Genomic DNA, 57,234 nt, shown 5'->3' on the forward strand with positions numbered 1-57,234 from the left:
GCCGGGGCAGCACGGCCAGCCCGGTCAGCAGGTGCCGCAGGGCTACGGAGCCCCCGGCGGTCAGCCCGTCCCGGGCTACGGCGGCCAGGGCCCGCAGCAGCAGTGGCAGGGGGCGCCCGCCGCTCCCGCCGAGCCCGGCGCGTTCGCCCGGCTCTTCGACGTCTCGGTCACCAAGCTGTTCAGCCCGGCGCACCTGCGGAGCGCCATGGTGCTCGTGATCGTCGTCGCCGGCGGGGTGACGCTCGCCAAGCTGATGGAGGCTCTGCTCTGGTTCGGCGAGTACGCGGGCGCCGCCGACGTGGCCCACGGCGTCTTCTCGATCCTCCTGGCCCCGGTCTGGGGCCTCGGCGTCCTCCTCGCCGGCCGGTTCGTGATCGAGATCCTCGTGCACCTCGCGGCTCTGCGCTCCGCCTCGTCCGCCAAGGCGGGGGAGAAGGAGTGAACGAGGCCACCATGACGGCGGATCTCGACGCCGCCCCGGTGGCCCTGGTCGCCTTCGACCTGGACGACACGCTCGCGCCGTCGAAGTCGCCGCTGCCGCAGCCCGTGGCCGACCTGCTGACCGCGCTCCTTCAGCGCGTGCCGGTGTGCGTCATCTCGGGCGGCCAGTACGGCCAGTTCCAGCAGCAGCTCCTGGCCCGCCTCGATCTCACGCCCGAGCTCGCCGAGCGGCTCCACCTGATGCCCACCTGCGGGACGCAGTACTACCGGTGGGACGGCGAGGGGTTCGGTCAGGTCTACGCCCACACGCTGACCACGGACGAGCGCGACCGCGCGCTCGCCTCGCTCCGCCGTCGCGCCGAGGAGCTCGGGCTCTGGGAGAGCGAGACCTGGGGCGACGTGCTGGAGGACCGCGGATCGCAGGTCACGTTCTCGGCGCTCGGCCAGCAGGCACCGGTCGACGCGAAGGCGGCCTGGGACCCGACCGGAGAGCGCAAGGAGCGGCTGCGCGCCGCCGTCGCCGCCGACCTGCCCGACCTGGAGGTCCGCTCCGGCGGGTCGACGTCCGTGGACATCACGCGTCGCGGGGTCGACAAGGCCACCGGCATGACGGCGCTCGTCGACCTCGCGGGCGTCCCGCTGAGCGACATGGTGTTCGTCGGTGACCGCCTCGACGTCGGCGGCAACGACCGTCCGGTCGCCGATCTCGGCGTGCGCAGCCAGGCCGTGCACGGCTGGGAGGACACGGCCATGTATCTCGCCGAGGTGCTGCTGCCCCACCTCGACGCCCGTCCGGCCGCCTGACCCGCCGCGCGGCGGGATGGTCAACTCCGTGATCGTGGGCGACAGTGGGGGGATGGCCGGCCGTCAGCTCCGTGAGCCCCGTGGGCCCCGCGCGGCTCGCCGCGGTCCGCGCGCCTGGTGCCTGCTTCTCGTGGCGCTGCTCCTGACGGCGTGCACCGGCGCCGTCGACCTGGAGGCGGACCCGGCGACGGAGGTCGCGATCGGGGCCGCCACGCAGGCGCCCGCCGACGAGGCCGTCCTGATCGAGGGATCGACGCCGGCCACGCTCGCGCTCGGTGCCAGCCGGACGTACTTCGCCAGGGCGGGGATCGTCGTGATCGCCCCGTCGGGCGACGACGCCGCCCAGCTGCGCGCGGCCTCCATCGCGATGGTGCTCGGGCTGCCCACGCTGGTGATGGGCGAGGAGGGCACGCAGGACGCCGTCGTCGCCGAGCTCGAGCGCCTGGGCACGCACACCGTGCTCGTCCTCGCCGGCGCCGACGTGCCTGAGCTCTCGCCCGACCTCCCGTTCCTGCGGGCCGTGCCCGCCCCCGAGGACCCGGCGGCGCTCCAGGTCGTCATCGGTCGGGACATCGCCGGCGAGGTTCCGGTCCCGGCCGGCACGGAGGTCGCGGCCCTCGCCTCGGCCCAACCGCCGTTCGACTGGCTGCTCACGGCGGCGGGGACCGAGGCGTCGGACCCCACGAGTGACGCCTCGCCCACCGACCTCGCGGACCTGCCGGGGCTGCCGCCCTTCCGCACCCCGGTGCGGCTGACGAACAACGCCCTCGTCTCCGACGGCGGCGCCGGGCAGGTCGCCGCGCTCGGGACGGCGCGGGCCGCCGGAGCGTCCGTCGTCATCACGAGCGACCTGCGGGAGGACTCCGCGGCGATCGCGGCGCTCTTCGGCATCGCGCCCACCCACGTCGTCGGGATCGGGGCGTTCGGTGACCCGCAGGAGTTCTCCTACCGGGCGAGGGTCGCGGCCACCGGGGTCGAGCTGCCCGGGGGTGGACAGTCGCTGCTGGACGGGAAGGTGTACGTCGGGCTGCGGGGCTCCGCGGGGGCGCCGGAGCTGGGATCGCTGGGCGAGCAGGGTGTCGAGGAGACGATGGATCGACTCCTCGCCCTGGGATCGACGACGGCGAGCAGCTCGACCGTCGTGCCGACCGCGATGCTCCTGACGACGGTGGCGTCCGCCACGCCCGGCACCGACGGCTCCTACTCGGGCAAGCGCACCGTGGAGGACCTGCTGCCGTTCGTCGAGGCAGCCAGGGACTCGGGCGTGAGCGTGCTCCTGACCTTCCAGCCCGGGCGCCAGTCGATGCTCGAGCAGGTCGAGCTCTACGACGAGCTGCTGCGGTTCCCCAACGTCGGGGTCGCGCTCGAGCCCGGCTGGCGGCTCGCGCCCGGCGAGGTGCCAGGGACGCAGTCGGGCGTGGTCGCGGCGGACGAGATCAACGCCGTCGTCGAACGCCTCGCCACCCTCACGACGGAGGCGGCCCTGCCGCCCAAGATGCTCGCCGTCCGCCTCGCGACGACGTCGACCGTGAGCAACCCCCAGGACATCGACGCCACGCGGCCCCAGGTGCAGGTGGTGCTCGAGGTGAACGGCGGCGCCGTCACGGCGCCGGTCGAGGAGGCGGCGCCGCTGCCGGACGGGACGCTGCCGCCCGCCGCACCGGTGGTGACCGCGGCCGACATCTGGGCGCAGGCCACGGCCGTGCCGTGGGGCTCGGGCGAGGGCCTCGGCTGGTGGGGCTGGGCGCAGGGTCCGGTCCAGGTGTCGACGCCCGAGCTGTTCGGGCTCGACCCCTCGCCGGTGCTGGTCGTCTACCCCTGACGCCGGCGCGGCGACAGCAACGAGAGTCGCGGCTGAGGACGGTCGTCTCCGAACGAAGGCGTCGCTACTGCGCGCGTCGCAGCAGCTCGACGACGACGGCTTCCACCTCGTCCAGCACGACGGCGATGGAGCTCAGGTCGTGCCACTCGTGGTACTCGGAGCGTCGGCGATCGCCATAGATGGCCACGTCGAGATCGAGGCCGTCGAACCAGACCACGATCGGTCGTCGGTCGGATCCACGGTCGATGTGCGTGCCCCAGCCCACGATCACGCGGCGGCCGTCCGGCGATGCCGAGTGCTGATCGACGTGCCGGTACGGAACGCCCCACTCGGCGAGCCTGCACTCCAGGCGCTCGCGTAGCAGCACCTGTTCGGACGGGGCAGACGGCATGGGGGCTTCACGCATGCAACGACGGTCGCACACCGTCTCCGAGAACGATCGTTCGTGGCCAGTCAGGGAGCGGTCCGCGAGGGTAGGTTTCCCGCATGATCCTCGAGGAACCCAGCGGCCTAGTACCGGTCCTCGCTGCACGCGCCGAAGTGATCGTGGTCGCGCAACGAGTCATGCGCCAGATCGCCACCGCCATCGGTGCAACGGGCTCGTCCATCGAGGCTTCCCTGGAAGACCGTGACGGCTGGAACGACGACCCGCCGCGCACGATGCGGTGTGAGGTCGTCGGCCGCATCGACGGACCGGCGGTCACCGCCGAACGGCTGGCCGCGACCATCACTCGGTGCGGCCTGCACCTGACCACCGTCGAACCGGCGGAACCAGACGACCCTTATGGACGCATCACGATCATGGCGAGCGCGCCGGGATCCTCGGTCACGCTCCGCGTCTTCGGGTTTCACCCTCTGGAGTACATCCGACTGGAGAACCCTGACCACCGGTATGACGTGGCCGTCTCCTCCCCGTGGTTCCTGCTCTCCGAAGACGTCGAGTCCAAGTACGACGTGCTGATCGACTACGACGTATCGCTCGATTCATCGCCCTGAACCTGCTCTCCTTCCTCCCCGACCACCCCGCTGCTCCCACCCCTGGTTACGCGCCACCGGGTGCGTCCATGACCTCTCGACGAAGGAGGGCGTCGGTGCAGGTTGACGGAGGCGTCGTTGGTCGCGTTCACGACGTAGTACGTCTGCTCTGCGGGCTGTGCGATCCGTGCCGCGGGCGTCGGTGAGGGTGGTGGCGATGCCCTGTCGACGCCAGTCCTGGTCAACGGTGGGGCCACCGAGGAAGAGCCCTGCGGGGTCAGCGTCCACGACGGCGGACGAGGCGGATGCGCCGAGCTGTCACCTCGTCTCGCGCCCGTCCTCGTTGCGTTCCGCCTGCTCGCGAGGAGCGTCCTCGTAGCTGCCGTCCATCCGTCGCTGGGGCGGTAGCTCAGCCTGCTGGCGTCTCCGCCGTGCCGCGCCGAGGAAGGAGAGGCCGATGCCTCCGAGGAAGATTGCCGGCACGGTGGAGAGTCCCGGCCAGTCGAACGCTTCGCTGGCGGTGAAGAACATCACGCCGGCGACGATGAACAGCGAGCCGATCACGAGCTCGGCGCGTCTGGACAGACGCGATGACCGCTTCCCCATCAGCTGGACACCACGATCGCGAGGACCACACCGAGCACGATCACCGCACCTGTCCCCAGGAGGTACCAGGTTCGCGCCCGGATCACGATCGAGCCGCCGTGCTGGGCCGGACCCGGTTCGTCCCCCTCGACCCGAGCATCGTCGCTCGAGTGGTCACCGAGCGCGTATCCGAGCATCGTCCTGCCCTGCCAGGAATGTGGCGTGATGTGGTGTCGGCCGTCGTCCTCGGAGTGGCTGGTCATCCTCCAAACTAACAACGAGCCGTCAGTCCGGACGCGAGAGGCGCCGGAGCGTGCGGAACCGTGTGCCCGGGCGTCGTTGGTGTGTGCTGATGGGAGCTCGGACGATCGCCGCTCGTCGAGGTTGGGTCGTGCCTCTGGTACTGACGCTTGCGGCGTGCTCCACGCCTGAGCGCGCGACGCCCGAGGAGCTTCAGACCTGGCTCGACGATCGCGAGAGGCGACCGGCAGCCGCGAACTCCCTCGGTAGCGGTTCGGGACTGACGTCGCCCGTGGACGCCGGCGTCGGTCGTGGGTCCACCGTCAGTCTGACGTTCCTGTCACCGACAAGTGTCGACGGCGTCCGAGTCTCGTGCTTCGGTGAGGGCACGCTGGACTTCGCCGTCCACGTCACGAGCGAGCCGGAGAGCGACACCGTGCAGACCGAGATCCAGACGTTCGAGGATCAACGGTGCGGTCAGGACAGCGATCTGCCGGTCGCCGGCGACAACGTCACCGCCATCGGCTTCACCGCATCTGGAAGCAGTCGCGAGGGTGCCTGGTCCGCAGAAGCGCTCGGTGCCGCGAGCGCAATGTCCTGAATCTGAATCAGGCGCGGCTGGCCAGTCGACGGGAGTCGTCGCGGATCTCTCCGACGAGCTCCTCCAGCACGTCCTCCAGGGTCACGATGCCGAGCGGCAGGTCCGGGGTCGGGCCGTCGGCGTCGTGCACGGCAGCCAGGTGGCTGCTCGTGCGCTGCATCGCGGCCATCACCTCGCGCAGCGAGTCGCTCGGGGCCACCCGGGGGAGGACCCGCACGAGCGACGCCGGGATCGGCTGGCGACGCTGGTGCTCGTCCGCCGTCAGGAGGTCCTTGATGTGGACGTAGCCGGTGAGCGTTCCGTCCGCGGCCTGCACGGGGAAGCGTGAGAAGCCCTGCACCGACGCCGCCTCGGCGGCCTCGAGCGTGACCTCGGGGGAGAGGGTGCGCACCTGGGTCATCGGGAGCAGGACCGACGTGACGTCGCGCTCGGCGAACTGGAGCGCACCCAGCAGGAGCTTCTCGTCGTTCAGCTCGATGAGCCCGCCCTCGTGCGACTCCTCGACCAGGCCGGCCACCTCGTCACGCGTGAACGCGCTGGTGACCTCGTTCTTCGGGGTCACGCGGATCAGGCGCAGGCAGATGTTCGCGATGCCGTTGAGCAGCCACAGCACCGGGTAGAGCACGAACACGATCGTGACCAGCAGCGGAGAGAGCGACTTGGCCATCCGGTCGGGGCCGGCGAGCGCGATGTTCTTCGGGACCATCTCGCCGAAGACGACGTGCAGGTAGGTCACCAGCGACAGCGCGATCACGAGCGCGACCGGGTGCAGCCACGCCTCGGGCACGCCGAGCGCGGCGGCCGGCACCTCGATGAGGTGCGCGATCGCGGGCTCGCTGATCGAGCCGAGCGCGAGCGAGCAGATCGTGATGCCGAGCTGGGCGCCCGCCATCATCAGCGAGACGTGCTCCATGGCGTAGAGGGTGATGCGGGCGACGATGCGGCCCTCGGCCGCCTCGGGCTCGATCTTGGTGCGGCGCGCCGAGATCAGCGCGAACTCCGCGCCGACGAAGAACGCGTTGAGGATCAGCAGGACGACCGTGAGGCCGATGCCGGCGAGGTCGCTCATCGCTCGACCTCCTCGGTGTCGGAGCCGGTGTCAGCGGTCGGGGCGTCCGGATGGGCGCCGGCCGCTTCTCGGTTCTGGAGGGAGTCGGGGTCGTCCGCGTCCAGCACCGTGACCCTGAGCAGCTCGACGCGGCGCCCGTCCAGCTCGAGCACCTCGAGCCGGACCGTGCGCTCGTCGACGCCGGCGACGTGGTCGGTCTCCACGAGGGCGACGTCACCGACGTCGGGGAAGCGCTCGAGCGTCGCGGTGACGAGACCGCCGAGCGTGTCCCACGCGTCGTCGTCGGGGACCGCGACGTCGAGGATCTCGCTCGCCTCGTCGGTGCGCATGAGCCCGGGGAGGGTCCAGGCGCCGTCGAGGTCCTCGACGGCCTCGTGCTCGTCCTCGTCGTGCTCGTCGCGGACCTCGCCGACGATCTCCTCGACCAGGTCCTCGAGCGTGACGAGACCGGCGATCGAGTCGAACTCGTCGATGAGGACGGCCATCTGCAGGCCGCCGGCCCGCAGGTCGTCCATCAGCTCGTCGAGCGGCATGGAGTCGGGACAGACGATCGCCGGCTGGAGGAAGTCGCCGATGAGCGTCGTGGGGCGCTCGGGGTAGGGGACCGCGAGGACGCTGCGGATGTGCGCGACGCCGCGGACGTGGGTCTCGTCGTGCCCCTCCTCGTCCTCGACCGTGTCCAGGACGGGGAAGCGCGAGTGGCCGCTGGTGCGGGCTCGCTCCACCAGCTCGGCGACCGTGTCGGTCGAGTCGAGCGCGATGACGCGCGAGCGCGGCGTCATCGCGTCGCGGGCGCGACGGTCGCCGAACGCGAGGGAGCGCTCGACGAGCTCGGCGGTGTCCAGCGCGAGCGTGCCGCGCTTGGCGGAGTGCTTGACGAGCGCGGAGAGCTCCTCGGCCGATCGGGCCGAGGCGAGCTCCTCCTGCGGCTCGATGCCCACCGAGCGCAGGATGGCGTTGGCCGTGCCGTTGAAGGCCCGGATCGGCCAGGCGACGGACTTGGTGAAGCCCCGCTGGAAGCCGGCGACGGCGCGGGCGGTGGCCAGCGGGCGGGCGATGGCGAGATTCTTCGGGACGAGCTCGCCGAACACCATCGTCACGACGGTGGCGATCACGAGGCCGATGGTGACCGACGTCGTCGTGACCGCCGACTCGGACAGGCCGAGGTCGACCAGACCGGGTCGGACGAGCGAGGAGATGGCGGGCTCGGCGAGGAAGCCGATCGCGAGATTGGTGACGGTGATCCCGACCTGGGCTCCGGAGAGCTGGGTCGAGAGCGTGCGCAGCGCCGCGAGGACGCCCTGCGAGCGCTTGTCACCGCCGGCCGCTGCGGCCTCGACCTGGGCGCGGCCTACGGTGATGAAGGCGAACTCGGCCGCCACGAAGCCGCCGCAGGCAGCCACCAGGATCATGGCGAGGACGAGCAGGAGTATCTCGGTCATGCTGCCTCACCCCTTCCAGGGTGAGGCGACGGACTGTCGCCCTCCGTGTCGGTGTCGACGACGTGTAGAGCGGGGGCGGCGGTATGGTCGCCGGCGCTGGAAGCGCGCATTGTCTCCGTCCGGGTGGTGCGGGGTGTCGAGGGATCGCCGAGACGGCCGACCCGGCAGTCAGGATACGGTACGGCCCCCGGCACGCCAGGGGGTGGTCGGAAGCCGTCCACGAGACGCGTGCCGGCGCGGGGGTCACGCGTCACAATGGAGGGGATGTCGACCTCAGCGCAGCCCCGTCCCCGCCCGTTGACCCGCTGGTGGAACGGGTTGCGGCCGCTCACCCGCCGCACCGTGCGCCAGACCGTGGTCGTCCTGCTCACCGGGGTCGTCGCGCTCGTGATCGGCGTCTTCACGGCCAGCGCCGAGGGGTCGGTCGGTCCGCACGAGGCCGACCTGGAGATCACGCTCACCCACCAGGTCGCCGTCGACCTCGGACCGCTGGGCAAGCTGCTGGTGGACTCGCCCGCGCCGTGGCCCATCGGCGTGCAGGTGGACGTGGGCGAGATCCCGGCCAGCCTGACGGAGGTCGAGAACCCGCTCGACGCGCTCGGCGGCGACGTCGAGGCGTACGCGGCGTTCTTCTCCCAGCCCCAGACCGCCGTCGCGACGGCGGTGTGGGCGCTGGTGTCCGACGCCGTCGCCCGCACGATCCTGCTGTGGTCGATCGCGCTCGTGGTGATCGCCACCGGGCAGCTGGCCGCGGGCGGGCTGCTGCGCGCCGAGCTGCGGGACAAGCTGCGTCGCCGCGGTGTCGCGCCTCTGGTGGCCGTGACGGCGCTGGCGGTGATCGGCGTGCCGGTCGCCGGCGTCGTCGAGCGCCCGGAGGAGGAGGGGCGCCCCTCGCAGGTGCTCGCCGACCTCGGCGGGGTGATGGACGGGGCCCGGGTCACGGGCCGGCTGGCCGCGCTCGTGGACACCTACGGCGAGCGGGCGATCCAGACGGTGCGCAGCACGCAGAGCTACTACGACGTCGTCGCGCAGAACGTGCGGGACGCGTACGCCGCCGACGACGAGCCGCTCGAGCCGAACCGGCCGCTGCGACCCCTCGTCGTCGCGGTGCCGGAGGACGACACCGAGGTCGAGGAGGACGCGGCCGCCGGCGACGTGGACGGCGACGGCGACGCTGCGACGGGCGACGCGACCGACGAGCCCGGTGCGGACGCCGACGCCGAGAACGGCTCCGACTCCACCGACGAGCCGACCCGTGGGTCCGACCCGACCCGCACCCCCACCCCGACCCGCACGCCCACCCGGGCGCCGGTGGACGAGCTCGACCCCGACGTCGTCACGGTGATGCTCATCTCGGACAACCACTGCAACACGGGCATGGGTCGAGTGATGGGCGCGGTCGCGCAGCTGTCGGAGGCCGACCTCGTGCTCAACCTGGGGGACACCACGATGGGGGGTTCGGGCCCGGAGTCGATCTGCGTCGACGCGATCGCGAACGAGCTGACGGACTTCCCCGTCGTCGTCGCGGACGGCAACCACGACTCGATGCTCACCGGCGATCAGGAGCGCGGGCACGGCTGGACCGTCCTGGACGGCGGAGTCGTGGAGGTCGAGGGGCTGCGCATCGTGGGCGACCGCGACCCGCGCCTGACGTCCGTCACGCTCGGCAAGCGGGAGTTCCTGACGAAGGGCGAGGCGGCCGAGAAGGTGACGCAGGCGGCGTGCGCCGGCGTCGACCCCGACGACCCCGGCTCACGCGTCGACATCCTCGCGATCCACGACCCCTACGTCGGGAATCGCATCATGCCCTCGGGCTGCATCGTGCTGGAGCTCTCCGGCCACCTGCACCGGCGCGTCGGGCCGTTCCAGCAGGGGCTGGGGCTGTTCTACGGGATGGCCTCGAGCGGCGGCGCGACGTCGGGGAACCTCACGCTGGGCGAGCTGCCGGCGACCGCGACGATCGCGGTGCTGCAGTACGACCGGGCAAACAAGCGTCCGACGGCGCTGCGCGAGGTCCGCATCGCGACGGACCAGAGCGTGACGCTCACCCCGTGGGAGGCGTTCCCCGAGATGCCGCTCGAGAGCGTCGATGCGGACCTGTCGCCGGCGGGCTCCTGAGGAGACCGACCGGCGACCGGACCGGCGGGTGCTGGCGGGTCAGCGCGAGGCGCGGAACATCCAGGCCTGCTTCTCCAGCTGGAACGCGATGCCCGTGAGCAGGTCCTGCGAGGGTAGGTCGCTCTCGAGCTCGGGCAGCTCGTCGCGGATGCGGGTGGCCGCGGCGGTCAGGCGCTCCTCGAACTGTGCGACGACCTTGTCGGTCGCGACGGCGCCGGCCTCGTAGCTCTCGACCGTCGAGGAGGCGACGACGGCGGAGGCGCGGCCGTCAGGCACGCCTCCGACGGCGACGAGCCGCTCGGCGACGTCGTCGGACGCGGTGCGCAGGATCGCGGTGACGTCGTCGAGCTGCAGGTGGAGGGCGCGGAACTGCGGGCCGTACACGTTCCAGTGCGCCTGCTTGGCCTGGAGCGAGAGGTCGATGAGGTCGACCAGGGCCTGCTGCAGGCTCGTGGTGACGATCTCGGGGCTGGGCGTCGTCGACATGCTTCCTCCTGAGGGACGGGGACGGTACCTGGGTCAACCGTGCCGGGCCTCCGGGTGTTCCGGACGGGGAGGCGGCTACTCCCCGGCGCCGGTCAACCGGTCCGGGTCCACCCACACGCACAGGCGGTCGAGGTAGGACCCGTCGGGCGGCCACACCGCGACCAGCACCATCGGCTCCGTCCCCTCCGTCAGCGCGTGCGGGTGGGTCGCGGCGACGAACAGGTCCTCGCCGTCGATCGTGAGGCTCGCGCGGACGTCGGGCCCCGCGGCCGCCCAGACCGTCACGACGCCGGTCTCCGTGCGCGGCAGGCTCGGGCACACCCCGCCCCAGCCGCGGGGGTCGGCGAGGTCGACCGGGTAGGTCAGCTCGCCGTCGTGCGTGACGGCGACGCCCCGGTCGACGGCGAACGTGCCGGGGGTGGCGCAGTCCAGGTGGTCGTCGATGATCGGCTCCCGCAGGAGCTCTCGCACCGCGAAGCCGCCGGCGGTGGGCTCGACGGCGGTGATCGCGTCGCCGCACCGTGAGGTGGAGGCGATGGGGGCGATCACCTGGAGCGGCTCGCCGTCTGCCACCGCGAGCCAGATGTGCCACTGCTCCCGGTAGCCGTTCCCGTCGGTCTGGGCGATCGGGACGGCGAGGTCCTCCAGCCCGTCACCGTCGGCGTCGGAGTAGATCGGCTCGCCGACGGTGTAGGTGCGACCGACGTCGTCGGGCGCGCCCAGGTCGACGGGCTGCGTCGTGTGGTGGTTCTCGAACCACTGCCACGGCAGGGACGTGACGTCGACCGTCCGGATCGCGGCGGGGTCGGGCGCCTCGGGCGTCGGCGTCGCGGGGGCGGAGGCGGGGGCGGGTGAGGCGGTGTCGGTGCTGGGCGACGGCGGATCCGGCGTTGCACCGGCGTCGACGGTGGCCGACCCCGTCCCGTCCGTCGGGTCCGGTGCGGCCGGAACGCCCGTGCAGGCGACCGTCAGCGCGAGGACCGCGAGGAGAAGGCCGACGGCGTGCGGCGCCGAGTGGGGACGGTGCCGGAGGGAAGAGGCGGGCATGGCGCGCTCCTGGCGTGGGGAGTCGGACGCTAGTCGCCTCGGGGGAGCCGCCGCAATCCCTCGAGCGGTGCGGGTCGGCGTGCCCCGACGAACTCGCTGTCGGGGGGCCCGGGAATAGTTCCTGCGACGTGCCCGTTGTCCGCTACAGTCCATGCAGATGCATGAATCTGAGCAGTCGAGGAGCAGACGATGAGCGGGATGCAGTTCGGGATCTTCACGGTCGGCGACGTCACCACCGACCCGACCACGGGACGCACGCCGACCGAGGGCGAGCGGATCAAGGCGATGATGACGATCGCCAAGCACGCCGAGGACGTCGGGCTCGACGTCTTCGCCACGGGGGAGCACCACAACGAGCCTTTCGTGCCGAGCTCGCCCACCACCATGCTCGGCTACCTCGCGGCCCAGACGTCGCGGATCATCCTGTCGACCTCGACGACGCTCATCACCACGAACGACCCGGTGAAGATCGCCGAGGACTACGCGATGCTGCAACACCTGTCGGACGGTCGGATGGACCTCATGCTCGGTCGCGGCAACACCGCGCCCGTCTACCCGTGGTTCGGCCAGGACGGTCGCAACGCGCTGCCGCTGACGATCGAGAACTACCAGCTGCTGCGCGAGCTGTGGGACAACCACACCGTGAGCTGGGAGGGCCGGTTCCGCACGCCGCTGCAGGGGTTCACCTCCACCCCGCGGCCGCTCGACGGCGTCGCCCCCTTCGTCTGGCACGGCTCGATCCGCACCCCGCAGATCGCGGAGCTGGCCGCGTACTACGGCGACGGCTTCTTCGCGAACCACATCTTCTGGCCGAAGGAGCACTTCGCCCAGCTCATCGGGCTCTACCGCGAGCGCTACGAGCACTACGGCCACGGCCGCGCCGACCAGGCGATCGTCGGCCTCGGCGGCCAGGTCTTCTTGCGCAAGAACTCCCAGGACGCCGTGCGCGAGTTCCGTCCGTACTTCGACAACGCGCCGGTCTACGGCAACGGCCCGAGCCTCGAGGACTTCACCGACATGACGCCGCTGACGGTCGGGTCGCCGCAGGAGGTCATCGACAAGACGCTGACCTTCCGCGAGACGTTCGGGGACTACCAGCGTCAGATGTTCCTCATCGACCACGCGGGCCTCCCGCTCGCGACGGTGCTCGAGCAGCTCGACCTGCTCGGCTCCGAGGTCATCCCGGTGCTGCGCCGGGAGCTGGACGCGCTGCGTCCGGCCGACGTGCCCGGTGGTCCGACGCACGCCGACCGCGTCGCGGCGCGCGAGGCCGCGACGGCGACCGACGTCGTCGAGACGGCCGACGACGACGCGCAGCTCACCCCCGGGCTGGTGGACGGCGCGCTGGTGGGGGGCCGGTGACCAGCCGCGCCGCCGCCACCCGCGCCTGGAGCGAGCTGCTGCGCACCTCGACGCTGCTGATGCGGCGCTACGAGACGCAGGGCGACTTCGGCGACCTCGCGCCGCGCGAGTACGACGTGCTGCTGTCCCTGGCAGAGTCCGACGGCGACGAGGCGCGGCTCGGACAGCTCGCCCAGTCGTCCTCGCTCCCGCAGCCGAGCATGAGCCGCATCGTCGAGCGTCTGGAGCGGCGGGAGCTCGTCAGCCGCTGCCCGACGCCCGACGACGGCCGGGGGGTGCTCGTCCGGCTCACCGACGCCGGCCGAGCCGTGCAGCGCGACGTCGCCCGCCGGCACGTCCGCAGCATCACCGAGGCGATGTCGGCCGGTCTCGACGACGCGGAGGTGCGCACGCTCGCCGCGCTCCTGCGCAAGGTCAGGGCCGCCAACTCGACCGGTCCGAGCACGACGACCGACGCGACGACGAAGGACGCACGATGATGCTGGTGGCACTCTCCGGGGCGTGGGCGCGCCGTCGAGCACGACGACGGTGGTCGGACTCGTGCTGGACGCGACGGCCGCGCTGCTGCGCGAAGCGGGGCACGATGTCGAGACGCAGGTCGTCGAGGTGCGGGACGTGGCGCTCGCCGCGACCGCCGAGACGATCGGCGGCCTGCGCGAGCCGCACCTGGACGCGGCGCTGCGGACGCTCGAGCAGGCCGACGGGCTGATCGTCGCCTCGCCGGTGTTCCGCGGCTCCTACGCCGGGGTGTTCAAGACGGTGCTCGACCTGCTCGAGCCCGGTTCCCTGCGCGGGATCCCGACGGTGCTCGCGGCGACGTCGGGCACGGTGCGGCACACGCTCGTGACCGAGCACGCGCTGCGCCCGCTGCTGTCCTACTTCGGGGCGCTCACGCTGCCGACGACGATCGTCGCCGTGCCGGAGGATCTCGTCCTCGGCTCGCGCCCGGTGCCCGAGCTCGCGGCCCGGGTCGCGCGCAGCGCCCGGGAGCTCGCGGACGCCGTCGCCCGCTGACGCCGCCCCCACCACCGGCGAGGGGTTTGCGCACACCGGCGAGGGGTTTCTGCACCACCGGCGAGGGGCTTCTGCACCACCGGCGAGGGGTTTCTGGCGAACCGGCGGGCCGCCGACCCCCCGGTCGGTAGGATGGGCACATGACTCGTCGGGACCTCCTTACCCAGCCGCGCTGACTCCAGCGGGCGCCTCGCTCCCACGAGCGGGCGCCGCACCAGCGCGGCTACCTCCCCACCTCGCGGGAGGTCTCTTTTTGCCCCGACGCCCCACCGAAGGACAGGCCCATGACTGAGCAGGCTGAGCAGGTCGCGCACGCCGCCGACACGACCGGGCAGACCGCTGCCACCGACGTCCCGCCGTTCCGATACACCCCGGCGCTGGCGAACGACATCGAGCTCGCGTGGCAGGAGCGCTGGCAGGCCGAGGGCGCCTACGTCACGCCCAACCCGGGCGACGACGACGAGACCGCCGGCAGCGCCGTCCCCGGCGAGTCCTTCTTCGTCATGGACATGTTCCCGTACCCCTCCGGCAAGGGCCTGCACGTCGGGCACCCGCTCGGCTACATCGCCACCGACGTCACCGGCCGGTTCGAGCGCATGCGCGGGAAGAACGTGCTGCACGCGCTGGGCTACGACGCCTTCGGCCTGCCGGCCGAGCAGTACGCCGTCCAGACCGGCCAGCACCCGGCGATCACCACCGAGCAGAACATCGCCGTCATGCGCCGCCAGCTGCGCCGCCTGGGCCTGGGTCACGACGACAGCCGCAGCTTCGCCACCACGGACCCCGAGTTCGTGCGCTGGACGCAGTGGATCTTCCTGCAGATCTTCCACTCCTGGTTCGACCCCGAGGCGACGGCGCCCGACGGCAGCGCCGGCGCCGCCCGCCCGGTCAGCGAGCTGGTCGACTCCTTCGCCTCCGGCGGGCGCGAGCTGCCGGGCGCCTTCGCCGGTCGCGACTGGGACGACCTGACGCCGCGCGAGCGCGAGGACGTCCTGGCGAGCTACCGCCTGGCGTTCGTCGCCGACGTGCCGGTCAACTGGTGCCCCGGTCTGGGCACCGTGCTCGCGAACGAGGAGGTCACGGCCGACGGACGCTCCGAGCGCGGCAACTTCCCGGTCTTCAAGCGCAACCTGCGCCAGTGGGTCATGCGGATCACCGCCTACGCCGACCGCCTGGTCGCCGACCTGGACGAGCTGGACTGGCCCGAGAAGGTCAAGTCGATGCAGCGGCACTGGATCGGCCGCTCCGAGGGCGCGTTCGTGGACTTCGACGTCGCCGGCGCGAGCGAGAAGCTCACCGTCTTCACCACGCGTCCCGACACGCTGTTCGGCGCCACCTACGTGGTGCTGGCCCCCGAGCACCCGCTGGTCGAGGAGCTCCTGACCGGTGACCCGGTGTGGGACGACGGCGTGAGCGCGACCTGGACGGGCGGCGCCGCCACGCCCGCCGAGGCCGTGCGCGCCTACGTCGCCACCGCCGCCGCCAAGACGGCCGAGGAGCGCCAGGCCGACGCCGGCGCCAAGACCGGTGTCTTCACCGGCGGCTACGCCACCAACCCGGTCAACGGCGAGCCGCTGCCGATCTTCGTCGCCGACTACGTGCTCATGGGCTACGGGACCGGCGCGATCATGGCGGTCCCCGGCCACGACACACGCGACCACGCGTTCGCGACCGCGTACGACCTGCCGATCCGCGAGGTCGTCTCCGGGGCGCCCGACGGCGTGACCGAGGCCGCGTGGACGGGTGACGGCGTCGCTGTCGCGTCCGCCAACGCATCGGTCTCGCTGGACGGCCTGGCCGTGGCCGAGGCCAAGCACGCCATCATCGAGTGGCTCGAGGCCAAGGGCGAGGGACGCGGCACCACCACCTACCGTCTGCGCGACTGGCTGTTCAGCCGCCAGCGCTACTGGGGCGAGCCGTTCCCCGTCGTCTACGACGCCGAGGACGGCCGCGTCATCCCGGTGCCTGAGTCGATGCTGCCGGTGGCCCTGCCCGAGGTGGCGGACTTCTCGCCGCGCACGTTCGCGGTCGACGACGCCGACTCCGAGCCGGAGTCGCCGCTGTCACGCGCCACCGAGTGGTCCACCGTCGAGCTGGACCTGGGCGAGGGCGTGCGCAGCTACCGCCGCGACACCAACACCATGCCGAACTGGGCCGGCTCGTGCTGGTACTACCTGCGCTACCTCGACCCGACCAACGTCGACTTCGCCGTCGCCCCGGAGCTCGAGCGCTACTGGATGTCCCCGCAGCCGGGCGGTCCGCGCGGCACCACGGGCGGCGTCGACCTGTACGTCGGCGGCGTCGAGCACGCCGTGCTGCACCTGCTGTACTCCCGGTTCTGGCACAAGGTGCTGTTCGACCTGGGCGTGGTGACCTCGCGCGAGCCGTTCCACAAGCTCTTCAACCAGGGCTACATCCAGGCGTACGCCTACACCGACGCGCGCGGTGTCTACGTGACCGCCGACGAGGTCGTGGAGCATCCGGGCGTCGGGGGAGCGGAGCCGACGTTCACGTGGAACGGCGAGCCCGTCAACCGCGAGTACGGGAAGATGGGCAAGTCGCTGAAGAACATGGTGACGCCCGACGACATGTACGCCTCCTACGGCGCCGACACGTTCCGCGTGTACGAGATGTCGATGGGTCCGCTGGACCAGTCGCGAGCGTGGGAGACGCGCGCCGTCGTCGGCGCCCAGCGCTTCCTGCAGCGCCTGTGGCGCACGGTGGTCGACGAGACCACGGGCGAGGTCGTCGTCGTCGACGGCGCGGGGTCGGAGGAGACCCGCAGGGCCGTCGCCCGCACGATCGCCGACGTCACGGTCGAGTACGCCGCGATGCGTCCGAACACCGCGATCGCGAAGCTCATCACGCTGACCAACCACCTCACGGCGCTGCCGGAGGTGCCGCGCGAGGCCGCCGAGGTGCTCGTGCTGATGACGGCGCCGGTGGCCCCGCACATCGCCGAGGAGCTGTGGCAGCGGCTGGGTCACACCACCTCGCTCGTGCACCACGCGTTCCCGACGGCGGACGCCGCGCTGCTGGTGGAGGACACGGTGACGTGCATCGTCCAGGTCGCGGGCAAGGTGCGCGATCGGCTCGAGGTGCCCGTCGACGTCGATCCGGCCGAGCTGGAGACGCTCGCCCTGGCGACGCCGGGCGTCCAGCGCATCCTGGACGGCGCGACGCCGCGCAAGGTGATCGTCCGCGCGCCGAAGCTGGTCAACGTCGTCCCGTAGCCACCTCGGAGCGTCTCCGCCGAGACCGATGCGTGGCAGGCGGGACCGACCCTCGCGGGATCGGTCTCGCGTGCCACGCGTCGGTCTCGCGGTCGTCGTGGGGCTTGCGCGGGTCGCTAGCCTCGGGGGCGTGAGTCGGCACCAGGAGCTGAGCGACGACGTCGTCGCCTGGATGAGCGCGTGGGACCCCGCCGTGCGGTGGCAGGTCGAGCGGGATCTGCTCGGCGATCCGCCGTCGGTGTGGGAGGTCACGCGCGCCCGCACCGCGACCGAGGGGTTCGGCGCCCGGCTGCTCGCGCACCAGGACGACGACGGGCAGTGGGCGGGCGGAGCGTACTTCCCGGCCGCTGACACGGACGGCGAGGTCGTCATCGACGCCGAGGGCGATCCCGACGCTGCCGGCGCCCAGCCCTGGACCGCCACCACCTGGAGCCTGACCTTCCTGCGCGAGTGGGGCGTCCCGGCCGCCGCCCTGGGCGACACTGCGGACCGGCTCGCGGTCAGCAGCCGCTGGGAGTACGACGACCTGCCCTACTGGGGCGGCGAGGTCGATTGCTGCATCAACGCCTTCACCCTCGCGAACGGTGCCTGGCTGGGCACCGACGTCGACGAGCTCGCCGACTGGTTCCCGGCCCACCAGCTCGCCGACGGCGGCTGGAACTGTGAGTGGGTCGAGGGATCGACGAGGTCGTCCTTCCACTCGACCCTCAACGTGGTGCGCGGGCTGCTCGCGCACGAGCTCCTCACCGGGTCGACGGCGCTGCGAGCCTCGCGCCTGCGCGGCCAGGAGTACCTGCTCCAGCGCCATCTCCTGCACCGGGCCTCGACCGGTGAGCTCGTCGGCCCGTGGGTGACCCGGATCGCCCACCCGTTCCTGTGGGTGGCGACGGCGCTCGGGCAGCTCGACCACCTGCGCACCGCCTCGCTGCACGACGGCGCGGCGCCCGATCCTCGGGCGGCCGAGGCCGTGGCGCGGGTCAGGGCCGCGCGCCGGCCTGACGGCACCTGGCTGCAGGAGCGGCGCGACCCCGGGGCGGTCTGGTTCCACACCGACGTCCCGGCGGGGGAGCCGTCCCCCTGGCTGACCCTGATCGGGACCCGCGTCCTGGACTGGTGGGACGCCGGCACCCGCGAGGCGTGACCGCCCCTCGGTTGCCCGCGTCCCAAGGCGTGGACTTCCGGTGGCCGTTCTGGTCGCGGGTCACCGCCCTGCCTAGCGTCGAGGCATGACGACGACCACCTCACCGGGCCACTCGCCCGCCGCCACCCCGACCTCCGTCACCGCCAGGGTCGAGGCCCGGGTCGCCGAGCTCGCCCCGCGCCTGGCCGCGTTCTCGAGCGACCTCTACGCGCACCCCGAGCTCGGCTACCGCGAGTTCCGCTCGGTCGAGGCGTTCGCCTCCGAGCTGGCCCACGCCGGCGTCGAGATCGAGCGCGGCACCGGCGGCATCCCGACGGCGTTCGCGGCCCGCGCAGGAACGCGCGAGTCCGGTCCCCAGGTCGTCATCACGGCCGAGTACGACGCGCTCCCCGGCGTCGGGCACGGGTGCGGTCACAACGTCATCGCGGCCTCCTCGCTCGGCGCCTTCCTCGCGCTCGCGCCGCTCTTCGAGGGCCCCGAGGCGCTGCCCGGCGGCGTCACGCTGCTCGGGACCCCGGCCGAGGAGGGTGGCGGCGGCAAGGAGCTGCTCATCCAGGCCGGCGCCTTCGACGGCTTCGACGCCTCCGTGATGGTGCACCCCGGTGGCGTCGACGTCGCCGCGGGCCCGTCGAACGCCAAGCGTCAGGTGGTCGCCACGTTCCGCGGTCGCACCGCGCACGCCGCCGCCAACCCGCACCTGGGGCGCAACGCGCTCGACGCGGCCGTGACCGCCTACCAGTCCATCGCGCAGTCCCGCCAGCACATCCTCCCCACCGACCGGGTGCACGGTGTGTTCCTCGAGGCGGGCACCCGGCCCAACATCGTGCCCGAACGCGCAGTCCTGGAGTACTTCCTGCGCTCGCGCTCGGTCGAGAGCCTGCTCGCGCTGTCGGACAAGGTCGAGGCGGCCTTCCGAGGCGCCGCGATCGCCGCCGGCGTCGAGGTCGACATCGCGTGGGACGGCGAGCCGGTGTACCTGCCGCAGCGCATCAACGCCACGCTCGCCGAGCGCTTCGTGCGCCACTCGGCCCCGCGTCGCGAGGTCCTCGCGGTGCAGGAGGACACCGGGGCGGGCCTCGGCTCCTCCGACGTCGGCAACGTCAGCCACCTGCTGCCCACGATCCAGCCGTCGGTCGCGATCGGCGACCCCGACATCCCGGGCCACTCGCGAGAGCGCGCCGACTCCACCCAGACACCGGACGGTCACCGCGCGATCGTGGACTCCTCGATCGCGCTCGCCCTGACGGCCGCCGACGTCCTGCTGGACGAGGACCTGCGCGAGGCCGCCTGGGCCGAGTTCCGCGCGGCCGGGGAAGCGATCCGGGTGGGCGACCTCGTGCCGCTCGCCCCGTGGCCGACGTTCCCGACGCCGCCCGCCGGCTGACCCCGCCCGACCTCACCCTCCCGCCCGTCACCCACCCCAGGAGACCCGCATGTCCGACACCACCACGCAGCGCCGCACCATCCCGGCCGACCTCGACCACGTCGTGTTCGCCGGCCCCGTCCTCGCCGACGCGATCGACGCCGTCGAGCGCCTCACCGGGGTGCGCGCCGCCCCGGGCGGCAAGCACCCGACCGGCACCGCCAACGCGCTGATCGCCTTCACCATCGACGGCGAGCGGGTGCCGCACTACCTCGAGGTCATCGGCCCCGACCCCGAGGGCGAGCGCGCCGCCGGGGAGATCGACACGTTCGCGATCAAGCACCGCTCCGGCCCCGCCGTCGCCACCTTCGCGATCCACCCGAGCGACATCGTGGCGACGGCGCAGCGCGCTGCCGACGCGGGCGTCGACCTCGGCGAGATCCTCCCGCTGTCGCGCCGCACTCCGTCGGGCGAGCTGCTCGAGTGGCGCCTCACGCGCGGCGAGCGCCGGGATCCCGACCCGGCGATCCCGTTCCTCATCGACTGGGGCACGACGGCGCAGCCCGGGCTGGGCGACATCCCCACCCTCGAGCTGCTCGCGGTCCGCGTGGAGCATCCGGACGCCTCGGCGCTGACGGAGAAGTACGCGCTCCTGGGCGTGGAGACCGAGGTCGTGCAGGCCGACGCGTTCGCGCTCGTGCTGACCGTCGCCGGCCCGGAGGGCCCGGTCGAGCTCCGCTGACCACCCTCGTACGCGACGGCGCCCCCGCCGAGAACGCCGGAGACTGCCGTATCGCGACCGGTACGGCAGGCACCGGCGTTCTCGACGGGGGAGCTGCTCACCAGTAGACGGCGAGCGGCTTCCCGTCGTGCTCGAGCACATCCACCCGGGTGCCGAAGACCTCGCTGAGGATCTCCGGCGTCATGACCTCGCGCGGGGTGCCGACGTGGCGCACCCGGCCGTCCGCCATCGCGACGATGCGGTCGGCGTACCGCGCGGCGAAGTTGATGTCGTGCACCACGATCACGACCGTGCGTCCGAGCTCGCGCGCCGCGGCGTGCAGCTGGGCCATCATCTCCACGGCGTGCCGCATGTCGAGGTTGTTCAGGGGCTCGTCGAGCAGCAGGTAGTCCGTCTCCTGCGCAATCACCATCGCCACGTAGGCGCGCTGACGCTGCCCGCCCGAGAGCTCGTCGATGAAGCGGTGCTGCAGCGCGGTCAGGTCGAGGAACTCCAGCGCGTGCCCGACCGACTCGACGTCGCGGGCCGTCAGCCGTCCCTGGGAGTGCGGGAAGCGGCCGAGGCTCACGAGCTGGCGCACGGTGAGCCGGGCGGTGAACTGGTTCTCCTGGCGGAGGATCGCCAGCACCTGGGCGAGCTGCCGCGGCTTGGTGGAGCGCACGTCGAGCCCCGCGACCTCCACCCGGCCGGAGTCCGGCTGCAGCAGCCGGCCGATGGCGGTCAGCAGCGTCGACTTCCCGGCGCCGTTCGGACCGACCAGCGCGGTGACCCCGCCGCGCGGGATCGTCAGGTCGACGTCCGCGAGCGCGACCGTGTCGTCGTAGGACTTGGACAGCTCGGAGACGGTGATCACCGCAGCCCCTTCCGCAGGAGGTGGATCAGGAACACGGAACCGCCGATCAGCTCGATGATCACGGTCACCAGCCCCTGGGCGTAGAAGACGTGACGCAGCACGAAGTAGGCGAGCAGGAGCGTGGTCGCCCCCAGCAGCAGCACGACCGGGATCAGGCGTGAGTGCTCGTGCGAGCCGACGAGCTGGTACGTCAGCAGGGCGACCACGAAGCCGAGGAAGGTCATCGGTCCGACCAGGCTCACCGACGTCGCCACGAGCAGGGCGACCAGGAGCAGCACGAGCAGGACCTCGCGCTGGTAGGACACCCCGAGGCTGGTGGCGGTCTGGCGGCCGAGCCCCACGACGTCGAGCACGTGCCGACGCCGCCACAGCACGATCGCGACGACGCCCACGATGGCGCCCGCCCAGGGCAGGTAGTCGGGATCGGCCGCGCTGATGTTGCCGAACAGCCGAGCGGTGAGGATGTCGAACTCGCTCGGGGTGAGCAGACGCTGCATGAAGGTCGCGAGCGAGGCGAAGCCCATGCCGAGCACGACGCCCACGAGCAGCAGCAGGTGCAGGTTCGCGCGTCGTCCGGAGAACAACCAGCCGTACAGGGCCGTGGCGAAGACGACCATCACGACCGTCTGCACCGCCGAGGCCGCGGCGCTGCCGGTGACGGCGAGCGCGCCCGCACCGCCCAGGAAGATCGCGGCGGTCTGGACCACGCGGTACATCGCGTCGAACCCGAGGATCGACGGCGTGAGGATCCGGTTGCCCGCGACGGTCTGGAAGACCAGCGTGGCCAGGCCCTGCGCGCAACCGACGATCACCACCGTCACGATGGAGGTCAGGCGCATCATCACGATGGTCGTGTGGCCGGAGGTGCCGGGCGGCACCGGGATGTCGTAGAGCGCGATGCCGGCGGCGCTGGCCAGGCCGACGAGCGCGACCAGGAGCACGGGCCAGGAGGAACGCAGCCGGCGCGCCAGGGGGCGGGCGGCCCGCGAGGACGGGGCTGCGTCTCCCGGCGGGGGAGCGGTCGTCGTCTCAGCCACGACGCCTCATCCGCAGCACGAGCGTGATGAACACGGCGGCGCCGACGATGCCCAGCACCATCGACGCGGGCACCTCGAAGGGCATCCGGACGGTGCGGCCGAGGATGTCGCAGACCGTGACGAGGGCGATGCCGCCGAGGCAGACCCACGGCAGGTTGCTGCGCATGTCGTCGCCGCGCACGAGCGTGACGATGTTGGGCACGACCAGACCGATGAACGGCAGGAAGCCCACGACGACGGTGGTGACACCGGTGGCGACCGCGACCAGGCCCGTGCCGGTGAGCATGACGCGCTCGTAGCTGAGGCCGACGTTGGTCGCGACGTCCTTGCCCAGCCCGGCGACGGTGAGCCGGTCGGCCATGACGGCGACGGCCACCACGACGACGGCCACGATCCACAGCACCTCGTACTGCCCGCGCACCACCGAGGTGAACGAGCCCATGAACCACGTGCCCAGCAGCTGCAGGTAGTTCGTCGAGAGAGCCAGCAGCGTGGTGAACGAGCTGACGACCGTGCCGAGCATGATGCCGACGATCGGCACGACCAGCGTCGAGCGGACCTGGACGCGGCGCAGCACGAGCATGAAGACGAGGGTGCCGACGAAGGCCGCTCCCGAGGAGATGACCATCCGGGTGGTGAGCGACGCCGTCGGGAGCCAGATCACCGAGACCAGCAGGCCCAGCGCGGCCCACTCGGTGGTGCCGCTGGTGGTCGGCTCGACGAACCGGTTCTGGGTGAGCAGCTGCAGCACGAGGCCCGACATCGCCATCGCGGTCCCGGCGAGCACGAGCGCGAGCGTGCGCGGCACCCGCGTGATCCAGAACATCGCCCCGCCGCCCTCGCTCGCCAGGTCGTACACGCCGACGAACAGCGAGGCGACGACGAGCGCGAGCGTGAGGGCGACGGCGATCGGCAGCGCGGCGCGCCGCCCCCACGTGGTGGGGGCGACGCGGGCGGTCAGGCTCACTCGGCCTTGGCGCCGAAGGCGTCCGCGATCTGCTGGAAGAGCGCGGTGTAGGCCTGGATGTCCTCGGTGAGGTAGAAGTTCGGGTCGAGGTAGATGACCTGGTCCTTCGCGACGGCGGGGACGTCGGCCAGCGCGGCGGAGCCACTGATGAGCTCCTGCGCCGAGGTGTACTCGCCCTCGCCGACGCCGGAGCCGTCGCGGTCGAGCACGATGATCCACTCGGGCGCCGCGGCGGCGATGGCCTCGACGCTGATGTCGTCGCCGTGGGAGGTGTCCTCCGCGGCCTGCTCGATCGCGGGCTGCAGGTCGAGCGTCGGGAAGAGCATGCCGAGGCTGCGGCCGGTCACCGGGGCGGAGTAGGCGATCTCGCCGCCGGAGGTGATGAGGCCGACGACCGTGTCGGTGCCGTTGTAGGCGTCCGAGGCGGCGGTGACGGCGTCGTCGTAGTCGGCGACGATCTCGGCCGCCTCGTCCTCCCGGTCGAAGATCTGCCCGAGGATCTCGATCTGACGCTTGAGCTCGTCGGAGATCTCCTCGCCCTCGCGCGGGTGGGCCTCGACGACGACGGCGTCCGGGTTCTGGCTCACGATCGAGTCGTAGCTCTCCTGGAAGCGGTAGCCGCCGATGACCAGGTCGGGGGTGGCGGCGATGATGCTCTCGAGGTTGGGCTCGCGGTGGGAGCCGACGTCGAGCACGGCCTCGTTCTCGGTGTACTCGGGCCAGATGCCCGTGCCCATGATCGGCTTCGGGGCGGCGACGAGCTCGACGTCCCACGCCGACAGCGTGCTGAAGACGTGGTTGTCGAGGGCGACGACGCGCTCGGGGTTCACCGGAACCTCGAGCTGGCCGTGGTTGTCCTCGATCGTGACGGTGCCGGTGGCCGCGGCGTCGGAGTCGGTGGTCACGGTCGCGTCGTCGGTCGCGCCGGACGTCGCGGTGGAGTCGGACGACGGCGGGTCGGCGGCCTCGCTCGCACCGCACGCGGCGAGCGCGAGCGCGAGGGGGAGGACGGCCGCTCCGGCCAGCAGACGGCGGGCGGGGGTGGTTGAGCGCATGGTGAGGGTCTCCAAGTCAGGGGATGCTAAGTAAGCGTAGCCTTACCAATCTGACCGGGTGTCAGGAAGCGCTCGTGGCGGTGCTCGGGCGGCGTGAGGTGAGTCACAGGCGGGCGCGGCGGGAACGCCGCAGGGCCGCCCCGTCGGTGAGACGGTGCGGCCCTGGAGGTCGTGCGGTGCGGCGGGGGTGTCAGTCGGCGCCGAAGTCGAACGACGCGCTCTCGACGGCGCTCTCGTCCTTGTCGTCGCCGCGCGAGCTGCTCGTGATCTTCTCGACGCCGCCCGGGGGAGGGTGCCGAGCAGCGTGCCGTGCTCGACGAGCACCTGGCCCTGGTCCAGCGGCTGCGTGGCGTAGAGCTCGAGCTTGCCGCGCGAGTCGGCGATGTCGAGGTTGCGCATCGTCAGCTGGCCGATGCGGTCGGTCGGGCCGAACGCGGCGTTCTCCGTGCGCTCCATCGACAGCTTGTCGGGGTGGTAGGAGAAGTGGTCGCCGCGCGTGTCGAGGATCGTGTAGTCCTCGCCGCGACGCAGCCGCAGCGTGACCTGGCCCGTGACGAGCGAGGAGATCCAGCGCAGGATCGACTCGCGCGTCATGAGCGCCTGCGGGTCGAGCCAGCGGCCCTCGTACAGGAGGCGCCCGAGGCGGCGGCCCTCGTTGTGGTAGTTCGCGACGGTGTCCTCGTTGTGGACGGCGTTGACGAGACGCTCGTAGGCGATCCACAGCAGGGCCATGCCCGGTGCCTCGTAGATGCCGCGCGACTTGGCCTCGATGATGCGGTTCTCGATCTGGTCGGACATGCCGAGGCCGTGCCGGCCGCCGATGGTGTTGGCCTCGTGGACGAGCGCGACGGCATCGGAGCCGAAGCTGTTGCCGTTGATCGCGACGGGGCGACCGCGCTCGAACGCGATGGTGACGTCCTCGGACTCGATCGCCACGCTCGGGTCCCAGAACTTCACGCCCATGATCGGCTCGACGGTCTCGAGCGAGACGTCCAGGTGCTCGAGCGTCTTGGCCTCGTGCGTCGCGCCCCAGATGTTCGCGTCGGTGGAGTAGGCCTTCTCCTTGCTGTCCCGGTAGGGCAGGTCGCGCTCGGAGAGCCACTGGCTCATCTCGGCGCGGCCGCCCAGCTCGGTGACGAACGCGGCGTCGAGCCAGGGCTTGTAGATGCGCAGGTCGGGGTTGGCGAGCAGCCCGTAGCGGTAGAACCGCTCGATGTCGTTGCCCTTGAAGGTCGAGCCGTCGCCCCAGATGTCGACGCCGTCCTCGTGCATCGCGCGCACCAGCAGGGTGCCGGTGACGGCGCGGCCGATCGCCGTCGTGTTGAAGTACGAGCGGCCGCCGCTGCGGATGTGGAAGGCGCCGCACTGGATGGCGGCGAGGCCTTCCTCGACGAGCTGGGGCTTGCAGTCGATCGCGCGCGCGATCTCGGCCCCGTAGGCCTTCGCGCGGTCAGGGACGCCGGAGATGTCGGGCTCGTCGTACTGACCGATGTCAGCGGTGTACGTGCAGGGGACGGCACCCTTCTCGCGCATCCAGGCGACGGCGACGGAGGTGTCGAGGCCGCCGGAGAAAGCGATGCCGACGCGCTCGCCGGCGGGCAGGGAGGTGAGGACCTTGGACATGACGACGAGTGTATACGGTCGAGTGCATACTCATGCACCACGGCTCGCGGGCGCGCCGCGCGGTCGAGTGGCGGTGCAGGTCAGCGGCGGCGCGTCCCGAAGATCGAGCGGGTGATCTCACGGCCGAGCTGCGTGCCGGCCGACTTGAGGAAGTTGTCGAGCGGGGAGGCGGAGGAGCGGGACGACGTCGAGCGAGTCGTCCGCGTCCGGCTCGCGTCGGTCCTCGCCTGTCGCTCGAGGTCCCTGCGCATCTGCTCGAGCTCCTTGGCCCGCGCCTTGGCCTCCTTCTCCGCCGCGGCGGCGCGGACCTGCGCCTCCTTCTCGGCGGCGATGCGCTCCTGCTCGGCGGCCTCCGCCTGCTCCTGCAGCGCGACCCGCCGCTGCAGGATCTCGTAGGCCGAGGTGTTGTCGACGGCGACGGCGTAGCGCGGGCCGAGCTCCGACGTCGCGATCGACTGCGCGATCGTCGCGTCCGGGGCGACGTCCATGGCTGAGCGCGGGGCCCGGATCCGGGTCCACGCCACCGGCGTCGGGGCGCCCTTCTCCGACATCACCGTGACGACCGCCTCGCCCGTGCCCAGTGAGGTCAGCAGCTTCTCGAGGTCGTAGGAGGAGGTGGGATACGTGCGGACGGCGGCGCGCAGCGAGGCCGCGTCCTGCGGCGTGAAGGCGCGCAGCGCGTGCTGCACCCGGTTGCCGAGCTGGGCCAGCACGTCGGCGGGCACGTCCTTGGGCGTCTGCGTGACGAACACGATGCCGACGCCCTTGGAACGGATGAGGCGGACCGTCTGGGTGACCTGCGTGAGGAAGTCCTTGGACGCGTCGGTGAAAAGCAGGTGCGCCTCGTCGAAGAAGAACACCAGGCGCGGCTTGTCGAGGTCCCCGACCTCGGGCAGCTCCGAGAAGAGGTCGGCCAGCAGCCACATGAGGAAGGTCGAGAACAGTGCGGGACGGTCGGCGACGGCGGGGAGCTCGAGCGCGGAGATGACGCCGCGGCCGTCGGCGGCCGTGCGCAGCAGGTCGCTCGAGGCGAAGGCCGGCTCGCCGAAGAAGGCGTCGGCGCCCTGGGCCTGCAGCGCGACGATCTCGCGCAGGATCACGCCGGCCGTGGCGCCGGAGACGCCGCCGATGCCCTTGAGCTCGCTCTTGCCCTCGTCGGAGGTGAGGAAGGCGATCGTGGCCTGGAGGTCCTTGAGGTCGAGCAGCGCCAGGCCCTGGAGGTCGGCCCAGTGGAAGATCAGGCCGAGGCTCGACTCCTGCGTCTCGTTCAGGCCCAGCACCTTCGACAGCAGCAGCGGCCCGAAGTCGGTGACCGTCGTGCGGATGGGGGTGCCGTGCCCGAGCCCGCCGAGCGAGAACAGCTCGACCGGGTACGTGGTGGGCGACCAGTCCTGGCCCAGCGACGCCGTGCGGGCGAGCAGCTTCTCCGAGGACGTCCCCGGCGCGAGCAGCCCGGTGAGGTCGCCCTTGACGTCGGCGACGAAGGTCGGCACGCCGGCCTCGCTCAGGCCCTCGGCCATCGCCTGGAGGGTGCGGGTCTTGCCGGTGCCGGTCGCGCCGGCCACGAGGCCGTGCCGGTTGAGCATGCCGAGGGAGAAGGCGACCTGGGCCGCGGGCTCGGGCTCGCCGTCGACCAGCAGTGCGCCGAGCGGGAGGGAGCCGCCGGGGAAGGCGTAGGCGGCGGCGACGTCCGCGGGGTAGCCCGTGAGGGTGGAGGCCGGGGTGGGGGTGTCGGTGGGGGCCGGCTCGGGGGTAGCCGTCACGGCTTGCTCCGGGACGGGAGCCTCGGCGGCAGGGGCCTCGGGCCGGGCGGAGGCCGCAGCCTCCGCCGCCTCGAGGGCGGCACGGGCGGCGACGGCCCGCGCGGCCGCCGCATCGGCGTCGGCCTGGGCGGCCTCGGCTCGCAGGCGGGCCAGCTCGGCATCGGGGGCGACGGGCTCAGTCACGGTGGTGTCCTTTCACGACTGGTCGTGAGCCTAGGCCAGCCCACCCTCCGGACTGTCCCCAACCGCTGGACGTGTCGCCCAGATGCACGAGGTGCTCGAGGGCCCTGTGACGCCAGTCCCTCGGCTCCTACCGTCACGGCATGGCAGCACCGCAGGGAACCCGGCGTCGTCGAGGTGACGAGCGCGCCCGGGTGATGGCGCTGACCCGGGCGGCGTACACGGTCGCGGAGGGTGGCCTGCCGGGCACCGGGGAGGACGAGGAGGAGCCGATCGAGAGCGAGAGGCGGACCGCGGGGAGGCCAGCGCCGGCTCGGCACGGCACCTCACGGGCGATGCCGCCGGCGTCCCGTCGTCGGGCGCGCCGGCTCTCGCCGCGGGCGGCGCTGGCGGCCGCTGTCGCGCTGGCGCTCGCGACGGCGTTCCTCGTGGTGCGCGCGGCCGTCACCACCTCGTCGGTGGTCGAGGTGCCGCCCGTGGCGCCCAGCGCGGCCGAGCCCGTCGTGGAGGTTCCGGCGGATGACGGCGGTGATCCCTCCGAGGAAGGTGCCGGGGCGCCCCCGGACGCCTCCGACCCCACCGCCGTCCCGACGGACACGGCGGCACCGGGCGGCGCCCCGGCTCCCGCGACGACCGTCGTCGTCCACGTCTCGGGCCACGTTCTCGCCCCCGGGGTGGTCACGCTCGCGGCCGGGGCCCGGGTCCACGAGGCGGTCGCGGCCACGGGCGGCGCCGACGGCGAGGCCGATCTCGACGCGCTCAACCTCGCCCGGGTGCTGGTGGACGGCGAGCAGGTGCACGTGCCGGCGGTGGGGGAGTCGGCACCCCCGGTGGTCGACGCGGGTGGGTCGGGCGTGACGCCGGGGTCCCCGACGACGCCCGGCTCGGTCGCGGGACCCACCGGTCGCGTGAACCTCAACACCGCCACGCTCGCCGAGCTCGACGCGCTCCCGGGAATCGGGCCGGCGATCGCGCAGCGCGTGATCGACTGGCGCGAGGCCAACGACGGCTTTCGCGACGTCGCGGAGCTCGACGAGGTCTCCGGCATCGGACCGAGCCTCATGGGCTCGCTCCGGGACCTGGTGACCGTGTGAGCGTGAACCGACGCCGCGACCGCCGCCTGGTCGTCCCGGCCCTCGCGGCCTGGGGGCGGCCGCGCTCGCCGTCGGGCTCGACGGCGCGGGACGGGCGGCGCTGGCCGCCGCCGGTGGGGTCGTGGCCGTTCTCGCGCTCTGGCGCGGGTCCCGCCGCCCGCGGCCACGCCATCGCGGTCGGTGGCAGACCGGCACGGCCCCGCTCGCGCTCGGGGGTCTGCTCATCGCGCTCGTCGTCGGGGGGACCGTCGCGCAGGACGCGCTGCGCACCCGGGGGACGGCCGATGCGCTCGCGTGGGCCGGGAGCAGCGACGTGCTGCTGCGGACGGCGGAGCCGCCCGTCCCCGTCGCCGGTCCGGCGCCCGACGGCGCCGCGCGGTTCCGCCTCGAGGCCACGCTGCTGCGCGTCGAGGTGCGGGGCGAGCGCTTCGGTGCTCGCGCCCCCGTGCTTGTCGTCGCTCCGGCCTCGTGGTCGTCGATCCCTCCCGGATCGCTCGTCCGGTCCTCGGCGGTGCTCCGCCGGCTCGAGCCCGGTGACCGGTCGGTCGCCCTCGTCCTGGCGCAGGAGCCCGAGATCCTCGCGCCGCCACCCGCCTGGCGCACGGTCGGGCACGACATCCGGACCGCGCTGCGGGAGGCGGTCACCGGGCTCCCGGGGCACGCCGCGCTGCTGCCTGGCATCGGGGTGGGCGACGACTCGCTCGTCCCCGAGCCGCTGACCGAGGCGATGCGGGCCTCGTCGCTGGGGCACCTGCTCGCCGTGTCCGGCGCCCACGTCGCCGTCGTGCTCGCGGGGGTGCTGGTCGCCACGGGTGGGTTGCGGCGCGGTGGCCGCGCCCTCGTGGCGGTCCTGGTGCTCGCCGGCCTCGTCGGCCTCGTGGGTCCGGACCCCAGCGTGGTGCGGGCCGCAGCGATGGGCGCGGTGGTGGTGCTCGCCGTCGTCCTCGGACGCCGGGCGAGTGCGCTGCCGGCGCTCGCCGCCGCCGTCACCGTCCTCGTGCTCGCCGATCCGTGGATCGCCCGCGAGGTCGGGTTCGCACTCTCGGTGTCGGCGACGGCGGGTCTCGTCCTCGGTGCCGGACCACTGACCGAGCTGCTCCGTCGCCGCCTGCCGGATCCGCTCGCCGTCGCGCTGGCCGTCCCGCTAGCCGCCCAGCTCGCGTGCCTCCCCGTCCTGGTGCTGGTCGATCCCGGGCTGGCCACGTACGGGGTGCTGGCGAACGCCCTCGTCGCGCCCGTCGTCCCGCCGGTGACCGTGCTCGCCCTGCTCGCCGCGCTGCTCGCCGTCTGCTGGCCCGCCGGCGCGCACGGCCTGCTGTGGGTCGCCCAGGCCGGGACGTGGTGGATCGAGCAGGTCGCCCACCGGTGCGCCGAGCTGCCGCTCGCCCGGCTGCCGTGGCCGCCCGGGGTCACGGGACTCGCGGCGCTCGCGGCCCTCGCGCTCGGCGTGACGGTGCTGGTGCGCACCGAGCGCGGCCGGGCACTGGTCGGACGGGTCGGCAGCCGCGGCGTCCCGACCGTGCTCGTCCTCGCCGGCACGGTCGCCGTCGCGGCCCTCGCGGCCGCCCTCGTCGCGCCGTGGCGGCCCGCGCTCGTCACCGTCGCCGCGCCGGTCGTCGAGGCCGCCTTCCCGCCGCCCGGGTGGCGCCTGCTGCAGTGCGACGTCGGTCAGGGTTCGGCGCTGCTGATCTCCACGGCACGGGAGGGTGGCGGGGAGCGCGCGGTGATGGTCGACGTCGGACCGGGCGGTGGTGGGGGAGAGGCCTGCCTCGACGATGCGGGAGTCCGCCACCTCGACCGGCTCGTGCTCACGCACGCGGACGCCGACCACGTCGGCGACCTGCCCGCCGTGCTCGCCACCGTGGACGTCGCCTCGGTGCTGGTGCCCGCGACCACCGATCCGCGGATGGCGGCGCTGGTGTCCGAGCTGCGCGGCGACGGCGTCACGGTCGAGGAGCGCGTGGTGGGGACCGCCGGCCCCGAGGGACCGCGCGCCCCGACTGACGCCGTCGGGCCCCTCACGCTCACGACGCTGTGGCCCACCGACCGGGCGGTGGCGATCGGTGGGGACGTCGATCCCAATGAGCTGAGCCTCACCCTCTGGGTCACGGCGCCCGGGCTGACCGTCCTGGTGCACGGCGACCTCGGCGCGCCCGCCCAGCAGGCGATGGCGCGGACCTGGCCGGGCCTGCTCGCCGTCGCACCGGACGTGGTGGTCGTCGCCCACCACGGATCGCCCGACCAGGACGGTGAGCTCCTCGCGGCGGCGGCCGGCCGCCTGGCGATCGTCAGCGTCGGGGCGGGCAACGACTACGGCCACCCCGCACCGGACACGATCGAGGCGCTGACCGGCGCCGGGGCGTTGGTCGTGCGGACCGACCGGTGCGGTCCGATCGCGGTGCTCGTCGGCGTCGGCGCGGCGGGGGGCGACGGCGGAGCGCTGCACGTCGCCGGGTGCCCGCCGTGATCCGGTGGCGGGGTGTGCGGACGTGGCAGGCTTGCCCCGTGCCTCCCGCCCGTCGCTCCTCCGCCCGCTCCGCCCCGACCGCCGGCGCCAGCTGGGACGAGGTCGAGCTGGCCTCGATCGTGCTGGTGCGCGGGACCGAGGGGCTGCTCGGGGACCGGGCCGTGTCGCGGCTGGCTCGCCTTGCTCGCGAGGCCGCCGCGGCCGACGGGAACGCCGAGCTCGAGGTGACCACGATCGAGGCGGCGCAGTACGAGGGTGGGCGGCTCGCCGTCATCACGTCCCCGTCGCTGTTCGCCGAGCCGCGGCACGTGGAGATCCTCGGGTTCGAGTCGATGACCGACGCCTGCGCGACCGACGTGCTCGCCTACCTCGCCGACCCCGCGCCCGAGGTCACCGTCGTGCTGCGGCACGGCGGGGGCGTGCGGGGCAAGAAGGTGCTGGACGCGCTGGTCGCGGCCAAGGTCGGCCTCGTGGCGTGCGATCCGGTGCCCGACAGGGACAAGCCCACGTTCGTCGGGGCCGAGTTCCGTCGGGCGAACCGTCGGATCTCGAGCGACGGCGTGGCGGCGCTGGTCGACGCCGTCGGCTCCGATCTGCGCGAGCTCGCGGCGGCGGCCCAGCAGCTCATCAGCGACACCACGGGCACCGTCACGGCGGAGGAGGTCGACCGCTACTACGGCGGCCGAGTGGAGGCGACAGGGTTCAAGGTGGCCGACGCCGCCGTGGCCGGCGACGTCGCCGGGGCGCTCGTGCTCGTTCGGCACGCGATGGCCAGCGGTACGCCGCCGGTCCCGCTGGTCGCCGCGCTCGCGCTCAAGCTGCGCACGATGGCCAAGGTGGCCGCGTCCCGCGGTCGCGACCACGGAGCCGACGCGCTCAAGGGGCTCGCGCCGTGGCAGGTGGATCGCGCCAGGCGGGACCTCCAGGGCTGGTCGCCGGAGGGCCTGGCCGCGGCGATCCTCGCGACGGCGGCTGCCGACGCCGAGGTGAAGGGCGAGTCGCGCTCGCCCGAGTTCGCCGTCGAGCGCGCGGTGCGCCGAATCGCCGCCGCGCGCGGCTGAGATCACCCCCGAGAGGGGCTGAAAGTACCCCCTCGAGGGCGGGAAGTACCCCCTTGAGGGGCGGGAAGTACCCCCTTGAGGGGCGGGAAGTACCCCCTTGAGGGGCGGGAAGTACCCCCTTGAGGGGCGGGAAGTACCCCCTTGAGGGGCGGGAAGTACCCCCTTGAGGGGCGGGAAGTACCCCCTTGAGGGGCGGGAAGTACCCCCTTGAGGGGCGGGAAGTACCCCCTTGAGGGGCTGAAAGTACCCCCGCGTAGGGCGGGAAGTACCCCCTCAACGCGAACGGCGCCGTTCCCCGGGGGGAACGGCGCCGTGGCTCACGCCCGCGTCGTGCGCGGGGAGCCTCGCTCAGAGAGCGGCGACCTGCTTGGCCAGACCCGACTTGCGGTTGGCGGCCTGGTTCTTGTGCAGGACACCCTTCGAGACGGCCTTGTCGAGCTTGCGCGACGCGATGCTGAGGGCCGCGGCAGCGGCCTCCTTGTCGCCGGAGACGACGGCCTCGCGCGTCTTGCGCACGTAGGTCTTCAGCTCCGACTTGACGGCCTTGTTGCGCAGGCGCGCCTTCTCGTTGGTGAGGATGCGCTTCTTCTGGGACTTGATGTTTGCCACGTTGAACTTCCTGGTGCTTGGAGTGATGGGTCGGCGAGGGTTCTTCCCGTCGGCCTGAGACTGGGCGTGGGGCACCCGTGGCGGTCAACGGAACGAGCCGGCCGACCCGTGCGGGCGCCAGGCTCGACCTGCAATGTTACCACCGGTCGACGGCGCGGCCCGCAGGACCGCCGGCGCCGCTGGACCGGCGACCCCGCCCGCCGTCACCAGCCGTGCTGGCGCCGGACCGCGGCGACGACGTCGTCGTAGCGCGCCCGCGCGAGGGTGGCGCCCTCGCGGCGCACCGCGGCGCGGCCCACGATCAGGAGACGGTCGGCGCGTGCCTCGCTCTCCCGTCCCCGCGAGTCCCAGGACCCCGAGCCGATGTCGACCCAGGTGCGACCGCGGGCGGTCTCGCGTGCGGCGTCGCGCGAGTGGTCCTTGGAGGTGAGCTGGACGCCGACGAGGTCCTTGCCCCGGGTGCCGACGATGAGCACGGGGCGGTCCTTGCCCTGGGACGCGTCCTCCTCGTAGGGCACCCAGCCCCACACGATCTCGCCGGGGTCGGCGTCGCCGTCGGGATCCGGGTGGTAGGCGAAGGTGGGCGCACCCCAGCGGTGGGTGTCGTACTCGGCGATCCCCGCCGTCGCCGTGGCGGGGTCGGCCGGTCGGGACCCGCCCGCCGGGCGGGTGCCGGACGACGGGCGCGCCCCGGTGAGGGTGGCCGTCGACCGCCCGCGCTCGGGGGCCGTGCGGGAGCCCCCACGACGCGGTGCGAGCAGCTGCAGCAGGGCGCGGGCGACGTTCTCGATCTTCACGGGCACACTCTCGCACGCACCGCCGTCGGCCCGACGGCGCGGGGCGCGTCGTTTTACGCATCCGTTACTCGGGGCCACTAGGTTCGGGGAATGGCCGACCTGTTCGAGGGGTATCCCACTGGCAACGCCTGGGACGAGATGACGGGACTCGTCAGCAGCGACACGGAGGAGGCGACCTCCGCCGACGTCTGGCGCGCGCAGTACGCCCAGCTGCGGGGCACGATGGCGCGCCTGAGTCCGCAGGAGATCCGGGCCCGCGGCGACGCGCTCGCCCGGTCCTACCTCGCGCAGGGCGTCACCTTCGACATCGGCGGCGAGGAGCGACCCTTCCCGCTCGACCCGGTCCCGCGCGTGCTCGACTCGGACGAGTGGAACACCCTCGCCCCGGGCGTCGCGCAGCGCGTCAAGGCGCTGGAGAAGCTCCTCGACGACATCTACGGCCGGCAGAAGGTCGTCACCGACGGCGTCATCCCGCGGGCCCTGATCACCTCCTCGGCGCACTTCCACCGGCAGGCCCGCGGCATCGTCGCCGCGAACGGCGTCCGGGTGCAGGTCGCCGGGATCGACGTCATCCGCGACAGCGAGGGCGGCTGGCGCGTGCTGGAGGACAACGTCCGCGTCCCGAGCGGTGTCAGCTACGTGCTGTCCAACCGCCGCGCGATGGCGCAGACCTTCCCCGAGCTGTTCAGCTCGATGCGCGTGATGCCGGTGGCGGACTACCCCCGTCGGCTGCTCTCCGCGCTGACGGCGGCCGCTCCCACGGGCGTGGACGACCCCGTCGTCGTCGTGCTCACGCCCGGCGTCTACAACTCCGCCTACTTCGAGCACTCGCTGCTGGCGCGTCTCATGGGCGTCGAGCTCGTCGAGGGACGCGACCTCTTCTGCAGCGGCGGGCGCGTCTACATGCGCACGACCGAGGGGCGACGCCGGGTCGACGTCATCTACCGCCGCGTCGACGACGAGTTCATCGACCCGGTCGCCTTCCGGCAGGACTCGCTGCTCGGCTGCCCCGGCCTGCTGAGCGTGGCGCGACTCGGGAACGTGGCGATCGCCAACGCCGTCGGCAACGGCGTCGCCGACGACAAGCTGATGTACACCTACGTCCCCGACCTCATCCGGTACTACCTCGGCGAGGAGCCGCTGATCTCCAACGTCGACACGTGGCGCCTGGAGGAGCCCGACGCGCTGTCGGAGGTGCTCGACCGGCTCGACGAGCTCGTCGTGAAGCCGGTGGACGGCTCGGGCGGCAAGGGCATCATCATCGGGCCGGTGGCCTCGAGGGCGGAGCTCGACGAGGCCCGCACGCGGCTGCGTCTGGACCCCCGCGGCTGGATCGCGCAGCCGGTCGTGCAGCTCTCCACGGTCCCGACGCTCGCCGGTGACCGACTCCGCCCGCGACACGTCGACCTGCGCCCGTTCGCCGTCAACGACGGCAACGACGTCTGGGTGCTGCCGGGCGGTCTCACCCGGGTGGCGCTGCAGGAGGGAGAGCTCATCGTGAACTCCTCCCAGGGCGGCGGCTCGAAGGACACGTGGGTGATGGGCCGGTCGCGATGGGTGGAGGACTTGGACGAGGCCGGTGACGTCGTGTCGGGGCCGTCGCTGCGCCAGGGTCCCGCCGTCGACACCCACCCCGACGCCGCGCGCCACGCGCAGGACCAGCAGCAGCAGCAGGCTGCGGCGGTCGCACCAGCCACCCCGGTCGCGCCCCCGGTCGCGCCCACCACCGACGTCCCGGAGGCCCCGACGTGCTGAGCCGCATCGCCGAGTCCCTGTTCTGGGTGGGCCGGTACGTCGAGCGCGCCGACGACACCTCGCGCATCCTCGACACCCACCTGCAGCTCCTCCTCGAGGACCCCTGGGTCTCCGAGGACCTCGCATGCCGGTCGCTGCTGGCCGTCATGGGCGCGTCACCCCCACCCGTCGGGCCGGCCGTGACGCCCTCGCACGTGATGCAGACGCTGGCATACAACCGGCTCAACGCCCAGTCGATCGCCGGGGCGCTGGACGCGGCGCGCGAGAACGCCCGGCGGGCGCGCGAGACGATCTCGACCGAGCTGTGGGAGTGCCTCAACACCACGCGCAACGATCTCCCGAGCGCGATCGCCAACCGCACCACCCCCGAGTTCTTCGCCTGGGTGCGCGAGCGCGCCGCCGTCGCCGCCGGGATCACCGACTCGGCCACGAGCCGGGACCAGATCTGGACGTTCCTCGTGCTCGGGCGCTCGATCGAGCGGGCCGACATGACGGCGCGGCTGGTGGCCACGCGGGCCGTCGCGGGATCGAGCGGCCCGAGCTGGACGACGCTGCTGCGCTCGTGCGGCGCCTACGAGGCGTTCCTGCGGGCCTACCGCGGCAACGCGAGCGACGCCCTGGCGGCGGAGTTCCTGCTGCTGGACCCGCTCTTCCCGCGCTCCGTCGTGTACGCCCTGCGGCAGGCCGAGCAGTGCCTCGTCACGCTGGGCGAGGGCAACGACCGCGCGAGCAGCGAGAGCGCCGTCCGCATCCTCGGTCGGGTCCGTTCCGGCCTGGAGTTCCGCCCGGTGGGCCAGCTCCTGGAGAACCTTCCCGCCGAGATGGAGGAGGTGCAGCGGGGGTGCTCGTCGGCGAGCGACGCCGTCCGCGTGCGCTACTTCCCGACGGGCCTGCACGACGACTGGGTGGGAGAGCGACTGTGACACGGCTGCACATCGTCCACACGACGAGGTTCGTCTACGAGCGGCCCGCGGCCGCCTCCTACAACGAGGCGCGGATGCGCCCCTCGACGATCCCGGGCCAGATGGTGCTCAGCACGCGGCTGACGGCCTCGCCGAGCAGCTTCAGCCACGAGTACCGCGACTACTGGGGCACCCAGGTCGTCGGGTTCGAGGTGCTGCGCAAGCACTCCGAGCTCGTCGTCGTGTCCGAGTCGACGGTCGACCTCGCCCCGCGCCCCGACCCCGGCGCCACCGGCGTGGCCGACCAGGTCGAGTGGTCCATGCTCTCGGACCCGCCGATCGTCGACCGGCTGGCGGAGTACCTCGCTCCGACGCCCGCGACGGCGCCCTCGGACGACCTCGCGGCCCTCGCCCTGGCCCACGGTGGGGGACGCTCGCCCGCCGAGGCCGCGCTCGCCGTCTGCAACGCGGTCCGCGACGCCGTCGAGTACGTCCCGGGCGCCACGGGCGTCCACACGCGTGCCGTGGAGGCGTGGGAGCAGCGCAAGGGCGTCTGCCAGGACATCGCGCACCTCGCGATCGGCGCCCTGCGCAGCCTCGGCATCCCGGCGCGCTACGTCTCCGGCTACCTGCACCCGCTCGGCCACGAAGCCGTCGTGGGCGAGACGTTCGTGGGGGAGTCCCACGCCTGGGTCGAGTTCTGGTGCGGCGAGTGGTACCCGTACGACCCGACGAACCGGACCCACGTGAGCGACCACCACGTCGTCGTCGCCCGTGGGCGGGAGTACTACGACGTCACCCCGCTGCGCGGCGTGTTCGCCGGCGGTGGCCGGTCCCAGCAGTCGGTGGAGGTCGCGCTCACGCTGGAGGCGTGAGCGCGTAGGAGCTGTCGCGGCTGGAGACGGACGACCGGGCCCGTCGTCACGTGGACGACGAGCCCGGTCGGCGGGGATCAGCGGGCCGTGCGGATCAGCGCGCGGCGCCGGCGAGCGAGCCGGTGACCTGGCCGGCCGGGTCCCAGATGGCGCAGGAGACGAGTCGGTCGTTGCCGTCGTTCCAGCTGCCCTCGGTCGGCGTGATCGGGAAGACCTCGAGCGCGGAGGACTCGTAGGCGACGCCGACGAACTCCTCCCACACCGCGAGGCACTCCTCCTGGGCGCGGGTCTGGACGACGTCGTCGCCGGGGTACTCGTCCTCCGTGAACGTGTACTCCGCGTAGACCTCGTTGTCGTGCGCCTCGGCGCATGGAACCGTCGGGAGCTCGGTGATCTGGTCGGAGTCGACGTCGTTGAAGCAGTCGCCGACGGCGATCGAGAAGACGTCGGTGTCGCCACCGGTGACGATCTCGCCCGACTCGTCGCGGGTCTCGCCCTGGCCGCAGGCGGCGAGAAGGAGAGCGGTGGCCGCGACGGCGGTGACGGTGGTGAGCGTGCGAACCCTCATGGGCGAAGCCTCCTGAACCGGGGGTGCCGATCGGCCGACACGGGCGCACCGGACCGGGGTCACGAGCGACGCCCCCGAGATCGTCCACCCGTTCCTGCCGGGAGACTAGCGCCAGTGCTGGTCGACGCGCGCGGTGGTCCGGGAACGAGACGTGTTTATCGCCGGGACCGGGCTCGCGTTTCGGTCACCCTTCTGACCTCTCATGCCGATCAAGTTGTGATCGTGAAGAACGGGAAGCTTGCGGCCGTCGCAACCCCAGAAGAGGTTGCGTTCCGTCCGTGGGGTCGCACGGCAACTCGAATGTACGCGTGGGTGAGGTCCGATCCACGCCATCGATCGAAGCGATGAGGAGCGCTACGGTGCCTGCCTCGGTCGACCTCGAGCATCGCTGTCCACCCCAGGTGTGGTCGCAGCTCGAGGTGCCCGTTTGACGCGATCTCCTGTTGATCGGCGCAAAAGCCAGCTACCGGGAGGTGTCCCACTCCATTCTGAGGCGGCCGGTGTTGTTTCGGCCCTCTCGTGCCAATAATGCGCGACTGGCGTTTTGAATCCGGATGCTCGTTGAGGCTGCGTGCTGCGTCTCGTCATGTTACTTTCGCCTCGTCGGTTCGCGATAAAGGAGACACGATGGATTTCAACCAGGCAGCCACCAGCGCATCTGCGGCGATTGTGCGAAGCGCCGAAGCGATGAAGCAGGCCGAGGAGGCTGAGAAGTTGAGGGTTCTGGAAGTCGAGAAGCGTCGCCGCGAGCAGGCTATGCGCGACGCGGAGGCACTCCGGCGCACTCCCGGCACGAGCGGTAGCTGAGACCGGCTGACCAGATCGGCACGTTTGTCGATCGTTCTTGCGATGACTTTTATCTGTCGTGACGAGTAAGTTGAACGAGGCTACGACGTTCCGGCCGTCGCTGATTGCTCCAGATAGCCGTTTCGCGCCCATACGCGACGCCCGCCCGATGTGCTTTTGCAGACCGCCGTTCTAATGAAGGGGTAGTCATGATCATCCTCGACGAGGCGACAGCGCGTCGTGCGCTCGAAAGAGTTGGAACGCTCCAGCGAGAAATTACGGAGCTCGGCGGTGATGCTCGTACAGGAGCAGACGAGATTGCCGACCTGCTTCAATCCGTGGTTCTCTTTCTGAAGAGTTCCGGCTCTTACAGCTCGAGCCTCAGGGAACACGTCGTGACGCCGATGTGGGAGTGGGCGATGTACACCATCGCTCCTCGAGCGCTGCGCGAGGATGACGCTGAGGCCCGATACCTGGTCGACAAGATTATCGCCCTGCGTTCCGAGCTGGAAGACGGAATCTTGCGAGAGTAAGGGTCCGGGTGGGAGAAGTTCGATTCCCAGGGAGACCTCGACCCCTACCCCCCCAGCCCAGCCGACCCGCACCTCATGTGGGAAGGGCCTCTTTGCCGTTTCCGAGTTCACTGAGTGATCGACTTACCTGCCTCCTCGACTGAAGGCGAGGAGGCATTCTTGGAGCAACTGCGGACTAGGTGCTTTGACGCAGCGCCGCAGGATCGACGCCCCGAACCTCTCTTGTAGTACTTGCTCTGATCGATACGTCGACCCGAGCGGTCCTGCTGCAGGAGCCGGCCGAGTGCTGCCGCGAAGTAGGGCCGGGGGTCCGTGTCGCAACCCCGCGGGCCGCGAGTCAGAAGAGGCGCGCGAGCCCGACGACGAGCAGCAGCCCGAACGACAGCCCGGTGCTGCTCAGGGTCGCGATGCTCAGCGCGGCGAGCCCGCCCACACCCACGCGGGGCACGACCGTCTGCTCGGCGCCGGCGACGATGATCTCGAGCTGCTGACCGTCCGGCGTCACCGTGCGCACGACGTTGTCGGGGTGCTCCCCGGTGAGCTCCATGCTGTGCAGTCGGCGCAGCACCTGCGTGCGCCGCACGCCCAGCCACACGACCGGGACGGCGAGCAGCACGGCCGCCACGCGCACGATCCAGGCGCCGGCACCGGTCAGTCCGATGGTCGCGGCGAACAGTCCCAGGATCGTGACGGCGCCGGCGATCAGCAGGTAGAGCGTCGGCTTCCCGAGGGCGCGCGAGCCCCCGCGCCCGATGGCGCCCCAGTCGATTCCCGCTGCCGGTCCCTGTTCGCTCACCCGTCCAGCGTCGCACGCGTCGCCAGGACCGACCAGCGCGGTTCGCTCACGGCGTGAGCGGCGTGGCGAGCAGCGCCGCGAGGTGCGCGACGGCGTCGGGCTCGTCCGCCGTCACGGTGACGGCCGGCGAGTCCGCGGCCAGCCGGCCCCACAGCAGCAGGGCGAGGTGCTCGGGCTGACCCTCGACCGTCAGGCGCGGCACCCCTGCGACGGGCGGGAGACCGCCGTCGAGCACGAGCGAGGCGCCGCCGGGCCGCCGGAGCGTGAGGTGGACCGCGGGCGGGCCGGTGCGCCCGAGCCGCACCTGGCGCGGGTGCATCACGCCGACGATCTCGTCGACGCAGTCCCACCAGTGCTCGTCGTCGACCTCGAGCTCGAGACCAGCGGCGGTGCGCAGGTCCCACAGGTGCACGAGGGTCTCGAGCTTCTGGCGACGGTGCCAGAACGCCACGGTGCCGCGCTGCTCGTCGTGCGGCACGCCGTCGTCGACGAGCGCCCAGGCCCGGGCGTCGGGGTCGAGCTCGAGCAGCGTCTCCCGCAGCTCCCGTGCGCAGCGCTCGTACAGCTCCGGCAGGTCGAAGGACCGCGGCCGAGCGGCACCTCGTGGGTGCGGCGCGCCTGGGCGGCGGCCCAGTGGTGCACCCGGGCGAGATGGACGACGAGCTGGCGCACCCGCCAGCGCCCGCACCAGGGCACCGGCGTGGTCGGGTCGACCACGGAGACGGAGTCGAGAAAGGCGTCCTGGAGGTCGGCGAGCACCTCGAGGTCACGGGACACGGGGGCGGGCATGGGACCATGGTGCCGTTCCCGCATCTCTATCCGGAGTACCTGTGCCTATTCCCTCGGCGTCGCTCGGCGCGAGCATCGCGCCCGCCGCGACCGCCCCGCACCTGCTGCGCAACTTCTGCATCATCGCCCACATCGACCACGGCAAGTCGACGCTCGCCGACCGCATGCTGCAGTCCACGGGCGTCGTGGACTCCCGGGCGATGCGCGCGCAGTACCTCGACCGGATGGACATCGAGCGCGAGCGCGGCATCACGATCAAGAGCCAGGCGGTCCGGATGCCGTGGCAGGTCGAGGAGACCGCCTACGCGCTCAACATGATCGACACGCCGGGCCACGTCGACTTCACCTACGAGGTCTCGCGCTCGCTCGCCGCGTGCGAGGGCGCCGTGCTGCTCGTGGACGCTGCCCAGGGCATCGAGGCCCAGACGCTGGCGAACCTGTACCTGGCGATGGAGAACGACCTCACGATCATCCCGGTCCTGAACAAGATCGACCTGCCCGCCGCCCAGCCGGAGAAGTACGCCGACGAACTCGCGCGCCTCATCGGCGGCGAGCCGGAGGACTGCCTGCGGGTGTCCGGCAAGACCGGTGAGGGCGTCGAAGCTCTCCTGGACCGCATCGTGCGCGACATCCCGGCACCGACGGGCGACGCCGACGCGCCCGCCCGGGCCATGATCTTCGACTCCGTCTACGACACCTACCGCGGCGTGGTCACCTACGTCCGCGTGGTCGACGGCCAGCTCCACCCGCGCGAGCGCATCGTGATGATGTCGACGAAGGCGACGCACGAGCTGCTGGAGATCGGCGTCTCGGCGCCCGAGCCGACCCCCACCAAGGGTCTCGGCGTGGGCGAGGTGGGCTACCTCATCACCGGGGTGAAGGACGTCCGCCAGTCCCGTGTGGGCGACACCGTCACCAACGCGCACAAGCCGGCCGCGGAGGATCTCGGCGGCTACGACTTCCCGAAGCCGATGGTGTTCTCGGGCCTGTACCCGATCGACGGCTCCGACTACCCGGTGCTGCGCGAGGCGCTCGACAAGCTCAAGCTCAACGACGCGGCGCTCAACTACGAGCCGGAGACGTCCGCCGCGCTCGGCTTCGGCTTCCGCTGCGGCTTCCTCGGGCTGCTGCACCTCGAGATCGTGCGCGAGCGCCTCGAGCGCGAGTTCAACCTCGACCTCATCTCCACCGCCCCGAACGTGATCTACGAGGTCACGATGGAGGACGGCAGCGAGCACGTGGTGACGAACCCGAGCGAGTACCCCGCCGGTAAGATCAAGGAGGTGCGCGAGCCCGTCGTGCGCTCCACGATCCTCACACCGAGCGAGTTCGTCGGCACGATCATGGAGCTGTGCCAGACCCGCCGCGGCGTACTTCTCGGGATGGACTACCTCTCCGAGGACCGCGTCGAGATGCGGTACACGCTCCCGATGGCCGAGATCGTCTTCGACTTCTTCGACGCTCTGAAGTCCCGCACGCGCGGCTACGCATCGCTCGACTACGAGCGCACGGGCGACCAGGCGGCCGACCTCGTCAAGGTCGACATCCTGCTGCAGGGCGAGAACGTCGACGCGTTCAGCTCCATCCAGCACAAGGACAAGGCCTACGCCTACGGCGTGATGATGGCCGGGAAGCTGCGCGAGCTCATCCCGCGCCAGCAGTTCGAGGTGCCGATCCAGGCCGCCGTCGGCAGCCGGATCATCGCCCGCGAGACCATCCGTGCGATCCGCAAGGACGTGCTCGCCAAGTGCTACGGCGGCGACATCTCCCGCAAGCGCAAGCTCCTGGAGAAGCAGAAGGAGGGCAAGAAGCGCATGAAGACCATCGGTCGGGTCGAGGTGCCGCAGGAGGCCTTCATCGCCGCGCTCTCCTCCGACGCCCCCACGGGCAAGGACGCCAAGGATGCCAAGAAGTAGCAGCAGCGTGACACCCGCCTCCAGGGCGACCTCGTGAGCCCGCAGCTGCCCGACGGCGAGGCCGCTCCGCGCGACGGCTCGCTCCCGCCCGCGGTTCTCGAGGGCGCCGCCGAGCGGGACTTCGGCGTCTACCTGCACGTGCCGTTCTGCACCGTGCGGTGCGGCTACTGCGACTTCAACACCTACACCGCCACGGAGCTGGGCGAGGGGGCGAGCCAGGCCACCTACGCCTCCTCCGCGCTGCAGGAGATCGCGCTGGCGGCGTCCGTCATGGAGCGCGCCGGGCTGCCGGCCCGCCCGGTCAGCACCGTGTTCGTCGGGGGCGGGACGCCCACGCTCCTGGAGGTGGTGGACCTCGCGGCGATGGTCGACGGCGTGCGGCAGGCCTGGGGCCTCGCCCCCGACGCCGAGATCACCACGGAGGCCAACCCCGACTCGGTGACGCCCGAGTCGCTCGCCGCCCTCGTGGAGGCGGGCTTCACCCGCGTCTCCTTCGGCGTGCAGTCCGTGGTGCCGCACGTGCTGGCCACGCTCGACCGCACGCACGACCCGCTCCGCGTGCCCGACGTCGTGGGCTGGGCCCGCGACGCCGGCCTCGCGGTCTCGCTCGACCTCATCTACGGGACCCCGGGGGAGTCGCTGGCGGACTGGCGCACCAGCCTCGAGGCCGCCGTCGCGCTGCAGCCCGACCACATCTCGGCCTACGCCCTCACGGTGGAGCCGGGCACCGCGCTGCACCGCCGCGTGCGCAGCGGCGAGCTGCCCGCCCCGACGGGTGACGACGAGGCGGCCAAGTACGAGCTCGCCGACGAGATCCTCGGCACCGAGCTCGACTGGTACGAGATCAGCAACTGGGCTCGGACCCCCGACGACCGCTGCCGGCACAACCTCGCCTACTGGCGCGGCGCCGACTGGTGGGGCATCGGCCCCGGTGCCCACAGCCACGTCGGCGGCGTGCGGTGGTGGAACGTCAAGCACCCGCGCGCGTACGCCAACCGGTTGGCGGCGGGGGAGTCCCCGGCGCACGGCCGGGAGATCCTCGACGACGACGCGCAGCGCCTGGAGCGCGTCATGCTCGGCACGCGGCTGGCCACGGGGTTCCCGACGGCGGGCCTGGACCGGGCCGCGGTGGCCTCGCTCATCGCCGAGGAGCTCGTGACGTTCCGTCCCGGAACGATCACGCTCACGCGGCGGGGCCGGCTGCTCGCCGACACCGTCGTGCACCGCCTGACCTGAGCGCGGCGGGGCCGACGACGCGCACACCGCCCGCGGCCTTCCGGGCCTGTCCACCGGCGCGCCCGGGGGCCGGGGTTCCTTGACACGCCCCACCGGGGGCGGTTCGCTTCCCCTTGCGGTCTTCATCCGCCACAGCTCGGCGCGCGCCGCCGCGCCGCCCCCGTGACACCGAGACCGAGAGAGGACCTCACCGATGACCGATCCGAACACGCCTGGTGGTTCTGACCGACCCGAGGAGACCACCCCCCAGACGCCCGGGCACACGCCGCCGGCGCCGCAGCCGCCCGGTGCCCCGGCCTGGGGCGCGCCGCCGCCCCCGCCGTCGTCCCCGCAGGTGCCCGGCTACGGAGCACCGCAGCAGCCGGCCGCCCCGACGCCCCCGCCGCCCTCGTACGACGGGCCGCCGGCCCCGCCGAGCGCCTACCCCTCGCCCGACCAGGGTGGCTTCCCGCCGCCGCAGCAGGGCGGCTTCCCGCCCCCGCCGCAGCAGGGTGGCTTCCCGCCGCCCCCGCAGGGTGGCTTCCCGCCCCCGCCGCAGGGTGGCTTCCCGACCCCGCCGGCCGCCTACGCCGGTGGCGGCTACGTCAGCCCGCCCGACGTCGGCCAGGCGTTCAGCTGGGGCTGGTCCAAGTTCAAGGACAACTGGGTCTCGCTCGTCGTCTCGCACCTGCTGTGGGGCATCGTCGTCGGCGCCGTCGGCGGGATCGGTATCGCGATCGCCACTGCCACCGGCGGGGCGAGCACGACGGCCAACACCGACACGGGCGTCGCCGTCGCGACGTCGCTGGGCCTGGGCGGCATCATCATCGTGTCGATCCTCACGGTGCTGATCTCGTTCATCGCGCTCATCGGTCTGACGAACGGTTACCTCACGATCGCCGACGGTCGACGCAGCAGCATCGGTGACTTCTTCAAGTTCCGGAACGTCGGCCAGGGTGTTCTGCTCAGCCTCCTCCTCGGCGTCGCCTCCGGCCTGCTCTCCTTCACGGGCATCGGTTCGCTCGTGGTCCAGTTCTTCGGGATCTACGCGATGTTCTTCGTCGTCGACCGCGGGCTGTCCGCGATCGACGCGATCAAGGCGAGCGTCGACCTGGCGATCAAGAACGCCGCCCAGACGGCGCTCCTGGTGCTGCTCACGATCCTGTGCGGCTTCGGCGCGCTGCTCTGCGGTGTCGGTCTCCTCGTGACGATCCCGCTGGCCTACCTCGCGGCCACGTATCTCTACCGCCGCCTCAGCGGGGCCTCCGTCGCGGCCTGAGCCACGACGGGCTCCACCGAGCCGCACGACGACCCCGGGCGCAGCGCGCCCGGGGTCGTCGTCGTCGGACCGGCTCGCGGACCCGATCCCCGGTGGCGCGGGCCGACCTGCCACGATGGCCGCATGAGCACCCCCCACGATCCCCAGGACCCCTCGGGCGTCCCCGGACCGCCCGCGTACGGGTCGTTCCCGCCCCCGCCCGGTCAGTACGGCCAGCCCGGTCAGCACGACCAGCCGAACCCGTACGGCCAGCAGCCCGGTGGCGCGCCGCTGCCGCCCCCGCCGGGCCAGCCCGGTCAGTACGGCGCGCCCGGACAATTCGGCCAGCCCGGCCAGTACGGCCAGCCCGGTCAGCAGGGCCCGTACGGCGCCCCCAGCGGCTACGGCCCGACCGACGCTCCCGGCCCGCACCCCTACGGCCCGGCCCCCGGGTTCGGACCTGGCGGCTACGGCCAGGGCGGCGTCGTCCCCGCCCCCGTCACGGCGGGTGCGGCCACGAGCTTCGCGTTCTCGCGCTTCGGTCGGAACGCCGGCGTCCTCATCGGCATCACGGTGGTCGTCGGGGTGGTCGGGTCGCTGGTGCAGCTGCTGGCGAGCCTCGGGCTCGCGGCGGCAGGCCTCACCACGGAGACCGTCGTCACGGGCGACTCCTTCAGCTTCAGCACCGAGAACCTCTCCTACCTCGGGCAGATCATCGCCTCGCTCGTCACGGGCTTCGTCGGCGGGGTCGGGTCGCTGATCCTCGCGACGGGCGCGCTGCGCATCGTGCGGACGGGCCGAGCCTCGTTCGGGGACTTCTTCGCGTTGCCACCGACGTGGGCGATCTTCGCCGCCCTGTGGGCCGTGCTCAGCGCGTTCACCGCGCTCGGACCGGTGACGTGGGCGGTGCTCGTGCTCGCCCTCGTCTCGATCGTCGTGGCGATCGCGATCGTGTACGCGCCCTACTTCCTGGTGGACGCCCCGCGGCCGCCGCTGGCGGCGTTCTCGTCGTCCCTGTCGATGGTGGGGGCCAACCTCGGCCAGACCGTCCTGATGGCGCTCATCGCGGTGGGTCTGTTCATCGCGGGTGCCGTCGCCTGCCTGGTCGGGCTGCTGGTCGCGGCCCCGGTCGTCACCGTCGCGTTCGTCGCCCTGTACTGCGGGCTCCGCCGGGAGACCGTCGCCGCCTGAGCCGTGCCCCGTCGCGACGGCGCCGTCCCCGCGGGGGCGGCGCCGTCGTCGTCCGCGGGTACGGCTGGTCGCGTGCTCGGCCGCCGCCCCGGACGGCCCACCGCTCCTGTCGCGGCCTCGGCGGGGCTCTGCCAGGATCGGACGATGAGCGCACCCGAGCCCGTCCTCCCGCCTCCGGAGGCACCCCACGCGCTCGGTGCGTCCCGGAGGCCCCCGGTCCCCGGTCCGCCCGTCGCGGCGGTGCTGACGGGCAGCCGACGCCCGGCCCCGGCGACGGCGCTGGGCGCCGTCGCCGTCGGGTTCCGGCGCTACTCCGTGAGCACCGGGGCCGTTCTCGGGGCGGCGGTGGTCTGGTTGGCCGTGCTGGCCCTGACGGGTCTGTCGCTGTTCGCCGCGGCACGAGGCCTGGGGTTCGTCGACAGCGAGCTCGTCGCTCGCACGGGTCGGTCGATGTCGAGGGCGGTGCTGACGTTCGAGGGGCGGATCTTCACGGCCACGATCGGAGCGGTGCCGGCCACGCTCGCGCTGATCGCCTGCTCGAGCGGAGGGCTGCGGCTCGTGCGGACCGGAGCGGTCAGGTTCGCCGACTTCTTCACGGTCCCGCGCGGGGTGCCGACGCTCGCCTTCATCGGCCTCGGCGCCGCGGTCGCACTCGTCGGGGCGTTGACGTTCGGCGGTGGGGCGGCGGCCGGCCTGGTCTTCATCTTCGCGGGCCCGGCCTTCGTGGACTCGCCGCGGAGCGCTCTCGGCGCTTACCGGACCTCCGCGCTGCTCGTGGGGTCGAGGTTCTGGCAGACGCTGCTGCTCGCGGTGCTCGCGTCCGTGATCGCCGCCGGAGGCTTCCTCGTCTTCCTGGTGGGGGCGCTCTGGACGCTGCCCGCGGCCGGCCTCGCCGTCGTCGCCCTCTACTGCGGGCTGCGGCGCGAGATGATCACGGCGTGAGCCGAGCGTCTCAGCCCTCGGGGAGCGTGACGAAGTCGACGAGCTCCTCGACCCGACCGAGCAGCTCGGGGGAGAGGTCCTTGTAGTCGCGGACGCGGCCGAGGATCTTCGCCCAGCCCGTCGCGACGTCGGCCTGGGACGCGTGCGGGAGGCCGAGCGCCGCGAGCGTCCCGGTCTTGATGTCGGTGCCGCGAGGCACGTGCGGCCACGCCGTCAGCCCCACCCGCTGCGGCCGGACCGCCTGCCACACGTCGATGTAGGGGTGACCGAGGATGAGCACGTGCTCCGCCCGGCGACCGAGGCGTCGCAGCGTGTCGTCCGCGAGCCGTCGCTCCTTCGAGCCGGCCACCAGGTGGTCCAGCAACACGCCCGCCCGTCGGGTCGGGCCGGGCTCGAACGCCGCCAGCACCTCGGCGAGGTGGTCGGCGCCGTCGAGGAGCTCCACGACGATCCCCTCCAGCCGCAGGTCGTCGCCCCAGACCTTCTCCACGAGCTGCGCGTCGTGCTTGCCCTCGACCCAGATGCGTGAGGCGCGCGCCACGCGCGCCCGGGCACCGGCGACGGCGCGGGAGCCGGACGCCGTCCGCGCCACCGCGGCGGGGGCGGCGGCCACCGCCGGCCGCACGAGCCGGACCGGTTCGCCGTCGACCCAGAAGCCGGGGCCGAGCGGGAACGAGCGGCGGGCGCCCCTGCGGTCCTCGAGGACGACGACGTCCCCGCCGTTCGTCCGCTCCACCCGGAGCACGGCGCCGACGTACGAGGTCGTGACGTCCTCCACGACGAGGCCGACGACGGCGGGCTCGTCGCGGGTCACCCTGCGGGAGCCGGTGCGCACGCGGGGGTCGGTGGACAGGACGTCGGGACCGTAGGGGTCGAAGCTGGGCACCTCGCCACGGTAGCCACGCCCGGGCCGGGTGAGAGGAGCGCCACCCCGGGGTCGGACCAGGTGGGCGTAGAATTGGCACTCGGACACCGAGAGTGCGAACGGAGGGGTATGAGCGAGGACAGGCGGCTGGACGTGCTGCGCGCGATCGTCAGCGACTACGTCTCCACTCGCGAGCCCGTCGGCTCCCGCACCCTGGTCGAGCGCCACTCCCTCGGGGTCTCGCCCGCGACGATCCGCAACGACATGGCGGCGCTGGAGGAGGCGGGCTACATCACGCAGCCCCACACCTCGGCCGGTCGGATCCCGACGGACTCGGGCTACCGCGTCTTCGTCGACCACCTCGCCACGCTCAAGCCGCTGACGCCGCCCGAGCGTCGCGCCATCGAGTCGTTCCTCGCCCAGGCCGTCGACCTCGACGACGCGGTCAACCGCACCGTCCGGCTGCTGTCCCAGCTGACGCAGCAGGTCGCCGTCGTGCAGTACCCCTCGCTCCGGCGCTCGGGCCTGCGCCACGTCGAGCTCGTGCTGGTCTCGCCCGACCGCGTCCTCGTCGTGCTCATCTCCGACACGGGCAGGGTCGAGCAGCGCATGCTCGAGCTCCCGACCGGCACGGCGGACCTGGACGAGTCCGTCGTGGCCGAGGTCCGCGCCCGGATCAACGCGGCGGCCGTGGGGCGGCGGATGCCCGCGCTCCGGACGGCGCTCGAGGCCGTGGCCGACGACGTCGCCCCCACCGTGGCGCCCGTCGTGCGCGCGGTCGTGGACGTCGTCACCGAGACGCTGACCGAGGATGTCGAGGACCGGATCGTGATGGCGGGCACCGCCCACCTGGCCCGCGCCGGCTTCGACTTCTCGCACACCATCTCGCCCGTGCTCGAGGCCATCGAGGAGCAGGTCGTGCTGATGCGCCTGCTGGCCGAGATGGCCGCCGAGCAGGAGACGCCCGGCCGGGAGAACAACGACGTGGCCGTGCGCATCGGCGTGGAGACCCGGCACGCGGGTCTGAGCGAGACCTCCGTCGTCGCCGCCCCGTACGGTGGGGCGAGCGCGCGGGACGCCGTCGCGTTCCTCGGGGTGCTCGGCCCCACGCGCATGGACTACCCCACGACGATGACGGCGGTGCGCGCCGTCGCCCGCTACCTCTCCCGGGTCGTGACCCCGTGAGGGTCCGACCGCCCGCCCCACCCGGCGCCGCCCGGCGCTCCCGCATCTCTCGCACCTCATCCCCGACGCACAAGGACCTGGCTGACACGTGACGGACTACTACGAGGTTCTCGGGGTGTCTCAGGACGCCACCCCCGAGGAGATCAAGCGCGCCTACCGCAAGCTGGCCCGCACCCACCACCCCGACATCGCGGGGGAGGAGGGTGCGGAGCGCTTCAAGGAGATCAGCGCGGCCAACGACGTGCTCTCCGACCCGGAGAAGCGCCGGCAGTACGACGCGGGCGGCATGGGCGGCCCCGCCGGCGCCGGTGCGGGCTTCGGCTTCCAGGACATCTTCGAGACCTTCTTCGGCGCGGCCGGCGGCGGCAGCGCACGCGGCCCCGTCCCGCGCGCCCGTCGCGGCCAGGACGCCCTCGTGCGGATCGAGCTCGACCTCGCCGAGGAGGCGTTCGGCGTCCGCAAGGACATCACCGTCGAGACCGCCGTGGTCTGCGGGACGTGCCACGGCTCGTGCGCCGCGCCCGGCACCTCGCCGCGCGCCTGCACCGTGTGCGGCGGCCGCGGCTCGGTCCAGCGCGTCGCGCGCTCCTTCCTCGGCAACGTCATGACCCAGGCCCGCTGCGACGCGTGCCAGGGCTTCGGCTCAACGATCCCGGAGCCGTGCCCCGAGTGCTCCGGTGAGGGCCGCGTGCGCACCCGCCGCACGATCGCCGTCGAGGTGCCCGCCGGTGTCGAGAACGGCACCCGGATCAAGCTCGTCGGCCAGGGTGAGGTCGGCCCGGGCGGCGGTCCGGCCGGTGACCTGTACGTCGAGGTCCGCGAGCGGCCGCACCCCGTCTTCACGCGTCGCGGCGACGACCTGCACTGCACGATGCAGCTGCCCATGACGGCCGCCGCGCTCGGCACGGTCCTCACGCTCGAGACGCTGGACGAGCCGGTCGAGGTCGACGTGGCGGCGGGTACGCAGGCCGACCAGGTCATCACGCTGCGCGGCAAGGGCATGGGCCGTCTGCGCGGCCACACCCGCGGCGACCTGCACATCCACCTCGACGTCCTGGTGCCCACCAAGCTGGATGAGCGCCAGGAGGAGCTGCTGCGCGAGCTGGCGGTGCTGCGCGGCGAGGAGCGCCCGCAGGGCCGTCTCGCGCCGGTCGGCGCGGGGATGTTCTCGCGGCTGCGCGACAAGCTGGCGGGTCGATGAGCGGCACGGACGGCCAGGAGGTCGTCACCCACCAGGTGACGGTCCCCGACGACGTCGACATGCGCGCGCTGGTCGGCCCGCGCGACGAGGTGATCCGCGCCCTCGAGCGTGGCTTCCACCGCCTCACCGTCACCGTGCTCGGCAGCGTCGTCACGCTCGAGGGACCGCGGTCCGAGGTGAGCCTCGCCGAGCGCCTGGTCGACGAGCTCGCGCAGATCGCTCGCGCCTCGCAGCCGCTGTCGGCCGACGCCGTCGAGCGCGCCATCGGGATGCTCCGTTCGCCGGCGGCGACGTCGCCCGCGAGCGTCCTGACGATGAACATCCTGTCCTCGCGCGGGCGCACGATCCGTCCCAAGACGGTCGGGCAGAAGGAGTACGTCGAGGCGATCGACCGCAACACGATCACGTTCGGCATCGGCCCGGCCGGCACCGGCAAGACCTACCTCGCGATGGCCAAGGCCGTGCAGGCGCTCCAGGCCAAGCAGGTCTCCCGCATCCTGCTCACCCGGCCCGCCGTCGAGGCCGGCGAGCGGCTCGGGTTCCTGCCGGGTTCGTTGACGGACAAGATCGACCCGTACCTGCGTCCGCTGTACGACGCGCTGCACGACATGGTCGACGCCGACTCGATCCCGCGCCTGATGGCGTCGGGGACGATCGAGGTCGCCCCGCTGGCCTTCATGCGCGGCCGCACGCTGAACTCGGCGTTCATCGTGCTCGACGAGGCCCAGAACACCACGCCCGAGCAGATGAAGATGTTCCTCACCCGGCTCGGCGAGGGTTCGAAGATGGTCGTCACCGGCGACGCGACCCAGGTCGACCTGCCCTCGGGCACGTCCTCGGGCCTGCGCGTGGTGACCGACATCCTGCACGACATCGACGACATCGCGGTCTGCCGCCTGACGTCCGCCGACGTCGTGCGCCACCGACTCGTGGGAGAGATCATCGACGCGTACGCCCGCTGGGACTCCCAGGCGACGGGGGCGACGACGTCGCGACCGCCGCGCCGCACCACGTCGGCGGGGGGCCACGCGTGAGCACCGAGATCAGCAACGAGTCCGGCCACGCCGTCGACGAGGTCGAGTTCGCCGCGCTCGCGCGGTACGTGCTCGACCAGATGCACGTGCACCCCCAGGCCGAGCTCTCGATCATCTTCGTGGACGTCCCGGCGATGACCGAGCTGCACGTGCGCTGGATGGACGAGCCCGGCCCGACCGACGTGATGTCGTTCCCGATGGACGAGCTGCGCCCCGGCAGCGAGGGCTCGCCGTCCGAGGAGGGCGTCCTCGGCGACATCGTGGTCTGCCCCGAGGTCGCCACGAACCAGGCCCGCGAGGCCGGCCACTCCGCGCAGGAGGAGATGCTGCTGCTCGTGACGCACGGCATCCTGCACCTGCTGGGGTTCGACCACGCCGAGCCCGAGGAGCGCGAGGAGATGTTCGAGCTCCAGCGCACGCTCCTTCTCACCTTCCTCGCCGGACGGGGTGGCCGATGATCGGCTCGACGTACATCACGCCGTCGGACCCGGGCTCCTACCGGGCGGGTTTCGCCTCCGTCGTCGGACGCCCGAACGCGGGCAAGTCGACGCTCGTCAACGCGCTGGTCGGCACCAAGGTGGCCATCACCTCGGGCCGGCCGCAGACCACGCGCCACACGATCCGCGGGATCGTCCACCGCGACGACGCCCAGCTCGTCCTCGTCGACACGCCCGGTCTGCACCGCCCGCGGACCCTGCTGGGCACCCGGCTCAACGACCTCGTCATGGGGACGCTGGCGGAGGTCGACGTCGTGGCGTTCTGCCTGCCGTCCGACCAGAAGGTCGGCCCCGGCGACGAGTTCATCGCCCGGACCCTGGCCGAGACGCGGACGCCCGTCGTCGCACTTGCCACGAAGGCCCACCTGGTCGACTCCAAGCGACTGGTCGAGCACCTCATCGAGATCGAGCAGCTCGGCGACTGGGTCGACATCGTGCCGGTCAGCTCGCTCGAGGGCTACCAGGTCGACGTCGTGGCCGACGTCCTCGTCTCCCACCTCCCCGTCAGCCCGCCGCTCTACCCCGAGGGGGAGCTGACCGACGAGCCGGAGCAGATCATGATCGCGGAGCTCGTCCGCGAGGCCGCCCTCGAGGGGGTGCGCGACGAGCTCCCGCACTCGCTCGCCGTCGTGGTGGAGGAGATGGGGGAGCGCCCCGGCCGGAGCGCCGCCCAGGGACCGCTGCTCGACATCCACGTCACCGTCTTCGTCGAGCGCCAGAGCCAGAAGGCCATCGTCATCGGGGCCAGGGGCTCGCGCCTCCGCGACGTCGGAACCCAGGCCCGCGCCGGCATCGAGGCGCTGCTCGGCACGAAGGTGTTCCTCGACCTGCACGTGAAGGTCGCCAAGGACTGGCAGCGCGACCCCAAGCAGCTGCGGCGCCTGGGGTTCTGAGTCCGATGGCAGGCAGCTCTCCCTCGGAGTCGTCGCGGGGGCGGGGCCCGGTGGCCCTCCGCCGCGCGCTCGTCGCTCGCGTCCGCACACCGCGGATGCGGACGGCGTGGGCCGTGCTCGCGGCCGTCCTCGCGCTCGCGCTCGTCGGAGCCGCGGCCGGACCGCGCTGGAACCCGGAGCCGCTGTCGGCGTCGGTCTCGCCGGCGTCGAGCTCGGTCGCCGTGCTCGGCAGCACCGGCTCCTCAGAGATCGGGCGGTACGAGACCACGTCCCGCCTCGTCCAGCTCGAGCTGGTGGCGCCCGACGCCGACGGCGAGGGCGGGGTGAGCACGGAGGTGCTCATCGTCGAGCCGATCGGGCTCGAGGAGCCGGCACCGGCCGTGGTCTTCCTCCACGGCGCCGGCACCGGGCTCGCCGAGGCGTTCTCCGAGCACGCGCAGGCCCTGGCCAGCGCCGGGATCGTCGCCGTCTCGCCGAGCAAGCGCCTCGACACCTACTCCACCTTCCAGCGCGACTACGTCGCCATGGCCGACGACTACGCCGTCACGCTCGACCTCGCCCGATCGCTGCCGGGCGTGGATCCGGCGCGGGTCGGCCTGTACGCGGAGAGCGAGGGCGCCTGGGTCGCCCCGGTCCTGGCGGCCGACAACCCCGACGTCGCGTTCCTCGCGCTCGTCTCGGCCCCGGTCGTGACGCCGCGGCAGCAGGGGGCGTTCGCCGTCGACGCCTACCTGCGCGCCGTCGGGGTGCCCCAGACGTTCCTACGGGCGATCCCGCGAGCGACCGGCGCGCACTGGCCGGCCGACTTCCTCAACTACGCCGACTTCGACGTGCGGCCCTACCTCGCCGAGACCGACGTGCCGATCTTCATGGCCTACGGCACGGACGACCTGTCGATGCCGACGGTCCAGGGGCCGCAGATCGTGCTCGGGTCCATCCCGGGCGGCCAGGAGCAGCTGATGCTGCGTTACTACGAGGGCGCCAACCACGGGATCCGGATCGGCAGCGCGACCGACCCGGTGCTGCCGGGGTTCCTCGACGGTCTCGCCTCCTGGGTGCTCGACCCGCTCGCGGCCGAGATCGAGGGCCCGGCCGTCGCCGGCGCCACGCCGCAGCAGGTCCACCTCGCGTCCGCCGTCCCGCCCCCACGCTGGTACGCCGACGGCGAGATGATGCTGCGCGTCCCGCTGATCTCGCTCGCGGTGCTCGTGGTCGGCTACCTCGCGCTCGCCGGTGGCATCGCCGCCCTCGCGCTCGCGCGACGGCGGGAGCGGTCGGCCGTGGTGGTCGGCTTGGGGGAGTCGGCCACGTCCGACGACCCCGCGTCGCTGGTGGCGATCGACGGCGACGACGTGCCCGGGCCCCGGCCGCACCTCGTGCGCGGGCTGCTCGCCTTCACGGCCGCGACGGCGGCGGTCGTGCTGGTGCTCGCCGCCTACATCGTCGCGGTGGCCGTCCTCGCGCTGAACTACAGCACCAACGGCATCGTGGTGTGGGGCGGCTGGGTCCTGCTTCAGGGGCTGGCCGTCCTGGCGGCGTGGCTCGGCGTGCGTGCCGTGCGTCGGCTCGTCGGGGTCCGGCCGGGACGTGACGTCGCCGGGATCGTCCGGCTGGCGGGGGGCTGGCTCGTCGTCGCCGGTCTGCTGGGGCTGCTCACGACGTCCGCCTACTGGGGCGCGTTCTCACCGGTGTCCTGATCCCGGCCCCCGGCGGCGCATCCGCCACGCCTGGCCGTAGGATCGCCTGCGGGTCCGATCCCTCACGAGCGAGCAGGAGAGCAGCGATGCCCACGAACGACGCCCCCGGTTGGAGCCTCTACTCGCCGGGCGAGGACTTCGCCCTCGTCACCGGGGCCACCCTCGCGCTGCTGGACGCGGGTGTGCCCGCCGACGTCGTCACGCGCGTCTGGGACGCCGCGCGCCAGGACGGCGGCCTCGCGCAGGTCGTCGCGCCGCTGGTCGGCTCGCTGGCCGACCTCCCGACCTTCGCCGTCGTGGTCGTCGACGGCGGCCAGGCCCGCGCGCTGGTGCGCGGTGACCTCGAGGTGGTCGTCGGTGAGCACCGGATCAGCGGTCAGGGTGTCGCCACCTGGCGGGAGGAGACCCTGCCCAGCACCCCTGAGGACGGCGCGATCGAGGTTGTCCTCGCGCGGATCGGTGCCGGGGACGCGGCCGGCGAGCACGGCCACGCCCTCCCGGTCCTGGCCGGAGTCGTGCGCGCCTCGCACGTCACGAGCACGCTCGAGCTCCGCCCGACCGCGAAGGAGTCGGCCACGCCGGCGCAGGAGTCCGGCTCCGGCACGGACGAGGAGTCCGGCGACTCCGACCCCGACCCGGCCGCGGTCGTCCCCGGCACGTTCCCCCACGGGGAGGACCAGGCCGTCGACGAGGGGGCCGAGGACGCTGACGCGCAGGACCAGGTCGACGCGCCCGGGACCGACGCGCCCGGGACCGACGCCGTGGTGATCGGCGACGTCGAGCACTTGGACGACGAGCACGCGGACGACGAGGCGGTGGCCGCCGTCGAGGAGCCCGTCGCCGCTGAGGAGCCGTTCGCCGTCGAGGCCCCTTCCACCGACACGCCCGACGAGAACGAGCACGACGACCCTGCGGCCACCGACGAGGAGTCGGGTCCGGACGAGGTCCTCGAGGCGCCGGCACCCTGGGCCGCGCCCGGCGACGGCGACGAGGTCGCCGTCGAGCACGAGGCCAAGCACGAGGCCGAGGGCGACGGCGAGCCGATCGCCGCGCTCGAGGAGCCGTCCGTGGTCACCGGTGACTGGTCGGCGCCCGTAGAGCACGAGGAGGTCGCTTCGGAGGAGGTCGTTGCCGAGCCGGCCGAGCCCGAGCCGACCGAGCCCGAGCCGACCGAGCCCGAGCCCGGCGAGACGGAGCCACTCGTGGCGGAGCAGGTGCCGCCGCCTGCGGTCGAGGACGGCACCGAGGCCTTCGGCGAGCCCCCGCTCGACGTGACCCTCCACCCGTCCACCGACGGCCCCGGCGGCTACGGGTTCGTCTCCCAGGGCCGCACCTCGGTCGTCCCGGCGATGCCGTCGGCGCCGGCTGTGCCCCCGGAGTCCTCCGAGCCCTCGGCACCCACCGCGGCGGAGCCCGACGGCGCGGGCTGGGGCCACCCGGGCGCGTCGCCCGTCGCACCCCCGAGCCGGAGCTGCCGGAGGACGCCGACGGCGACCACGACGGCGGCACGATCCTCGACCACCAGGTGGCCGGGCTGCGGGACGCCGGCCTCGTGACCGTCTCGCCGTGGTCGCGCCCCGACGCGGAGCCGGCGCCGCCGGAGCTGCGCCTGGCGTTCTCGCACGGTCCCGTCGTCACGCTCGAGCGCCCCGTGCTGGTCGGGCGCGCGCCGGAGGGCCAGCAGGGCGTGGACTCCCAGCTCGTCGCGGTCCCCAGCCCGAAGCAGGACATCTCCCGCACGCACTGCGAGATCCGGGTCGACGGCGAGGACGTGCTCGTGACCGACCTGCGCTCGACGAACGGCACGATCGTGTCGCGGCCCGGCCAGGTGCCGCACCGCCTCCACCCGGGCGAGGGCACCTCCGCCTCGGTGGGGTCACGGATCGACCTCGGCGACGGCATCGTGATCGTGGTGGAGTCGTGACGATCCGCGAGGGCCGCGAGTGAGCTCACGGCGCCCACCGGCGACCCCGCCCGAGCTGCCCGGCTACGTTCCCGACCGCCTGCTGGGCTCGGGCGGGTTCTCCGACGTCTTCCTCTACCGGCAGCAGATGCCGCGGCGCGAGGTCGCGGTCAAGGTGCTGCGCACCGTCCCGGGCGCCGACCAGGCCGAGTTCGTCGACGAGGCCAACCTCATGGCCCACGTCTCGAGCCACCCGGCGATCGTGACGGTCTACCACGCCGACGTCGCGGCGGACGGCCGTCCGTACCTCGTCATGGAGTACTGCGCCGGGCCGAACCTGTCCGAGCGCTACCGCTCCGACCGACTCGGCGTGGCCGAGGCGTTGCGCATCGGGGTGCGTCTCGCGGGCGCCGTCGAGACGGCCCACCGCGCCGGGATCCTG

54 protein-coding genes and 1 pseudogene (2 of these 55 cut by a window edge) are annotated in these 57,234 nt (G+C 72.8%); 35 read left to right on the forward strand and 20 right to left on the reverse strand.

Going from position 1 to position 57,234, the window contains the following annotated elements:
* The 3 genes from C8046_RS00615 to C8046_RS00625 form a co-directional block, all read left to right on the forward strand.
* Nucleotides 1–442: the 3' portion of a hypothetical protein gene (locus C8046_RS00615; protein ID WP_109227824.1), read on the forward strand. Its footprint begins 155 nt before the window's first position; the window shows 442 of its 597 coding nt (coding positions 156–597); its start codon lies off the left edge, out of view; its stop codon occupies nt 440–442.
* An 11-nt stretch (nt 443–453) separates the two neighbouring features.
* The gene (locus tag C8046_RS00620) at nt 454–1,245 is read left to right on the forward strand and encodes an HAD-IIB family hydrolase (RefSeq protein ID WP_199224518.1); all 792 of its coding nucleotides are present in this window, start codon (nt 454–456) and stop codon (nt 1,243–1,245) included.
* 130 nt (nt 1,246–1,375) lie between these two features.
* On the forward strand, nt 1,376–3,067 hold the full coding sequence (locus C8046_RS00625; RefSeq protein ID WP_216628967.1) for a hypothetical protein: 1,692 nt from the start codon (nt 1,376–1,378) through the stop codon (nt 3,065–3,067).
* Nucleotides 3,068–3,131: 64 nt separating this feature from the next.
* Here C8046_RS00625 and C8046_RS17960 read toward each other — a convergent pair whose 3' ends face one another.
* Nucleotides 3,132–3,473, reverse strand: a complete 342-nt coding sequence (locus C8046_RS17960; protein ID WP_146197015.1) for a hypothetical protein — start codon at nt 3,471–3,473, stop codon at nt 3,132–3,134.
* Between the two features lie 80 nt (nt 3,474–3,553).
* On the opposite strand from C8046_RS17960, the gene C8046_RS00635 reads away from it, so the two are divergent.
* Nucleotides 3,554–4,063 (forward strand): hypothetical protein, encoded by a 510-nt coding sequence (locus tag C8046_RS00635; RefSeq protein ID WP_109227827.1) that lies wholly within the window; start codon nt 3,554–3,556, stop codon nt 4,061–4,063.
* 297 nt (nt 4,064–4,360) lie between these two features.
* Here C8046_RS00635 and C8046_RS00645 read toward each other — a convergent pair whose 3' ends face one another.
* Both C8046_RS00645 and C8046_RS17965 read right to left on the reverse strand, forming a co-directional pair.
* Entirely contained in the window at nt 4,361–4,606 is a 246-nt protein-coding gene (locus tag C8046_RS00645) for a hypothetical protein (RefSeq protein ID WP_146197016.1), read from the reverse strand.
* 41 nt (nt 4,607–4,647) lie between these two features.
* A complete protein-coding gene (locus tag C8046_RS17965) occupies nt 4,648–4,890 on the reverse strand; it encodes a hypothetical protein (protein ID WP_146197017.1) in 243 nt (80 codons plus the stop codon).
* Between the two features lie 128 nt (nt 4,891–5,018).
* Between C8046_RS17965 and C8046_RS00650 the strand changes: the two genes are divergently transcribed.
* On the forward strand, nt 5,019–5,468 hold the full coding sequence (locus C8046_RS00650; protein ID WP_109227830.1) for a hypothetical protein: 450 nt from the start codon (nt 5,019–5,021) through the stop codon (nt 5,466–5,468).
* Between the two features lie 7 nt (nt 5,469–5,475).
* Here the strand turns inward: C8046_RS00650 and C8046_RS00655 are convergent, their stop codons facing one another.
* Both C8046_RS00655 and C8046_RS00660 read right to left on the reverse strand, forming a co-directional pair.
* Nucleotides 5,476–6,537: a hemolysin family protein gene (locus tag C8046_RS00655; protein WP_109227831.1), complete on the reverse strand. Its 1,062-nt coding sequence runs from the start codon at nt 6,535–6,537 to the stop codon at nt 5,476–5,478.
* On the reverse strand, nt 6,534–7,979 hold the full coding sequence (locus C8046_RS00660; RefSeq protein WP_109227832.1) for a hemolysin family protein: 1,446 nt from the start codon (nt 7,977–7,979) through the stop codon (nt 6,534–6,536). Before C8046_RS00660 ends, C8046_RS00655 begins: the two co-directional genes overlap by 4 nt.
* Before the next feature lie 264 nt (nt 7,980–8,243).
* On the opposite strand from C8046_RS00660, the gene C8046_RS00665 reads away from it, so the two are divergent.
* Complete coding sequence (locus C8046_RS00665) at nt 8,244–10,097, forward strand: metallophosphoesterase family protein (protein ID WP_158277094.1); 1,854 nt, start codon at nt 8,244–8,246, stop codon at nt 10,095–10,097.
* Nucleotides 10,098–10,136: 39 nt separating this feature from the next.
* Here C8046_RS00665 and C8046_RS00670 read toward each other — a convergent pair whose 3' ends face one another.
* Both C8046_RS00670 and C8046_RS00675 read right to left on the reverse strand, forming a co-directional pair.
* Nucleotides 10,137–10,583 carry a Dps family protein gene (locus C8046_RS00670; RefSeq protein ID WP_109227834.1) on the reverse strand — a complete coding sequence of 149 codons (447 nt, stop codon included), beginning with the start codon at nt 10,581–10,583 and terminating at the stop codon, nt 10,137–10,139.
* Between the two features lie 75 nt (nt 10,584–10,658).
* On the reverse strand, nt 10,659–11,630 hold the full coding sequence (locus C8046_RS00675) for a hypothetical protein (RefSeq protein ID WP_109227835.1): 972 nt from the start codon (nt 11,628–11,630) through the stop codon (nt 10,659–10,661).
* Between the two features lie 198 nt (nt 11,631–11,828).
* On the opposite strand from C8046_RS00675, the gene C8046_RS00680 reads away from it, so the two are divergent.
* The 7 genes from C8046_RS00680 to C8046_RS00710 all read left to right on the forward strand — a co-directional run bounded on the left by C8046_RS00680 (nt 11,829) and on the right by C8046_RS00710 (nt 20,485).
* The gene (locus C8046_RS00680; RefSeq protein ID WP_109227836.1) at nt 11,829–12,992 is read left to right on the forward strand and encodes an LLM class flavin-dependent oxidoreductase; all 1,164 of its coding nucleotides are present in this window, start codon (nt 11,829–11,831) and stop codon (nt 12,990–12,992) included.
* Nucleotides 12,989–13,471: a MarR family winged helix-turn-helix transcriptional regulator gene (locus C8046_RS00685; RefSeq protein WP_109227837.1), complete on the forward strand. Its 483-nt coding sequence runs from the start codon at nt 12,989–12,991 to the stop codon at nt 13,469–13,471. Before C8046_RS00680 ends, C8046_RS00685 begins: the two co-directional genes overlap by 4 nt.
* A 22-nt stretch (nt 13,472–13,493) precedes the next feature.
* Nucleotides 13,494–14,006 carry an NAD(P)H-dependent oxidoreductase gene (locus tag C8046_RS00690; RefSeq protein WP_109227838.1) on the forward strand — a complete coding sequence of 171 codons (513 nt, stop codon included), beginning with the start codon at nt 13,494–13,496 and terminating at the stop codon, nt 14,004–14,006.
* 284 nt (nt 14,007–14,290) lie between these two features.
* Nucleotides 14,291–17,239 (forward strand): leucine--tRNA ligase, encoded by a 2,949-nt coding sequence (leuS, locus tag C8046_RS00695; protein WP_109227839.1) that lies wholly within the window; start codon nt 14,291–14,293, stop codon nt 17,237–17,239.
* A 172-nt stretch (nt 17,240–17,411) separates the two neighbouring features.
* Nucleotides 17,412–18,380, forward strand: a complete 969-nt coding sequence (locus C8046_RS00700; RefSeq protein ID WP_109230638.1) for a squalene cyclase — start codon at nt 17,412–17,414, stop codon at nt 18,378–18,380.
* Between the two features lie 85 nt (nt 18,381–18,465).
* Entirely contained in the window at nt 18,466–19,764 is a 1,299-nt protein-coding gene (locus C8046_RS00705) for a M20 family metallopeptidase (protein ID WP_109227840.1), read from the forward strand.
* A gap of 49 nt (nt 19,765–19,813) precedes the next feature.
* A complete protein-coding gene (locus tag C8046_RS00710) occupies nt 19,814–20,485 on the forward strand; it encodes a VOC family protein (protein ID WP_109227841.1) in 672 nt (223 codons plus the stop codon).
* A 97-nt stretch (nt 20,486–20,582) separates the two neighbouring features.
* Here the strand turns inward: C8046_RS00710 and C8046_RS00715 are convergent, their stop codons facing one another.
* The 6 genes from C8046_RS00715 to C8046_RS00740 all read right to left on the reverse strand — a co-directional run bounded on the left by C8046_RS00715 (nt 20,583) and on the right by C8046_RS00740 (nt 27,966).
* Nucleotides 20,583–21,338, reverse strand: coding sequence for an ABC transporter ATP-binding protein (locus C8046_RS00715; RefSeq protein ID WP_109227842.1), 756 nt, complete (start codon nt 21,336–21,338; stop codon nt 20,583–20,585).
* Nucleotides 21,335–22,375 (reverse strand): iron chelate uptake ABC transporter family permease subunit, encoded by a 1,041-nt coding sequence (locus C8046_RS00720; protein ID WP_109227843.1) that lies wholly within the window; start codon nt 22,373–22,375, stop codon nt 21,335–21,337. Before C8046_RS00720 ends, C8046_RS00715 begins: the two co-directional genes overlap by 4 nt.
* A complete protein-coding gene (locus tag C8046_RS00725; RefSeq protein WP_109227844.1) occupies nt 22,368–23,342 on the reverse strand; it encodes an ABC transporter permease in 975 nt (324 codons plus the stop codon). Before C8046_RS00725 ends, C8046_RS00720 begins: the two co-directional genes overlap by 8 nt.
* Nucleotides 23,339–24,412: a siderophore ABC transporter substrate-binding protein gene (locus C8046_RS00730; protein WP_235866013.1), complete on the reverse strand. Its 1,074-nt coding sequence runs from the start codon at nt 24,410–24,412 to the stop codon at nt 23,339–23,341. The genes C8046_RS00725 and C8046_RS00730 overlap by 4 nt, the downstream gene beginning before the upstream one ends.
* A 27-nt stretch (nt 24,413–24,439) precedes the next feature.
* Nucleotides 24,440–26,020: an argininosuccinate synthase gene (argG, locus tag C8046_RS00735; RefSeq protein WP_419183530.1), complete on the reverse strand. Its 1,581-nt coding sequence runs from the start codon at nt 26,018–26,020 to the stop codon at nt 24,440–24,442.
* A gap of 80 nt (nt 26,021–26,100) precedes the next feature.
* A complete protein-coding gene (locus tag C8046_RS00740) occupies nt 26,101–27,966 on the reverse strand; it encodes a helicase HerA-like domain-containing protein (RefSeq protein ID WP_109227846.1) in 1,866 nt (621 codons plus the stop codon).
* A 140-nt stretch (nt 27,967–28,106) separates the two neighbouring features.
* Between C8046_RS00740 and C8046_RS00745 the strand changes: the two genes are divergently transcribed.
* The 3 genes from C8046_RS00745 (at nt 28,107) to holA (ending at nt 32,585) form a co-directional block, all read left to right on the forward strand.
* Nucleotides 28,107–29,057: a ComEA family DNA-binding protein gene (locus tag C8046_RS00745; protein ID WP_109227847.1), complete on the forward strand. Its 951-nt coding sequence runs from the start codon at nt 28,107–28,109 to the stop codon at nt 29,055–29,057.
* A 121-nt stretch (nt 29,058–29,178) separates the two neighbouring features.
* Nucleotides 29,179–31,524 (forward strand): ComEC/Rec2 family competence protein, encoded by a 2,346-nt coding sequence (locus C8046_RS00750; protein WP_109227848.1) that lies wholly within the window; start codon nt 29,179–29,181, stop codon nt 31,522–31,524.
* 38 nt (nt 31,525–31,562) lie between these two features.
* The gene (gene holA, locus C8046_RS00755; RefSeq protein ID WP_109227849.1) at nt 31,563–32,585 is read left to right on the forward strand and encodes a DNA polymerase III subunit delta; all 1,023 of its coding nucleotides are present in this window, start codon (nt 31,563–31,565) and stop codon (nt 32,583–32,585) included.
* 348 nt (nt 32,586–32,933) lie between these two features.
* On the opposite strand, the gene rpsT is transcribed toward holA, so the two are convergent.
* Together rpsT and C8046_RS00765 are read right to left on the reverse strand one after the other, a co-directional pair.
* Entirely contained in the window at nt 32,934–33,194 is a 261-nt protein-coding gene (gene rpsT / locus C8046_RS00760; RefSeq protein ID WP_109227850.1) for a 30S ribosomal protein S20, read from the reverse strand.
* Between the two features lie 203 nt (nt 33,195–33,397).
* Nucleotides 33,398–33,991: a type II toxin-antitoxin system PemK/MazF family toxin gene (locus tag C8046_RS00765; protein WP_109230639.1), complete on the reverse strand. Its 594-nt coding sequence runs from the start codon at nt 33,989–33,991 to the stop codon at nt 33,398–33,400.
* Nucleotides 33,992–34,081: 90 nt separating this feature from the next.
* On the opposite strand from C8046_RS00765, the gene C8046_RS00770 reads away from it, so the two are divergent.
* Genes C8046_RS00770 through C8046_RS00780 form a run of 3 tightly spaced genes read left to right on the forward strand, consistent with a single transcriptional unit; the run spans nt 34,082 to nt 37,523 of the window.
* Entirely contained in the window at nt 34,082–35,746 is a 1,665-nt protein-coding gene (locus C8046_RS00770; protein ID WP_109227851.1) for a circularly permuted type 2 ATP-grasp protein, read from the forward strand.
* On the forward strand, nt 35,740–36,669 hold the full coding sequence (locus C8046_RS00775) for an alpha-E domain-containing protein (protein ID WP_109227852.1): 930 nt from the start codon (nt 35,740–35,742) through the stop codon (nt 36,667–36,669). The genes C8046_RS00770 and C8046_RS00775 overlap by 7 nt, the downstream gene beginning before the upstream one ends.
* Nucleotides 36,666–37,523, forward strand: coding sequence for a transglutaminase family protein (locus tag C8046_RS00780; RefSeq protein WP_109227853.1), 858 nt, complete (start codon nt 36,666–36,668; stop codon nt 37,521–37,523). Before C8046_RS00775 ends, C8046_RS00780 begins: the two co-directional genes overlap by 4 nt.
* Nucleotides 37,524–37,617: 94 nt before the next feature.
* On the opposite strand, the gene C8046_RS00785 is transcribed toward C8046_RS00780, so the two are convergent.
* Nucleotides 37,618–38,091 (reverse strand): septum formation family protein, encoded by a 474-nt coding sequence (locus tag C8046_RS00785; RefSeq protein ID WP_109227854.1) that lies wholly within the window; start codon nt 38,089–38,091, stop codon nt 37,618–37,620.
* A gap of 627 nt (nt 38,092–38,718) precedes the next feature.
* Here C8046_RS00785 and C8046_RS00790 point away from each other — a divergent pair.
* Both C8046_RS00790 and C8046_RS00795 read left to right on the forward strand, forming a co-directional pair.
* On the forward strand, nt 38,719–38,898 hold the full coding sequence (locus C8046_RS00790) for a hypothetical protein (RefSeq protein WP_109227855.1): 180 nt from the start codon (nt 38,719–38,721) through the stop codon (nt 38,896–38,898).
* Between the two features lie 188 nt (nt 38,899–39,086).
* Nucleotides 39,087–39,410, forward strand: coding sequence for a hypothetical protein (locus C8046_RS00795; RefSeq protein ID WP_109227856.1), 324 nt, complete (start codon nt 39,087–39,089; stop codon nt 39,408–39,410).
* Nucleotides 39,411–39,747: 337 nt separating this feature from the next.
* Here the strand turns inward: C8046_RS00795 and C8046_RS00800 are convergent, their stop codons facing one another.
* From C8046_RS00800 to C8046_RS20120, 3 genes and pseudogenes are all read right to left on the reverse strand, one after another.
* A complete protein-coding gene (locus C8046_RS00800) occupies nt 39,748–40,206 on the reverse strand; it encodes a hypothetical protein (protein WP_109227857.1) in 459 nt (152 codons plus the stop codon).
* Between the two features lie 46 nt (nt 40,207–40,252).
* The gene (locus tag C8046_RS20115) at nt 40,253–40,525 is read right to left on the reverse strand and encodes a hypothetical protein (RefSeq protein WP_419183567.1); all 273 of its coding nucleotides are present in this window, start codon (nt 40,523–40,525) and stop codon (nt 40,253–40,255) included.
* Nucleotides 40,526–40,657: 132 nt separating this feature from the next.
* A pseudogene (locus C8046_RS20120) lies at nt 40,658–41,019 on the reverse strand (maleylpyruvate isomerase N-terminal domain-containing protein); the annotation flags it as partial.
* A 17-nt stretch (nt 41,020–41,036) separates the two neighbouring features.
* On the opposite strand from C8046_RS20120, the gene lepA reads away from it, so the two are divergent.
* The 5 genes from lepA (at nt 41,037) to C8046_RS00830 (ending at nt 47,517) form a co-directional block, all read left to right on the forward strand.
* Nucleotides 41,037–42,911, forward strand: coding sequence for a translation elongation factor 4 (lepA, locus tag C8046_RS00810; protein WP_109227858.1), 1,875 nt, complete (start codon nt 41,037–41,039; stop codon nt 42,909–42,911).
* Nucleotides 42,912–42,944: 33 nt separating this feature from the next.
* Entirely contained in the window at nt 42,945–44,147 is a 1,203-nt protein-coding gene (hemW, locus tag C8046_RS00815) for a radical SAM family heme chaperone HemW (RefSeq protein WP_109227859.1), read from the forward strand.
* Between the two features lie 193 nt (nt 44,148–44,340).
* A complete protein-coding gene (locus C8046_RS00820; RefSeq protein ID WP_109227860.1) occupies nt 44,341–45,405 on the forward strand; it encodes a hypothetical protein in 1,065 nt (354 codons plus the stop codon).
* A gap of 123 nt (nt 45,406–45,528) precedes the next feature.
* Nucleotides 45,529–46,575, forward strand: coding sequence for a hypothetical protein (locus tag C8046_RS00825; protein ID WP_109227861.1), 1,047 nt, complete (start codon nt 45,529–45,531; stop codon nt 46,573–46,575).
* A 144-nt stretch (nt 46,576–46,719) separates the two neighbouring features.
* Nucleotides 46,720–47,517, forward strand: a complete 798-nt coding sequence (locus C8046_RS00830) for a hypothetical protein (protein ID WP_109227862.1) — start codon at nt 46,720–46,722, stop codon at nt 47,515–47,517.
* A gap of 10 nt (nt 47,518–47,527) precedes the next feature.
* On the opposite strand, the gene C8046_RS00835 is transcribed toward C8046_RS00830, so the two are convergent.
* On the reverse strand, nt 47,528–48,403 hold the full coding sequence (locus C8046_RS00835) for a DUF3097 family protein (protein ID WP_109227863.1): 876 nt from the start codon (nt 48,401–48,403) through the stop codon (nt 47,528–47,530).
* A 108-nt stretch (nt 48,404–48,511) separates the two neighbouring features.
* On the opposite strand from C8046_RS00835, the gene hrcA reads away from it, so the two are divergent.
* The 9 genes from hrcA to C8046_RS18940 all read left to right on the forward strand — a co-directional run.
* Entirely contained in the window at nt 48,512–49,567 is a 1,056-nt protein-coding gene (gene hrcA, locus C8046_RS00840) for a heat-inducible transcriptional repressor HrcA (RefSeq protein ID WP_109227864.1), read from the forward strand.
* 88 nt (nt 49,568–49,655) lie between these two features.
* On the forward strand, nt 49,656–50,768 hold the full coding sequence (gene dnaJ, locus C8046_RS00845) for a molecular chaperone DnaJ (protein ID WP_109227865.1): 1,113 nt from the start codon (nt 49,656–49,658) through the stop codon (nt 50,766–50,768).
* Entirely contained in the window at nt 50,765–51,802 is a 1,038-nt protein-coding gene (locus tag C8046_RS00850; protein ID WP_109227866.1) for a PhoH family protein, read from the forward strand. Before dnaJ ends, C8046_RS00850 begins: the two co-directional genes overlap by 4 nt.
* A complete protein-coding gene (ybeY, locus tag C8046_RS00855; RefSeq protein ID WP_109227867.1) occupies nt 51,799–52,260 on the forward strand; it encodes an rRNA maturation RNase YbeY in 462 nt (153 codons plus the stop codon). Before C8046_RS00850 ends, ybeY begins: the two co-directional genes overlap by 4 nt.
* Entirely contained in the window at nt 52,257–53,192 is a 936-nt protein-coding gene (era, locus tag C8046_RS00860) for a GTPase Era (RefSeq protein ID WP_109227868.1), read from the forward strand. The genes ybeY and era overlap by 4 nt, the downstream gene beginning before the upstream one ends.
* Nucleotides 53,193–53,242: 50 nt before the next feature.
* Nucleotides 53,243–54,889, forward strand: coding sequence for an alpha/beta hydrolase family protein (locus C8046_RS00865; RefSeq protein WP_109227869.1), 1,647 nt, complete (start codon nt 53,243–53,245; stop codon nt 54,887–54,889).
* 86 nt (nt 54,890–54,975) lie between these two features.
* A complete protein-coding gene (locus tag C8046_RS18280) occupies nt 54,976–56,445 on the forward strand; it encodes a hypothetical protein (protein WP_158277095.1) in 1,470 nt (489 codons plus the stop codon).
* Entirely contained in the window at nt 56,442–56,813 is a 372-nt protein-coding gene (locus tag C8046_RS18285) for an FHA domain-containing protein (RefSeq protein WP_216628968.1), read from the forward strand. The genes C8046_RS18280 and C8046_RS18285 overlap by 4 nt, the downstream gene beginning before the upstream one ends.
* Before the next feature lie 19 nt (nt 56,814–56,832).
* Nucleotides 56,833–57,234, forward strand: the 5' portion of a protein-coding gene (locus tag C8046_RS18940) for a serine/threonine-protein kinase (RefSeq protein ID WP_109227872.1). 1,218 nt of this gene lie beyond the right edge of the window; 402 of the gene's 1,620 nt are visible here — the first part of the coding sequence; the start codon lies at nt 56,833–56,835; its stop codon lies beyond the right edge, outside the window.

The sequence above is a fragment of the Serinibacter arcticus genome, from assembly GCF_003121705.1.
Taxonomy (GTDB): domain Bacteria; phylum Actinomycetota; class Actinomycetes; order Actinomycetales; family Beutenbergiaceae; genus Litorihabitans.

Coding starts and splice junctions, on each gene's coding strand:
- C8046_RS00620 (WP_199224518.1), top strand. CDS start 454: ATGACGGCGGATCTCGACGCCGCCCCGGTGGCCCTGGTCGCCTTCGAC.
- C8046_RS17960 (WP_146197015.1), bottom strand. CDS start 3,473: ATGCGTGAAGCCCCCATGCCGTCTGCCCCGTCCGAACAGGTGCTGCTA.
- C8046_RS00635 (WP_109227827.1), top strand. CDS start 3,554: ATGATCCTCGAGGAACCCAGCGGCCTAGTACCGGTCCTCGCTGCACGC.
- C8046_RS17965 (WP_146197017.1), bottom strand. CDS start 4,890: ATGACCAGCCACTCCGAGGACGACGGCCGACACCACATCACGCCACAT.
- C8046_RS00655 (WP_109227831.1), bottom strand. CDS start 6,537: ATGAGCGACCTCGCCGGCATCGGCCTCACGGTCGTCCTGCTGATCCTC.
- C8046_RS00660 (WP_109227832.1), bottom strand. CDS start 7,979: ATGACCGAGATACTCCTGCTCGTCCTCGCCATGATCCTGGTGGCTGCC.
- C8046_RS00665 (WP_158277094.1), top strand. CDS start 8,244: ATGTCGACCTCAGCGCAGCCCCGTCCCCGCCCGTTGACCCGCTGGTGG.
- C8046_RS00670 (WP_109227834.1), bottom strand. CDS start 10,583: ATGTCGACGACGCCCAGCCCCGAGATCGTCACCACGAGCCTGCAGCAG.
- C8046_RS00675 (WP_109227835.1), bottom strand. CDS start 11,630: ATGCCCGCCTCTTCCCTCCGGCACCGTCCCCACTCGGCGCCGCACGCC.
- C8046_RS00680 (WP_109227836.1), top strand. CDS start 11,829: ATGCAGTTCGGGATCTTCACGGTCGGCGACGTCACCACCGACCCGACC.
- leuS (WP_109227839.1), top strand. CDS start 14,291: ATGACTGAGCAGGCTGAGCAGGTCGCGCACGCCGCCGACACGACCGGG.
- C8046_RS00700 (WP_109230638.1), top strand. CDS start 17,412: ATGAGCGCGTGGGACCCCGCCGTGCGGTGGCAGGTCGAGCGGGATCTG.
- C8046_RS00705 (WP_109227840.1), top strand. CDS start 18,466: ATGACGACGACCACCTCACCGGGCCACTCGCCCGCCGCCACCCCGACC.
- C8046_RS00710 (WP_109227841.1), top strand. CDS start 19,814: ATGTCCGACACCACCACGCAGCGCCGCACCATCCCGGCCGACCTCGAC.
- argG (WP_419183530.1), bottom strand. CDS start 26,020: ATGTCCAAGGTCCTCACCTCCCTGCCCGCCGGCGAGCGCGTCGGCATC.
- C8046_RS00745 (WP_109227847.1), top strand. CDS start 28,107: ATGGCAGCACCGCAGGGAACCCGGCGTCGTCGAGGTGACGAGCGCGCC.
- C8046_RS00770 (WP_109227851.1), top strand. CDS start 34,082: ATGGCCGACCTGTTCGAGGGGTATCCCACTGGCAACGCCTGGGACGAG.
- C8046_RS00785 (WP_109227854.1), bottom strand. CDS start 38,091: ATGAGGGTTCGCACGCTCACCACCGTCACCGCCGTCGCGGCCACCGCT.
- C8046_RS00790 (WP_109227855.1), top strand. CDS start 38,719: ATGGATTTCAACCAGGCAGCCACCAGCGCATCTGCGGCGATTGTGCGA.
- C8046_RS00795 (WP_109227856.1), top strand. CDS start 39,087: ATGATCATCCTCGACGAGGCGACAGCGCGTCGTGCGCTCGAAAGAGTT.
- C8046_RS20115 (WP_419183567.1), bottom strand. CDS start 40,525: ATGCACCCGCGCCAGGTGCGGCTCGGGCGCACCGGCCCGCCCGCGGTC.
- C8046_RS00820 (WP_109227860.1), top strand. CDS start 44,341: ATGACCGATCCGAACACGCCTGGTGGTTCTGACCGACCCGAGGAGACC.
- C8046_RS00825 (WP_109227861.1), top strand. CDS start 45,529: ATGAGCACCCCCCACGATCCCCAGGACCCCTCGGGCGTCCCCGGACCG.
- C8046_RS00830 (WP_109227862.1), top strand. CDS start 46,720: ATGAGCGCACCCGAGCCCGTCCTCCCGCCTCCGGAGGCACCCCACGCG.
- hrcA (WP_109227864.1), top strand. CDS start 48,512: ATGAGCGAGGACAGGCGGCTGGACGTGCTGCGCGCGATCGTCAGCGAC.
- C8046_RS00850 (WP_109227866.1), top strand. CDS start 50,765: ATGAGCGGCACGGACGGCCAGGAGGTCGTCACCCACCAGGTGACGGTC.
- era (WP_109227868.1), top strand. CDS start 52,257: ATGATCGGCTCGACGTACATCACGCCGTCGGACCCGGGCTCCTACCGG.
- C8046_RS18280 (WP_158277095.1), top strand. CDS start 54,976: ATGCCCACGAACGACGCCCCCGGTTGGAGCCTCTACTCGCCGGGCGAG.